The organism is Streptomyces sp. JK94, from assembly GCF_053613315.1.
This window is the reverse complement of sequence record NZ_JBSICH010000046.1, coordinates 1-57,112: the sequence shown is the minus strand read 5'-3', so window position 1 is coordinate 57,112 and position 57,112 is coordinate 1. Positions and strand designations below refer to the sequence as shown.

Below are 57,112 nucleotides of genomic sequence, written 5' to 3'. Positions count from 1 at the left end.
GCGGTGGTCGTGATAGGCGTCGTCGTCACCGCGCTCGCGGCCGACTGGCTGCTCGGGCGGCTGCGCCCGTGGCAGCGGCTGGAAGGCTGATCTCACGGCGCAGTCGCTCCAGGTCTGGCCCCTCCGCTGTGGCATCGGGCTGGTACCTTTCGGACTCTTCCTGCCGCATGTCAAGGAACAGTTTCAACATGTCGTAGATCGCCGCATACCGGTTGCCCTGGCCGGAGAGGCCAGGCAACGTGCGGAAGAGTACGGGTACGTATGTGAAGACCGCGTTGAACTGGGCACGCTTCTCCGCCACTTGGCGTTCCACACGCTCGATGGCTTCCGCGCGGCTGCACCCCAGTTCGTGACGGATCGCCCGGACGAGGTTGTAGGGGACCTGGTCTGCCTCGTCCTGGTCCACTCCCGCCATGTCGTTCTCAGCGAAGATGACGAAGAAGCCGAGGTCCTCAAGGCGCCGGACCATGCGGTGGCTGCGCACCGCCGGCGGCATCTCCCGGTCCTGCACAATCTCCGAGCACGCCATGCCGACCTCGAATCCACCGGTCGACCTGCGCAACGACAGCCAGTCCGCCGGTGAGGGGATGTAACCGCTGATGCGGTGGTGCGTCTCACGCTCGCAGGCGTGGAGCCAGTCCTCGATGTTGTCGAGCAATGCCTCCTGCCATCGCACTGTCCTGCCTTTGCACAGGCGTGGCCACAACTGAGCCCAGGACGCCGGGATCGCGCCGGGTGTCCAGGGTTTGCCCGGGTCCTGGCGCAGTGTCGCCACCAGTCCTTCCCTGAGTGTGGTGACGGCGTGCGGGTCCGTCAGCTGCGGATCCTCGAACAGGTCGTCCCACACGGCGAACACCGTGCCCAGGGCTGCGCTGGTCCGCTTCCTCTCGAGGAGGCCGTCGTCGCCGCCATCGGCGTTGGTGGCCCCCTCCGCCACCCGGGGAAGGACCCGCTCGATCATCGACAGAGAGCCCGTCAGCCGGTGGTGATCGGCTTCGGCCGGGGTGGCGGCGATGCCGGTGTCCACGAGCCAGTCCTTCATCCACTGCGTGACCTGCTGGGCCTGCGTGCTGTCCTGGGGCTGGGGCGCCTGCCGGACCTGGCGGGGAACGGTCACGGGGCGGGAAGCAGCCGGTCGGTCGAGTACGGCCTGCGCGTAGGCCGTCAGCCCATCAAGTGCATGGGCGTGATCGGCAAGGCGAGAGAGCTCATCAGTGGCCCTGGCCATGTGCGCGTCGGCCACCGCCTGTGCCTCCTGCACAGCCCCCGAGGCGAGAACGAGGTCCCGGCCGCTTGCGGCCTCCTCTTGTGTCAGCTCCTTGCCCAGGAGGCGGCCGAGTTCGCGGTCGCGGGAAGCCGCGCGGATCACCGGCAGGGTGTAGACGCCCTCGGACAGATCCGTGTTGACGGGCTTGCCCAGTTCCTCGGCCGTGGAGGTCAGATCGAGGATGTCATCGCGTAGCTGATAGGCGTACCCGAACTGCCAGCCGAACCCGGCCAGCGCCGCCTCCCGGTCCTCCTGCCGGCCATCGTCCTTGCCCGCCTGCATCGCCCCCAGTCGGCAGGCCAGGGCGAACAGCTGCGCTGTCTTGCCCTCGATCGCGTCGAAGTACGCCTGCTCACTGCGCGAGGACGAATACAGGTCGGCCGCCTCCATCACCATGCCGGCGCACATGCGTTCGTTCGCCATTGCCCCCACGATGACTTCACGCTGCCCCAGCTGCGCCAGCATGCTCAGGCCGGTCAGCATCACGCAGTCCCCTGCGAGGATGGCCAGGTGCTCACCCCACACCGCGTTGGCGCTGGGGCGGCCCCGGCGCTCGTGAGCGTGGTCCACGACGTCATCGTGGTAGAGCGCGCCCAGGTGCAGCAGCTCGACGGCCGCGGCGGCACGCACCGCCCGGTCATCGGCCGGCACCGAAGGATCCGTAAGGACGTAGTACGAGAGCAGAGCAAGGGTGGGACGGATCAGGCCACGGGACGTACCCGGTCCTTCCTGTGTGAGCGCGTCGAGTTCGGGTCTGCCCTGGATACGCACCGGCCCCAGAGCATCACGGACCCTGCCCAAGTCCGCCTCCAGACACGGAAAAACGGCAGGGTCAATCCCAGAGGGTGGCATTCCGCACTCCTGCACACTGGTCGGTGTTCAACGAGCGGGAGGACAGCCGACACACAGAAGCAGGACACCGCAGCACCGCTCCCCCGTTGTGACCACCCCCGCGCCTCGCCACCAGGAAACAGAAACCCGCCGGAGTGCGCGCACAGTCCTGACTTAAACCACCTAATCGCATGAATTAGCCACTGATCTGCGTCCTTGGCCAGTCAGCCTTTCTCCAACCTCTCCGACAGCGTGGCCCCTCCCCCTGCCGAACCGGCTGGCCACTGAACACGGCGCCTCTCCAGCCGCCCGTCCGCCGCCGCTCACTTCCATGACCGCCAGCCACGCGCTGAGGGGGCCCGGCCGGGCCGGTGGAGCCCACCGGCATCACCCACTCCACCAGCCCGACCGAGACGTCCCCGACCCGGACTTCCTGAAGCAGGCGGGCAGCGTGCCGTCCATCTCCCCGCGGGTGAACCTCTCGCCGGCCCAAACGCTCCGGCAGGTCCCGTTCCGAGCACCCGTCGGCAACCCACACAGCACCCCCGTGATCACCCGCCGGCGGTCCCGCTACGGACGACCCGCCCGTCAGCACCCGGCAACAGGGGGCGGCGCCAGCCGCCCCCACGCCAGATCCGTCAGCGTGACGGCGTTCGCGCCTACCAACCGGCCTTGACCTTGTTGTACGCGGTGCGGCACGCCGCGTCCGGGGCCTCGGCGGAAAGCTTCGTCATGGCGCCCTGCCAGACCTTCTTGACCACGGCTTCCAGCTTGCGGGTCTCGGCGGGGACGGTGGGCGCGTACTTCTTGACCGAGCCCATCGTGGCGACGGCCCACTTGTTGCATACCGGTGCGGCCGCGTTCTGCCAGCGGGTGTCAAGGTCCTTCGCCACCACGGGGCCGTTGGCCACGGCCCAGCTGTTCCACGCCGCACAGGCACTCTCGGTCAGCTCCGCCTGCTCGGCTTCGGTCAGGTTGACCACTTCGCCCAGCAGAGCGTTCCAGGGCTCGTCGGGGACGGTGTAGCGGGTGGTGGGGAACTTCTCCTCGGTCTTGAAGATGGCCTCCGAGCATGCCGGAGGCAGGGGGGCGGCCTGCATCCGGACGCCCGCGTTCAGCATCTGCGGAACGGCTGTCAGAGAGGGGGAGGCCGCGGCAGGCGGCTGGGCAGGAGCGGTCAGCGCGGGTACCGAGGCAGCCAGGACTGCGGCGGAGGCCACCGCAGTGGTCAGAACGGTGCGCTTCATGCGGCGAGAGGTCATGTTGATGCTCCCTTGCTCGAACGAGGTGGTTCGGGACGGACTGCCGCCCGATGACAAAACGGACGCAGGCCGATATGGCACATGGGTGTTGCTCGGCACATGGGTGGGTGGTGTCGGGGCTCGGAGCAGCCTGCTCCATGGTGCCGACCAGCGAGCACAACAGGAGGACCTGCTGTTCCGGCATCCACTTCTAGGGGACGGAGCCGACGTGCACTCGCCGGGCGGTCAGCCGAGGCACCGGCGGGCACTCGGCTGGTTCGGGTCACTGGGTCTTCGGATCGCGCACCCTGCGCGGAGGGTGCGTGTCTGACCGACTCGCAGACAGTCGTCCTGGACTTGGGGACGTGTCCGGTCTCGCTGAAGGTGAGCGCGCCACCCCGTTGACCCGGTTACTGAAGGTGATGCCTCCCTTCGCCGGGAAAAGCGGAGACGCACGCGCGCAACGCGGGATCGGTGTACGTCGTGATCCGCCCGGTCCGCCTCATGCGCGGCGTGCCCGAGGGCGCGCTCACGGACGTGTCCGGCCCCACGCTGAGCGTGTCGGCGCCGCTCAGCGCGCTGAGCGGTATGAGGAGCGTGCGCATGAGTCCCCTGTGGTGGTCACCAGCGTCGCGTGACGCCTCGTCAAGACACTAGAGGTTCACGGCTGCCTGGGGACGATGTGTCCCCCGTGTGAGGGACGGCGCTTCGAGGCTCTGCGGGGCGCGTTGGAGTCGTTCTGCCGTCGGACGCGCTGCCCTGGGCTGCGGTGAACCGTCACGGCGACCTGACGGAGCAACCGGAGTCGGTGCGGTACCGCGCCGGGAGTAGCCGGAACCGCCAGGTCAGCCGACGGTACGAGCCGGCCGTATGCCTGGCAGGGCGCCCAAGCCGCTACAGTTTCCGGGGACATGGCTACTGTGGGCGCTACCCGGCCGGCGGATGCCCGTTCCCGGCCCCTCGCAGCGGCGCCGCGTCCACCGATCCTCTCCGGGCCGGGGGCCTCGCCCTCCCCGGGCCCCGCGCGCACCCGGGCCGGACCCGCAGCAAACCACTCGCCGCCGCCCGACCGCGACGGAAGGGCTCACACCACAGCCGGGAAACGAGAAGATGGAACAGAGCACCCGTATGCCGCTCGCGGACTCCATGATGGTTTCCTCGCAGGAGCGGTATGCCGCGCCCGCTACCCTGGCGGCGCTGTTGCGACTGTCCGGCCCACCGCTGCACCTGCGCGAACTGACCGAACGGGTGGAACGGGCCTGGGGCGTGGTGCCCCGGCTGTGGCTGCGACCGCACACCGACGACAGGGGGCGGCCGCTCCGGCCGTACCGCTGGCTGACCCCGGCCGCACCCCTTCCGCCCGCACCGGTCGCGCAGGAGCGGCTGGACCCCGGTGAACGTCTGGAGCACGTCGTCTCCCGGTTGATGAACCGGTGCTTCCCCCTCGTACCTGGAGGGCTGCTGTGGGACGTACATCTGCTGCACGACGCCGCGGCGCGGCGGCAGACCGTGGTGCTCAGCGTCCACCACGCGTTGCTCGACGGCCAGTCCCTGGGGGTGCTGATGCGGCTGCTGTGTCAGGGACCCGGAGCCCTGACTCCTGCCACGGCCCATGGTGTCACCGTGCCGTTCACCCATCGGTACCCGTCGGGCGGCGTTCGGGCGACAGCGAGCGTCCTGACCAACGTGACCCTCCCCGCGCCACGGCACGACCGTGTCCGCGCGGCCGGAAACCAGCCGGCCGTCGGCTGGAGCACGGTGCCCCGGCAGCTGGTGGCCACGGCCCGGAGGGCTCTGCCGGACATGCCGGTGACGGTCAACGACGTGGTGCTCGCGGCGTTCGCCGGGGCGTTGCGGGCAGTGCCCGGCACGCTCGGCGACCGGCCCGTGCCGACGGGCGTCCACAGTGCCGTCCCGGTCAGCATGCGACAGGCCATGGCCGCCGAGCACCACCTGGGGAACCTGGCGGCCGCGGTACGGGTGCGCCTGCCGCTGGAAGTGGACGACCCCGTACGGCGGCTGCACCATGTACACCGGGTCATGACCGGCCACAAACGGCGGCGCACGGCGATGGGCGCGGCCCGGATCATGGCCGTCCTGGTCCGGCCGGAACCGGTGGTGGTGGATCTCCTGGGCGAACTGACGCTGGCCAACCCGTGGATGAGGGCCGTCTCGTGCTCCAACGTCCGGTTGTGCGACACGCCTCTGCGGTTGGCGGGCCGCCCGGTGGAGGATTTCTTCACGTTGTCCTGTCTGCCGCCCCGTATGAGCGTGCTGACCATGTTCACCACCTACGAGGACACCCACACCCTGGCGTTGACGGCGCGCCATGTTCTCGGCCCAGGACTGCCGCGGCTGGCGTCCGCCTTCCTCCGGGAGGTGGAGGCCCTCGCCGACCGGGCGGTCTCCCCGGGCCACCGTCCCCCGCCGGCGGTCGTCCGTTCGTCGTTCGCCGCCTGCCTGCGGGCTGGAGTGGACGCCGTGGGCCGGGGGTACCGTGCTCGTGGGCACTGGTGAGAGCGGCGTCCACCGGCCTCGGGAGGCCGACCGCGGCAGACGTATGAGGAGCCTCTCCGGTGCCCCGCGTCGGCGCACTCCTCGGCAGACGCCTCGGTGAGGTCCCCGGCACGCCCCGCACGGACTGTCGTCCCCCGGAGCGCCGGGGTCGCACCGGCAACGGCCAAGAGGCGGTGTGTACGGTTCCTCACCCGTCGGAGCCTACGGTCGGTGGGGGTCCCGTCGACGGCCGGAGTGAACAGCTCCCTCCCGGCCCGGCCAACGGGTAAGGCTTCAGGGGGTCTTCCGTGCCGGGGCCCCCGCCGGGCCGGCGCCGGCCGGGAGGGCGCGCCGGCGGCGGATCCGTCGGACGCGGTTCACGAAGGGGCCTGGCTGCCGGTTCGCGCAGGACGGCGCAGGGCCGACCGGGTCCGCCGGTGGAAGATGAGCAGGCCTGCGAGGGCGCTGCCGGTGAACCAGACCAGTTGCGCGACCACGGGCTGGAGCGGCGGCAGGGCGGCGGAGAAACCGGCGGCCGCGCCGATCTGCATGGCACCGTACGAGGGCAGCCGGCTCACGATGCCGCTGTCCGTCCCATTGGTGAGCAGGGGATTCTGCAGGGCCACGTCGACGACGCTGATCATCACGATGGCGAACATGCCTTCCACCTCCCGGCGCAGCAAGGTGCCGAGTACGACGCCCAGCGTGCCGTAGGTCATCGCGGCACCGAAGAACGAGACGGCCAGCAGAAGGGGGTGTCGGGGCGACCAGTAACAGCAGATGACGGCGGTGGCGTAGGCGGCGACCACCAGACTGCTCACCAGCAGACAGGCGACCCTCGCCAGTCCCAGCGGAACCCTGGGGTATCCGGCCATGACCAGGCGCTGATCGAACGCCGTGCCGTTGAAGGCGGTCGCGAACATCATGAAGCCGATGATCAGCGTGACCGCGTTCAGTCCGCCGGTGATCTGGGTGAGCCGGTTGCCGTCGGCGACCAGGACCTCGCCGGTGGCGTCCAGCTGGAAGCGGACCGGCGCGTCCGAGACGGCCAGACCGACCAAGGCCACCGCGGCGGGCACGAAGAGGGCCACCAACAGCATGGCGAGCCGGTTGCGCGCCTGCTCGACGAGCACGAAACGGGTGGCCAGCGCGAGCAACCGCGAGGAACCCTTCATCCGGCGCCCTCTCCCCTGCCGTGCAGCACACCGTCCCGCAGCCGCCACACCTGGTCGAGCCGGTCCGTGTCGTACGCCAGGTGCGAGACGACCAGGACGGACCGGCCGGCGGCCCGGAACCGTACGGCCAGGTCCCAGAAACGCAGGTACGTCTCCCAGTCGAAGCCCTGGTAGGGCTCGTCCAGCAGCAGGACCTGCGGATCGTGCATCACCGCCAGCGTCAGGTTCAGCTTCTGCCGGGTGCCGCCGCTGAGTGCGCCGGCGCGCTCGTCGGCGTACTCGGCGAAACCCAGGATCTTGATGACCTCCTCGGCCCGCCGCAGGTCCGGGATCCCGTAGGCCGCCGCGAAGAACCGCAGATGCTGTCGCACGGTGAACGCGTCGTTGAGGACCACCCGCTGCGGGCAGTATCCGAACCGTCCACCGTGCCTGACCACGCCCCGGCTCGGTCGCATCTGACCGGCGAGGATCTTCAGCAGCTTCGTCTTGCCCGCGCCGTTCTCCCCCACGATCCCCACCAGCACCCCTGCGGGCAGCTCCACGTCGACGCCGCGCAGCACGGCCCGCCCGCCGTAGGAGTGGTGGACGCCTTTCGCCTCCAACAGCTCTCCTCTTCACTGGTGTTCACGGTCGCACCGGCTACCCACCTCCAACGAACCGCCGTCTTCGTGGAAACGGCGCGCCGGGCCCCGATTCCCCCGGCACAGGGGGCGGGGCAGAGGCTCTCCGCGGGCCATCGGCCGTTCGCACGTCGTCGGGGCGCGCACGGACCACACTGACGAGCGAGCAGCACACAGAGACAAAGCGACCCGAACGAGTGGTTTTCGAGTGGGCCACCCATGTGGCGTAACTCTTTCGGCGGTGGGGCGTTGCTCCGTACGTGGAGCCGCGATCTGAGGAATCGATGTACCGGATGCTGGCCGAGCTACTCATCGACGAGTTCGGAGTGGAAGCCGAGTGGGTCACTCCCCGGGCGACCTTCCACGAGTTGGAGATCGACTCGCTCTGCCTGACGGAGCTGGCGGTGATCGTCGCCCAGCGCACCGGTCTGGTGGCCCGGGGCATCAGCCCCCAGTCCACGCTGGCGGAAGCCATCGGCCGTCTGGCCGGCGTCGCCTCCGCCCCGTCGTGAGCGCGGGAGCCGGCCATCCGGTCCGGTGGCCGGCCCCTTGCGTTCACCGGCCGCTCCCCCGGACGAAGGACTCCACAGTGCCGCGAATCCGAGAAGCCGCCGTCACCGGCCTGGGGATGCTGACTCCGGCCGGCACCCGGCCCGAGGACACCTGGGCCGCCCTGTGCCGGGGTCGGGGACTGGCCCGTCACCTGCCGCATCTCGCCGGGCTCCCCGTCGAGTTCGGTTGTACCGTGCCCGCCCTCGACGCCCACGCGGAACTCGGCCGGCCCCTCGCCCGGCGCGTGGACCGCTTCACCCACCTCGCCATCGCGGCGGCCCGGCGCGCGGTCGGTGACGCCGGGCTCGCACCCGGCTCCTGGGACCCCGACCGGGTCGCGGTCGTCCTGGGAGTGGGGAGCAACAGCCTGACCACCTACGACCGGGAGTTCGGCCTCCTGGCCCAGGACCGTCCGACGTTCGTCTCCCCCATGGCCCTGCCCCGCAGTCTGCCCAACGTGGTGGCCTCGGAGGTGGCCATCGACCTGGGAGCCCGGGGACCGGTGTTCAGCGTCTCCAGCGCCTGCGCGTCCGGCGCCACGGCCCTGGGCATCGCGCGCGATCTGGTGACCTCCGGCACCTGCGACATCGCCCTGGCCGGGGGCAGCGAGTCGGCCCTGTCGCGCATGGCCGCCACCTGCTTCGCCCAGATGCGGGCGCTCTCCCGTCGCACCGGTGATCCCGCCGGTGCCTGCCGGCCCTTCGACACCCGACGGGACGGTCTGGTACTCGCCGAGGCCGCGGCCGTCCTGGTGCTGGAACGTCCCGACCACGCCGCCCGCCGCAGTGCCCCCGTCCGTGCCCTTTTCCGCGGTTTCGGATCCACCGCGGACGCCCATCACCCCGTCGCTCCCCACCCGGAAGGGTCCGGTGCCCGGCGTGCCGTGCTCGCCGCCCTCACCGACGCCGTCCTCACGCCCTCGGACATCGACCACGTCAACGCCCACGGCACCGCCACTCCGGCCGGTGACGCGGCCGAGGCACAGGCGCTGCTCCAGGTGTTCGACGGCGACCCGCCGCCCGTCACCGCCGCCAAAAGCGTGCTCGGCCACAGCATGGGGGCCGCCGCGGCCGTGGAGGCGGCGGTCACCGTCCTCACGCTGGAGCACCAGCTCATTCCTCCGACCGCCAACCTCGTCGGCCAGGACCCCGGCCGGGAGCTCGACGTCGTCCACACCGCTCCCCGCCCCCACCCCATGGCCACCGGCCTGTCCTCCTCCTTCGGCTTCGGCGGGCACAACGCCGTGTTGGTCTTCACCACCCCCTGACCCGGCGCGCACGCTTCCGGGGGAGGCGGGTCACCCCACGGCCGGATCGGTTACGCCGAGCCCCAGGGCCGCAGGGTTCCACTGCTCGGCCCCCGGTCCGTGCGGGGCGGCCAGCAGTAGTTCGTCGGCGAGTCCGCCGTACCGCGCGCGCAGAAGCTCCCCCGTCCGTACATGCGTATCCGGGACCGCGGCGAAGATGCCCAGAGTCTCGTCGTCGATCAGGTCCGCGGCCCGGCGCCGGCGATCGGGGTCTTCCGTGAGCAACAGCCGTGACACCTCGTCGGCCAGACCGCCTCGCTGGTACAGCTCGAAGACGGGACGGTAGGCACGGGTGCCGCAGAAGAGCGTGAGGAGCAGGCGGACGCGAGTGTGCTCGTTCGCCCGTTCCTCGCACGTGCGGCCGGTCGCCACCAGGGGCGGACAGATCACGGTGACGTCCTGCCGGGTGCGCCCGGAACGGTCGAGTCCCCGGTCGAGGGCGGGCAGCAGGACGTCCGAGAAGAGCAGGGGCGGCGCGTAGGGCGGGGCGATGAGCCCGTCCGCCAGTTCTCCGGCCAGTTCGGCCGTCCGCGGGCCCGTGGCGGCGAGGAGGACGCGCGGCGGGCCGTGGGGGGAAGGGGGCGGGGTGAAGAACGGGCTGGTCAGCACATGGGTGTAGTACTGCCCGCGGAAGTCCATGGGCGCACTGGTGTTCCAGCTGTGCCAGATGGCGCGCAGGGCCTGGAGGAACTCCCGCAGGCGGGCCACGCGGTGGCCGCCCGGCACGCTGTAACGGTGGGTGAGGTTGGCTCCGACCTGCGATCCGATTCCCAGGGTGAGGCGCCCCCCGCTGTACGTTTGCAGGTCGTGCGCCGCGTGGGCGAGGGTCATCGGGCTGCGCGCGAGGGCGACGACGGCTGCCGTGCCGAGGGGCAGGGTGGTGTGCGGAGCGGCCCGGGTGAGGGCGAGCAACGGGTCATGACGTTGCTCGGCCGCCCAGAAGCCACCGTATCCGGCGGCCTCGCACGCCACGGCGGCTCCCTCGAAGTCGGGGGCGTGGCCGTCGTGGGCGAAGGTGACCGGTGCGGCGAGACCGCTGACGCGCACGGGTGGCGTCCGGCCGGGGACACACGGCCCGGGAGGAGGCCCCGGCTGTGGCTTCCGGACGTGCCGTGGCCGACCGTCGACGGCGGGCGTCGCCCTCCTCACGGGGAGGGCGAGGTGGGAGACGAGCCCGTCGAAGAAGTCCTCGGTCCAAGGAGTGGGTTTCACGTCTCGTACGGCGAGCGCCGCCCAGGTCGCGTCGGTACGCAGTCGCGGCATCCGCTGGGCGGGACGGCTGGGCAGGACGGGACGGCTGATGTACCGCAGGGCGGCCATCGGCCGTACGTCGGGGTTGCCGACGTGTTCTTCCAACCGCCCCCACCACCGGTCGGGCGGCATCTCGCTCAGCCGGTGTCCGGCCCGGCGCAGTGCGGCGGTGAGTTCGCAGAGGCGCAGGGGGGCGGGAGACACGAGGTGGTAGGCGCGTCCGGTTTCCGCCGGGTGGTGCAGCAGGGTGGCGATGCACCGCGCCACGATGTCCACGCGTTCACCGGGTACGTACAGGTCGCCGCCGGGTGCTGCGCCCAGGGCGACGACGGCGCGCAGGAGGGGGGTCAGGGGGTCGGTCGGCGGTGTACGGCCGCTGACGGAGTGGCCGGTGATGACGCCCGGTCGATGGATGACGACGGGGAGACCGTGCACGGCCTCCGCGCGGCGCAGCAGTATTTCGGCGTCCGCCTTGCTGCGTGGGTAGCCGTGGGGCCCGCAGGTGGTGTGAGAGACCGGTGTGTTCTCGTCGGCCTCCTCCATGCCCGCTTCGCGGGCGGCGAGGAAGACGGCCAGGGTGGAGATGTGGTGGACCACCGGGGGGTGACCGGTCAGGGCCGTCCGGCGGCGCGCCAGGCAGACCAGGTGGGCGACGGCGTCGAGGTTCGCGGGCGCCAGGTCGTGGTGGTCGGCGGCGAGGTTGACCTCCGCGGCGCAGTGGACGACGGCGTCGACGCTCTGCGCGAGGCTGTCGTACGCGCCGGGACTCATGCCGAGTCCGGGAGCGGCCAGGTCACCGGGGACGGCGACGAGCCGGTGTGCGGTGTGCGGTGGCGGCTCTTCGAGGCTGGCGAGGCGCCGGTCCAGCCGGTCCTGGGCGGATGCGGTGTCCGGTGCCCTGACGAGGCAGTGGACTGTGGTGGTGCCGTCCCGGAGGAGCGCCGCGCACACATGGCCGCCGAGGCTGCCGGTGGCTCCGGTGAGGAGCACCGACCGGGGCGGGTGGGGAACGGTCATGTCGCCCCGCCCTGGGTGCCGGAGGCGAGTTCCGCGGCGAGGGCGCGCAGACCTGTGGCTTTGAGGAGGCGGGGCACCGTGATCTCACGGTGGTGCTCGCGCCGTAGGCGGGTGGTGAGTTCGGCGGCCAGGAGGGAGTCGATGCCCAGCCGGTTGAGGGGCTGTGTCGGGTCCACTTCGTCGACGGGCATGTCCAGAACACGGGCGACCTGTGCGGCCAGCCAGTGTTCCAGGTCCGACGCGGTGGGCGACGGGGCGGCAGAGTGCCGCGGCGGGGGCGGGGGCGCGTCCTCGCCCCGTTGCGCCGGGCCGTTCCCGGGGAGGGACGGATGCGGCACACGTGGGAGGGCGGAGGTGGACGGGGCCGGGTGCCACCGGTCCGCTGTGCGCGCCGGTTCCGTGTCAGTGGCCGTTTCAGCGGTGGCGGCGACCATGTCGACGACCGTGACCGTGTCGGTGGAGCCGGAGGAACGAGTGGTGGGAGGGGTCGGGGAGCCGGTACCGAGGGGGGTACGGCCGGTCCGGCCGGACGAGGGAGGCGTGGCAGCGCCGTCGAGGAGTTCTTGCAGGATCGGGTCGGTGGCGTCCTGCGGTGCGGAGGCCACGTAGGCGTGCCAGTCGGCGGGGACGCAACACAGGTCGCCGTCCGCGGCGAGCACGGCGGTGAACAGCTCTGGTGCCTGCGCCGGCTCGATGGGCAGGATGCCGGCCGGCAGCACCGACCGGCCGTCGCGTTCGCCGAGCCGGTGGGCCATGCCGGTCCCGGCCCAGTACCCCCAGTTCACGACCGTCGCGGGAGCGCCTGCCGCGCGCCGGTGGGCGCCGAGCGCGTCAAGGAAGGCGTTGGCGGCGGCGTAGGAGCCGAGCTGGCTGCTCAGACGCAGGCCGCTGAGGGGCGAGACGGCTGAAGAGAAGAGGACGAAGAAGTCCAGGCCGTCGCCCGGGAAGAGGCGGTGGAGCGTCCAGCCGCCCGCCACCTTCGGACGCAGCGTACGGTCGATCTCCTCCTCGGACGTGTCCCGCAGCGGGGCGGGGTCGAGGGCCAGGGCGCTGTGCACCACTCCGGCCACCCCCGGCAGCCCTCGGTGGGCGCGCTCGCGCAGCAGCGCGCTCATCGCCGGCTCGTCGGCGACGTCGACGGCCGCGTACTGCACCTGGAGGTCCGGACGGTTGCCGAGGCGGGCCAGCAGTCGCGCACGGGGGTCGGCGGGCGCCGTGGTGGACAGATCGGTGCGGCCGGTGACGAGCAGGTGCCGGGCGCCGTGGTCCGCCAGCCACTCGGTGAACAGCCCACCGATGCCGCTGAGGCCGCCGACGACGAGGTAGGTGGCGTCGGGGCGCAGCGGTGTGCGCGGTCGGCCGGACGGGGGGAAGTGGAGGGCCAGCTTGCCGATGTGCTCGGCCTGAGCCATCAGGCGCATGGCCTCTGCCGCTCGCTGTGCTTCGAAGACCCGGACGCGGGGTGGACGCAGTTCGCCGCGGGAGAGCAGGCTGGCGACCTCCCGCAGGGTGGTGCCCAGGTTCACGGGGTCGTGCGCGTGCAGGGCGGCCAGATTCATGGCGTGGTACGAGCGGCCCGGCGCGAAGAGGCGGGCGGGGAGGGACTGTCCGTCGTGCAACTCGTTGCAGGCGGTCTCCACGTAGTGGCCGAAGGGTGCGAGGAGTTCGAAGTTCGCCTGCCGGGCCTCCGCGCCCTTCAGGGTGTTCAGGACGACATCGACGCCCGTGCCGTCGGGGTCGAGCAGCCGGTGAGCGAAGTCCGGGGAGCGGGAGTCGGCGACCTTCTCTGCGCCCATCCGCAGCAGCAGGTCGCGCTTGGCCTCGGTGCCCGCCGTGGCGTAGACCCTGGCTCCGCGCCAGCGGGCCACCTCCATGGCGGCCATTCCCATGCCGCCGCTCGCGGAGTGGACGAGGACCTTCTGGCCGGGCTGGAGGCGGGCCATGTCGATCAGTCCGCGATAGGCCGACACGTAGGCGACGGGGAAGGAGGCCGCCTCGGCCGGTGTGAGCCGGTGGGGACGCGAAACGGCGCATGCGGCCGGTGTGACGGTGTAGGAGGCGGGGGGCGAGAAGGTGAAGGCGCACACCTGGTCACCGACGGCGAAGTCGGTGACGCCCTCCCCCACGGCCACCACGGTGCCGGCGCATTCGCAGCCCAGGAGGGTCTCCTCCTCCCCGGCCAGCATGCCCAGGGCGCGGAGGACGTCGTGGTAGTTCAGGGAGGTGTGGGTGACCTCGATGGCGATCCGGCCCGGTCCCGGTGGGGGGTTGCCCTTCGCGGGGGTGAGGCTGATGCCTCCGATACCGCCGGTGGTGGTGAGGACGGCTCCGGGCGACTGCGGTGCCGGGTCTGGCGGGGAGGGGACCAGCCGCGGTACGTGGGCGGTTCCGCCGCGCAGGGCGATGCGGTCCTCGGAGCCCGCCGTGTACAGGTGGGCGGCCAGCTGTCCGGCCTCGTCACGCGGCTCCCGGGAGGCGGGTCCACGGGCGTCGAGATCGACGAGGACGGACGGGCACCGCGCTGTCTCGAGCCTCAGGACTCGCACGAGCGGCCACAGGGCCGCCTGCCAGGGGGCAGGCACCTCGTCGTCGTCCAGGGCCGCCTGGGCACCGCGGGTGATCACGAACAGGGTCGGCGGGGAGGACGGCAGCCCGGCCAGGGCGTGGGACACCGGCAGGAGACCGGCGCACAGGTCCGTCGTCACCCACTGGACCTCGCGCGGTGAGGCGTCCGGTCCGGTGGCTCCGGCCAGGGCTCCCAGATGGACGACACCGGTCAGGGGTGCCTCGCGGGTGACCTCCTTCAGCACGAGCGCCAGGTCGTCGGCCGATGTGGGGTCTGCCTGGTAGCGGCCGGGACCGTGGGCCCGGAAACCGCTCCCGGGTCGCACGGTGTGGACGGTGCCGCCGTTCTCGGTCAGTACGGCGTCCAGGGCGCGGTCCAGTGGAGAACCGCCGCTCAGCAGGAGCCAGTTGCCGCCCCGGCCGGATCGTGCAGGCGGCGGCAGCTGACGCCAGCGCACCCGGAGGGTCCGGTCGGTCCGGCGAGAGGCCGGCCGCGGGACCGGGGCGGGCGTCAGGCTTCTGCCCCGTACACCCGTGATCTCGGCGACGACGGTGCCGTGCCGGTCCGCCACCACGAGGTCGACGCGAATGCCGTCCTCCGGGCCCGGCTCCCGCAAGGAGGCGTGTACCCACAGCTCCTCCTCGTCCGGCCGGCGGTACAGGCTCAGGCGGTCCACCGCCGTCAGTACGAATCCGCGCCCGGCAGGGCCGACGGGGCCGGCCACGGCGAGGGCCGCCTGCAGGCATCCGTCGAGGGTGCCGGGGTGGATCCGGTGTCCGTCACGCGCCACGGGGCGCAGGCGCACCAGCGCCTCCTCCGTCCCGTGGTGGATCTCGGCCACGCAACGGAACGGTCCCCGCCAGTCGTTGCCCCCGGCGGCACGATCCCGGTAGAAGTGTTCGCCGGCCTGCCAGCCGGCGCAGCGTCCGCGCACGTCGTCCAGGGCGACGGGCGGGGGTGGCTGTGTGGTGTCACCGGTGAGGCGCAGGGTCGCGTGGTGCTGCCGGGTGGCGTTCCCACTCCGGCGGCTGGTGAGGCTCAGGCGTCGGGCGTCCTCGGCGCTCGCGCGGACGCCCACCCTCAGGTTCCACGGCTCGTCGTCGTCGAGCAGCAGCAGTTCGTCGAAGGTGACGTCCCGCACCTCGCTTCCCAGACCGGTCTCCGCGGCGGCGGCGAGGGCCAGTTCGAGGTAGAAGGTGCCGGGGACCACCGGCCGTTCGGCGACGCGGTGGCCCAGCAGATAGGCGTGCCGGTCCCTGTCGAGCGCGCCCTCCCAGGAGGGCGTCCCCGTCCCGTCCTCCGCTGCGGGGGTGAGGACGGGATGCGGGGACTCCGAGGGGCGCGGAACGGGAGTGCCGGACACCGGGATCGCCTCCGGGGATGTGGATCGGACAGGGGGCCAGGGGAATGCGCGTGCCTGTTGCCAGTACGAGAAGCGCTGCCACGGGTAGCCCGGCAGGGGCACATGAGTGGTGGGCCTGCCGAGGACCTCCGGCCAGTCGGGATCGCAGCCGGCCGCGTACAGGGCGCCCAGCGAACGCCGGAGGGCGGCCGGCTCGTCGTGATCGCGGCGCAGGCTCTCCAGCGCCAGGGCGCCCTCGCGGCTCAGGGCCGTGGCGAGCACGGGGTGCGGGGAGACCTGGAGGAACACCGTGCGCCGCTCGCCGGTCAACTGGGTGCGCACGGCGGTGTCCAGCAGTACCGGTTCGCGCAGGTTGCGCCACCAGTAGTCGCCGTCCAGCGCGGTGCCCGGCAGTTCCGCCCCGGTGACGGTGGAGATGAACGGCACGCGCGTCCCGCGCGGGTGCAGACCGGCGAGCCGCTGTGTCAGGGGGCGGCGTACCGGGTCGACACTGGGGCTGTGCGCGGCGTAGGCGACCGGTACGCGTATGCAGGAGACGCCCCGTCGCTCGCAGCCCTCCTCGATGCGGTCGACCGCCTCCGGCGTACCCGCGAGCACGGTGGAGGTCGGGCTCTCCTCCACCGCGATCCCGGCCACCACGCCCAGTTCCTCCACGAGGGTCGCCGCCTGTCCGGGCGGCACCTCCACCCAGCACAGAGCGCCGGGTCCGGCGAGTTCGTCGATGAGTGCGGCGCGCAGACAGCTGACGCGTCCGGCTTCCTCCAGGGTGAGGGCACCCGCCACCTGGGCAGCGGTGATCTCGCCCTGGCTGTGTCCCATGACGGCGTCGGGTTCGATGCCCCACGAGCGCCACAGAGCGGCCAGGGACACGCCCATGGCCCACAGCGCGGGCTGGATGGTGGCGGTCCGCCGCAGCCGGCTGTCGTCCCCGCTCTCGAGGAGTTCGCACAACGACCAGCCGCCGTGCTCGCGGATGACGGCGTCGCAGCGTTGCAGCGTGTCGGTGAAGACCGGCTCCCGTCCCAGCAGCCCGCGTCCCATGCCGGCCCACTGGGAGCCCTGGCCGGGGAACACGAACACCACGCGCGGCGCGGACCACACCGCGCCGTCCGACGCCGACACGCCCCGCCGCTCCTGCCCCGCCAGGTGGGCGCGCAAGGCTCCGGCCAAGGCGCCGGGAGTGTCGGCGGACGCCGCGAGCCGGTGCTCGTGGTGGTCGCGTCCCGTAGCGGCGGACGCGCACACAGCGGCCGGGGAAGGAGCGGAGGGTGACTCCAGCAGGTTCGCGTAGCGTTCGGCGAGTTCCCTCAAGGCGGTGGCGGAACGGGCGGACAGGGGCAGCAGCAGGGGGCCCGTCCCGGGCCGTTCCTGTGGTGCGGGCGAACGGTCGGCGGGTGCGGCCGACAGGACCAGGTGCGCTCCGACGCCCGAAGCTCCGAAGGAGGTCACGCCCGCCACGAGAGGGCGCCCGTCGTCCGGCAGCGCGGTGGGCCGCCGGGCGAGGCTCAGCGGGGCGGTGTCCCAGTCGACGGCCGGGGTGGGGGTGCGCAGCCGCGCGTCTCCGGGGACGAGGCGGTGTTCCAGGCACAGTACGGTCCTGATGATCCCGGCCACCCCGGCGGCCGCCTCGGTGTGGCCGATGCTCGTCTTGACGGACCCCACCACACAGCGCTCGCGGTCACCGTCCCGCGGGCCGAGCACCCGGGCCAGGGCCTTCAGTTCCACCGGGTCGCCCGCGGCGGTGCCGGGGCCGTGCGCCTCGACGAACCGGGTGTCACGAGGGTCGACGCCCGCGGACTCGTAGGCCAGGCGCAGGACCTCCTCCTGGCCGCGCACGGTCGGCGCGATCATCCCCTGTCCGGTGAACCCGCCGCTGCCCACGGCCCCGCCGAGGATCACCGCTCGTACCCGGTCGCCGTCGGCCAGCGCCCGCGCGAGGGGCTTGAGCAGCAACATGCCGACCGCCTCGGACTGGACGTACCCGTCGGCGGAGGCGTCACCGAACTTGCACCGGCCCTCCGGCCCCAGCGCCCCGGCCCGCGCCAGCGACACCGAGGCATAGGGGGCAAGCAGTACGTGGCAGCCGCCCGCCAGGGCGTAGTCGCACTCGCCCAGCCGCAGGGACTGGCAGGCGGCGTGCACCGACACCAGTGACGACGAGCAGGCGGTGTCGATCGTCATGGCGGGGCCCCGTAGGTTCAGCGCGTACGCGATCCGGCCGTGGAGAGCGCTGTGGGTGCCGCCCTGGAGGGCGAACAGGTCGAGTTCGTCCAGGTCCCCGATCTGCCGCAGCCAGTAGTCGTTGCCGAAGGCGCCGAGGAACACGCCCGTGCGGGCCCGGCTCAGCTCCCGGACCGGTACCGATGCGTCTTCGGCGGCCTCGACGGACGTCTCCAGCAGGAGTCTCTGCTGGGGGTCCATGCGCCGGGCCTCGCGGGGGGAGATGCCGAAGAACCCCGCGTCGAAGAGGTCGAGCCCGGGGAGGAACCCGCCACGGACCGTCGGCAGCCTCCCCGGGGCGCCCGGCTCGGCGGCGTACAGCTCGCGCAGCCAGGCCCGTTCGGGAGGGGCATCGGTGATGCCGTCCCGGCCGGACGTCAACAGGCCCCACAGTTCACGGACTCCCCCCGCTCCGGGGAAGCGGCCACTCATCCCGAGGACGGCGACCGCCCGGTCCGGGACGGTCGAATTCCCCTGCTCCTCCATGAACCGAGCCCCTTTTCCCTTTCCGGTGATGAACGTGGGCCCGGACCGTCCTTCCGGTTCGCCCGCTCCAGGACGTTCGGCCGGCGCACAGAACCCGAAGAACGGCCCCGCATCGTCCGCCGCCGCACACCCATGCGGCCGGGCCCTCGCGAAGGGGAACACCGATACCGGCTATTCCGTTTCCCTGTGTCCCGCGGGGAGTTGACGGGCACCTGGTCCCGTACTCCGCTGCCATTCATGCCCGGGAAACAACCGGCGAATCCCCCCACACAACAGGACAGGAGTTCGATGCCGCTTCCCCGCCGGGGAGAGTTCCTACGGGCCGCTTGCGACGTATCCCGATCGCGTGCTCCTATTGCTGGCGACCGAGCAGCCACTCGGCTGCCAGGGCATGACGCGCCCAACGGACCGCGCTCCGACCGCGTTTGCCCCTGCCCGTACCGCCCGGGCGCAAGCGGTCCGTACGCCACACGGACGGAACCAGCCCGTCATGGCGCGCGCGGCCGCAGGCGGGCCCGGAGAGGAGGGGAAAATCCCGTTCACCCCGCGCGGCATCCACCCGCCGACGACGAAGGGCCCTCGATGGACGACGCGCACACGGCCGGGCCGTCCCACCGGATGGCACCGCTGGACCAGGTGTTCTGGAAACTCCAGCGTCACGCTCCCCACCGGGCGACCTTGGCGGTCCTCGCCCATCTGGAGGGTGCCGTGGACCCCTCCGGACTGGTCGAGTGGCACCACGGTCTGATCGCCGCGTGGCCCCGTCTGGCCTGCCGGGTCGCCGACGGTCGGCGGCCCCGGTGGGAACCGGACCCCCACTTCCGGGTGGAACGGCATGTGAGCCACGTGGCCGTGCCGTACCCGCCGGACGACCCGCGCCTGGACCACCTGGTGCACAATCTGGTCGACACCTCCTTCCCGCCCGACACGGCCCCGTGGCAGGCCTACCTCATGGACGGTCCCGACGGGAACAGCACGTACCTGCTGAAGATCGCGCACGCCCTGACCGACGGCCTGCGCCTGGTGGACCTGGTACGCGGCCGGCCCTCCCACATCGACGCCCCCGCCCCCCGAAAAAACGACACCCACCTTGCGCATGGCGGCCGGCTGCGACGGGCTCTCCGGTGGCGCCGGCCGGCGGCGTTGCTCCTGTCCCCGGGCCACCGCCCCACCGTCCGGGCCAGCGCGGCACGCCAGTACGCCTCCTTCACCTTCCCCTTGGAGCAGCTACGCAGGACGGCTCTCCGGGCCCCTGCCGGAAGCGTCAACGACGTACTGATGCACGCGATCGCCCACGGGCTGGCGCGGTACCGGGCCCGATACGCGGGTGAATCCCCGCGGCCTCTCTCGGTCTTGACGCTGGTGGGCCGCTGGCCCTTGTCGGCACCCGGCGTCGGCAACGACCTCACCTTCGCCACCTTCCGTCTCTCCGGCCGGCACGACGGCGTCGACTCCGCGCTGCGGGAGACACGGGCGGCGGTCACCGGAGCGGGTGGCGATCGCCCTCCCGACGTGGCGGCCCTCGCTGCCAGGATCTCGCCCTTCGTACCCGGAAGGACGCTGGTGGCCTCCCTCAACCGCTTGGGCCGACGCCACGACTTCATGATCACTAACGTTCCGGCCGGTCGTCGTCCCTTCTCGATCGCGGGGGCGCCCGCCACCGCCGTCTACGGAGTGCCTCCGCTGCTCGGCACGGAGATGGTCACGGCTGTCGTCCCCTACCGGGAAACCTGCCACCTCTCCGTGGTCACCGATCCGGCACGGATCACCGACATCGACGCCCTGGTCATCTGCATGCGCGAGGCGCTGGCGGAGACGACGTCCTGACGAACCACTGCGCCGTACGGCGTGCCGGTGCCGGCACGCCGTGCGGCTGCTGGTCGGTGCGGCCCGCCGGTGGCACGGGCACCGGCCGAGGGGGGCGGGCCTCCGGTTCAGCGGAGACATCCCGGCGGCATTCCCCGCCGGTCTCCCGTGTCCGGTTCCGCGGACGGGCGGGGGTCCGGGACCGGAAGACCCGGAGAGCGGGGAACGGCGGGCGCGGCATCGCGCAGTCGGCGCCTGCCCGCTCGGCGTTCACGGGCGAGGGCCCGCCGGACGGTTCGGCAGTCGACCTCGATCCCGTGGCGGTAGCTGTCTGAGTAGATCCTGAGGTGGCGTCGCCGTTCGCGCCGGTTCGCCCGGGCCATCTCCGCCGGCGGGGGCGGGAGCGCCGAGCCGTCGATCAGGTCGGCGATCCATTCCGCCTGTTCCTCCAGCAGGGGGAAGGCCGCTCCGGAAGGTTGCGCCAACCCCATGAAGTACAGTCCGGCGCGGTCGACGGGGACGGTGCGCAGATAGAGGTCCGTCCGGCCGTCCTCGGCGCAGAAGACCGAAGGACTGAGAAAGGGAAACGACAGTTTGTATCCCGTCGCGTACACGACGGCATCCACCTGCTCCCGCGACCCGTCGGTGAAGACCGCATGGTCGCGGGAGAACGTGGCGACTCCCGGTTTCACCGTGATCGCCCCGCGCACCAGTTGGACGAACAGCTCGTCCGAGCACGTCGGATGCGCGGACAGGAGCCTGTGATCCGGTTCCGGGAGGCCGTAGTCGGTCACCCTTCCGCGGCTTAGCCGGAGGGCCAGGTCCAGCACGGGGCGTTTCACGAAGAGGGGCAGCGCGGTCAGCGGACTCGCGGCGAGGCGGTCGGCGGGCCGCCCCAGGATCACCCTGGGGATCACATGAGCGCCGCTACGGGTGGACAGGAAGGTCCGCGCCGCCGTACGTGAGATCTCGGCGGAGATCTCGCACGCGGAGTTCCCCATACCGACGACCAGCACCCGCTTGTTCGCATACGGACGTGGGATGCGATAGTCATGCGAGTGCACCACGGGGCCCTCGAACGTGTCGGCGCCCGCGATGGGGGGATCTGGGAACCGGGGATCCCAGTGGTGCCCGTTGGCCACGATGACCGCCGTGTGACGGCTGGTCTCCTCCCGCGGTTCGCCGCGCCTCTGGTGGACGACCTCCCAGTCACCGTCGGGACGGGGCCGCGCCGCGGTCACTTCCGTACGGAATCTCACGTGCCGGTACAGGGAGTACGTACGCGCGTAACTTTCCAGATAGGCCAGCACCTGACGGTGGTGTGGAAAGACTGGACAGTCGTCCGGCATGGGCAGAGAGCCGAAGGCCATGCCGTCCCGGGAGATGTTGGTGTGCAAGGATTCATAGATCCCGGACATGCCGTTGTCGTTGCCGAAACGCCAGAGTCCGCCGATCCCCGATCCGGCCTCATAGCAGTCGAAATGAATGCCTCTTGATGCCAGCACTTTGCTCGCGGCCAGACCAGAAGGGCCGGCTCCGATCACGCACACGGTGTTCGCTCGCACGTTCCTCCCTCTGACCGGGCGCCGCACCACATTTCCACAGAGACATTCACCACGGAAGAGGCGGCCGGAAAACACCGTCCATGACGGTATTCCACCTCCGACCCGACGGGTACCCGGGGGATTTTCCGATTCCTGTGCGATGACGGTCCCGGAGCCGACGGCGGTCACTCGTGCCATGGCCTGAGGCGCGCTCGCATCCACGTCAAGGACGGGTCACAGCCCAGCCCACCGCCCCGCGACGTCACGGAACGGGGTTGTCACCGGACGACGTCTCCGGCCCGGGCCGCCCAGGCGGCACGCACGATGGCTCTCGGCGCCCCGGGCTCGCGGGAGAAAGGGGCTACTGCGTCCAGCAGGGGCTCTACCGGTCCGCACCCCTGCGAGAGGGAAGGACAGACCGGGGTCGGGCTCGGGCGCCAGCGAGGTAGTCGCTGCACAACGCCTCCCCCCTTGCCTCGCTCTCCCGGTCATACCGCCGTCTGCCTGCCTCCGGGCCGGACGCCACGTCGCAACTTCCCTCCCGAGAGGACAACCAGCCCGACAACACACCCGCGGGCGAGCACTGCCCGCGGTTCTGCGCGCAGCAGGCGGTGCCCTCTATCGGCTGGACAGGCGTCCGGCGGCGCCGTCACCGGCCGTCGCCCGCTGTAGAGCGCCCGGTGAAGCTACGGGCGCTCACACCACCCATGTGCTGCCGCTCGCCGTGATCGCTCATCGGAGTGGCGGCGGGGCGACGGCCGCGTACCGCCTGATCAGCCTGCGATTCAGCCGTTCGTGCAACCCGTTGCGGTCGAGTCCGCCGTCACCGCTGCGGCTGCGGCCCTGTTCTTGGCCCTGCCGCGTCCACTACGACATCAGGTGGGTCATGGAACGGGTCCGTTCCCACATGCCGGGGATCTGCTCACTCGGGCGCTGCTGTTCGCCGTGCAGGGCGTTGAGCACGACCAGGCATCCGGTCAGGGCCGGCACCGCCCACTGGACGGTGGCGAGCTGCCGCCGTGCCTTGGCGAGGTCGATCGGGTGCTTTTCGGCCTGTTCGGCGTCGCCGGGGTCGATGGAGGAGGCCAGTTCGACCTTTTTGCCCAGGACGCGGGCGTATGCGGTGGCTGCCAGGGCCGCTGCGGTGACGACGGTCTTGACCGCGGTGGAGGCGCCCACGCCCTGCTGGTTGGCGACACGGTGTGCGTTCACGGCGAGCAGCCCGCCACCGCCGAACAGGTGTGCCCCGATCGCGGCGGCGTTGACCGGCGTCCACTTCGCCCAGCCCGACGAGGAGATCCGGTCACGGCTCGTCTCCGCGCCTCCTTCGCTCTGGGCCGCGCCGTTGAGGCCTACCGCTCCCATCAGCGAGCCCCCGAACCAGGCGGCCAGACCGAGATCATGCAGGCTGCGGATGACGGTGTTGCGTTCAGACATGGCAAAGCTCCCTCAGGGTCGGTCGGAAGGCTCGGCCTACGTGGACGGCGAAGCCCACACCACCCTCGCCGGACTGCGCAACCACCGCCATCACAGCAGGCCATACGGGTGAACACAGCGCAAAAGCTGTTTCGCCCGGGCCCGGGCGACGACGGCCGGCCACCGGATCGCTCTGCCGCCATACCGGTACCTGTACCCCTTCGGTGTCGTCTGGGTCGGACGCCGCTTGGGGCGACGGCGGCGCGGAACTCCTGCGTCATCAGCGGGACAGAGCCGCGCTGCACCGGTGCCGGGCCCGGTTCGCCCCAGACCTTGTGGAGCGCCGCGCGCAGCTTGTCGTTCATTGCCGCATCGACCACGGCCCGGTGCTCGTCGGGCACCTCGCGAATGTCCTGGACGGCGACTATGGTGCGGGGTGAACCGCTCGGCACGTCGCCCGAGAACGTGTCCGCCCTGGCTGCGTACGCCGCGGTGAACCGCTCGGCGGCCTCCCCAGAGCTCCCCTTCGCGCTGCGGGTCGTAGATCCTGCGACGAGCGGTCCGCACGGCTGCGGTCGACGTAGGAGCCGGACGGTGCCTGGGTCGCGCCGAGGACGACGTCGGCGAGGTAGCGGCCCACGGCGCTGCGGCTGGTGGCGAGCGGGGTGAGGGTCGTCACCGGCATGATGCGGCGCACCGCGAACCGGGAGACGGGTCCTGCGTTGCGGGCGAGGCCGGCGCTGGGGACGAACCCCGGGTTGTAGGCGACGGCGTCGATCCCGGCCGGCGGCCGGCGCGCGTACTCGTGAACCAGGCAGATCGCGGCCGGCTTGCTCGTCGAGTACGCGGTACGCCGCCGGCCGCGGTGTCCGGCTCGGGGAAGGCGCCCGTGGCTGCCCGGGGAACTGGTGTCCCGTGCGATGGTCCTCGCCCCCCGCGCAACAGCGGTGAGTGCGCCCCGATCTCGCGCACTGCGCTCCACCCCGCCCATCTCGTCGTCACTCGTCGTCACAAGGATCTCCCTGTGACGGCCGGTCCCGCCGTGCCACGTTTCTTTGTGGCCGTTGGTTCGTTGGCAGTTGTGGGATATCCATCGGGCCCACAGCGGGGCCGAAGGAGGGGGCGTTGATGGAGGCAGAGGGAGTCCATCATTCCTACGGCGTTCGGAGGGTACTGCGCGGTGTCGACGTGGCGCTGCCCGCGGGGTCGGTGGCGGGCATCGTCGGCGAGAACGGGGCGGGCAAGTCGACGCTGCTGAAGATCCTTTCGGGGGAACTGCGACCGGACCGGGGCACGGTCCGGCACGGTGGGCGGTTCGGGTACTGCCCGCAGCAGGTGGTGCTCAACGACGCGTTCACAGTGCGCCAGCACCTGGACTTCTTCGCCGCGGCCTATGACGTTGCGGATCTGCGACGGGCCGAGGAGGTCATGGAAATCCTGGGTTTCACCCAGTACACCGACGCCCTGGCGGGGACGCTCAGTGGCGGCACGCGGCAGAAGCTGAACCTGACGCTCGCGGTGATGCACGACCCGCAGGTGCTGCTGCTGGACGAGCCGTACCAGGGCTTCGACTGGGAGACGTACCTGCGGTTCTGGGATCTGGTCGGAGACCTGCGTGCGGCCGGCCGATCGGTCCTCGTCGTCTCGCACCTGGCCTACGACACCGACCGGCTCGATCAGGTGTGGCGCTTGCGGGACGGCGTGCTGTACGGACATCAGGAGGACGTACGGTGAGACGCGGGATGCGGCTGTTGAGGATCGCCACGCGTTATGGCCTGGTGGAGCACGCCAGGAACCGGTTCGCCATGCTGCTCGTGGCGGTGTTTCTGCCGGTGTGGGTCATGATGACGGGCTGGGCCATTGCCAAAGAGCCGGTCCAGTTCCGGCTGCACGGCACCGGTCACGTGCTGACCGCCGGAGGTGACAAGATCACCCAGATCACCGGGGCGCTGAACGGGGTCACGCTCATCACCGGGTTCATGATGTTCGCGGCGACCTTCAGCAACGGGGCCTTCGACCGGCGTCTGTCCATGGCCGGGTTCCCCCGGGTTCCGCTGGGACTGGCAAAGGTCGCCTGCCTGGTCATCGCGTCGGTGGTGGTCTGTTCCTACGCCACCGCGGTCATCTGCTGCTTCTGGTCGCCCAGACAGCCCGTGCTGCTTGGCGCGGCGCTGTTTTGCACAGCGATGACCTACGGCGCGCTGGGCGTCGCCCTCGGCACGATTCTGCTCCGGGAGGTGGAGGGCATGTTCGCCGTTGTGATGATCAGTGTCGTGGACCTGGGCTTGCAGAATCCCCTCGCCAGCGGAGGGTCGGGCAGCGACATGGTGCGCTGGCTGCCCTCCTACGGTGCCATGCAGGCCGCGACGGCCGCAGGCTTTTCCTCTACCGTGTCCGCCGTGGACTTCACCGTTCAGCTGGTCTGGTTCGCCGCCGTCGGCCTCGTCGGGCTGCTGGCCTTCCACCGGCGTACCCGGTCCGCTCTGGCAGCCACCGTGCGGACCGGCCAGCAGGCGGATGCCGACCTGGTGCTGTTGAGGAAGGCGGCGGATCGGTGAGACACGGTGTCCCCGCGAGGACTGCCCGCGCGGGGACACCGTGTCTTCGGCCCTCAAGGCTAGTACTCCAGCAGCAGTTCGCTATCTGGCCTGGTCAGAGGTGTCGTCCGGAGTGTAGTTGGCTGATGGCCTGTCAGGGGCGGTCTTGACGGACCGCCCCTCCAACGAGTGGATTCGTCTGCGGTAGTGGCAGTGGCGGGCGACGGCTTGGCGTCTGCGCCGCCAGTGCGACCAGCTCACCGCGTGGATGCGAAGCGGTCGGCCGGGCCTGAGCGCGGGGCGAGTTGCCAGGAGTCGGCGGACTTCCGCCACGGTGAGCGGAACCACGGCGCCAAAACCGTTTCTGCATCCCCTTTTGAGGCCGCCTGGGCCGTCCGTGGCCGCGAGGAAGGCGTGGGCGGCCATGGCCAGGGTGACGTGCCGCATCCAGCCGACATGTCGGCGTACTTCGTACTGGTCCAGGCCGCATTCGTTCTTCGCGGCCTGGACGACTACCAGGTCCGCCGCTATCCCGGCTGGCACCGCCACATGACGCTGGCCATGGCCGCCCACGCCTGCCTGAGCGTCCTGCGGGCCCGAGAGTTGGATGCGGAGATCCTCCCAGCTCATCCACCTCAGCCTCGCCGAGATACCACGGCTGATCACCCGACTCACCGACCGCCAGCCCGCACCCATCGACCACATCCTGCACTGGTCGACATGGCGCCGCAGACGACAACGTCAGGCCCGCGTCAGTCACTACAAGCGGCGCGGACACAGTCCCCTGAAACCAGTCAGCAGTCAGCACAAGCACCATTACAGTACTATGTAGTTCATCGACGCGGTGATCAGCCCTGCCCACGTTGCTGGCAGGGCTGATCCGCGTGCGGTCGGAAGCCATCCCACATTCGCAGTCACTCAGGTCGTTGAGCGGGCGTGAAGATGGCTAGTTGGACTACGAGCGGTTGCGACGGAAGACGCTCATGATCACCCAGGCCACGACCAGCACGATGATCGCGACGATCACCCAAGTGGCCACTCCACCAAGGCCCTTGTATGCCATGGCGATGCCGTCTGTTGCCGCCTCCACTGGGATACCTCTCCCTAGCTCCGCCGACAGCACAGGGGACAGCACCCGCTCCTCCGGTGAAATACGTGAACCCTACTGTGAAGGCTTTGTCGGCCGCGAAGCTAACTAGGTCACCAGTACGCCGACGCTACCGAGTGCGACGAAAGGAGCGGTGATCAGGGCCGCCTTCTGTGCGGACCGACGGCGAGGTGATCCTTGTTCACTGATTATCACCACACCGTTGGCCACGGCCATGGCGATCAGGGACACCGCGAGCAACAGGTAGCTGGCGATCTTCATGACTAGCATCCGTCCGAGAACATGCAGGCGGCACCACCGACCCCGCCTGCGATACCGGTCGTGAGACTGATGCCCCCGAGCACTTCTGCTACGACGACACCCGTCGCCAGGGCACCCCCCACCCCCGTTGCCATACTGATGACGCCCAGAGTGACCACGGTGATCTCGCCAGCAGAAGGTGCCAGCCCAGTCGGGTCGGTGTTGTCGATAGGGTCGCCTGCTGCGTAGAGATAGGGGTTGGTTTCCTGGCCGGAGGGGTCGGGCTGGGTGAAGCGGCCGAGGGTGGGGTCGTAGTAGCGGTGGCCCATCTTGTACAGGCCGGTCGGGTCGGCGTACGCGCCCGCGTAGCGGTACGGCTGGGGGACGGCCTCGGTCGGCGTTGTGCGCGGCAGGCCGGTGGGGCCGTAGGCGTACGTGTGGGTGCGCTTGCCGGTGTCGTCGGCGAGGCCGAGGACGTTGCCGGTGGCGTCGGTGAGGTAGTAGTAGGACCTCCCCCCCCAGTCGTCATGGAGTTCAAGGTGCCCGCCGGTTCGCGGATGAATCCGGTGTCGACGCCGTTCGTCGTGGTGGAGGCGAGGCCGAGGGCGGTGTGGTGGAACCAGGTCGCGCCGAGTTTGGTGCGTTCGGCGTTGGTGGTGCCGGCGTGGACGAGGTCGTAGGTCGTGCCGCCCGCGGTGATGCCGGCCAGCTGGCTGTAGTCGGTCCAGGTCTCCCCCGTGCGGGGGGTGTTGCCGGCCGCCGCCGTTTCGTTGCCGAGCTTGTCGCACCCCGCACCCCGTGGTGGGACACCGCATGGCCCCTGCCCTGGTACCTCACCTGCCTGTCCCTACCGGCCTGGACCGTCCTGCGCGCCCGCGAAAAGGCCGCCCGACGCGCACCCGGCGAAGACCCGTCCCAGGACGGCTGGGACCGGGTTGCGCAAGGAAAGAACGGTGGTTCTTCCCGAGGACCGGGGCGAGTTCGCGGCTGCCGCTGCCCTCGAAGGTCTGCGCGTGGTTGGGCGGGACGGCCGGCCATGTGAGTGCTCGTCCCGCTCGATGAGGCGGGCATGGCGGGTAGACGCCATGCATGACGAGGTGGGGCTTTGTCGGGCGCGCGGTGGCCGCCTACGCGGTGGGGTTCGTGATGTTCCTGGGCTTGCGGCACTGGCAAGCAGGGCTGCCGTGGTCACAGGCAGCACAGGACGCGGCCGTGTTCGCGTTCATCCCTGCAGTGGGAGGGTTGGCGTCCCGCCGGGCCTTCCGCGCCGGCGAGCATCGCGAGGACGGCCACAGCGGCTGACCGTCTGCCGACTTCGCCACCCGGCCGACTTCGCCACCCGGCCGACTTCACCACCGAGCCGACGGAGGCTCCGGTTCAGTGGTCCCGGTCCGCAACAGCACCTGCTCCCGCAGATCGCCCTTGCTCGCTTTGGTGCGGCGCCGGCCCGCCGGGGGTCCGTCGTCGGACTGACTGTTCATGGCCGCCGAGACTACGCCCCGGTACGGGGCCCACGGACTGAGGCAGGCGGCTGGCGCCGGGCTCGGAACTGAAGGGCACGGGGAGCCGGGCCGGGGAGACCCCTGCTGGCGAGATGCCTTCCTTCCGTGTGACTGTTGGAAGCGCGGGAAGTCCCGTTATCCCAGGTCAGCGGCCACCTCTCGCGCCGAGTGCCTGGGGACCGGGTCCGCCGGGCGGTCCGGGAAGGCCGCCCTGAGTGATGACCCGGGCACCGTGCGTCCCAGGCCGTGGCCCGCGCCCCCGCGCCCCCGGTCCGGTCCGGCATCCCCGGGCCCCTCGTACCGTCGCAGTCCTCGTACGGACGGAGTCTGCTCGGGGGACAATGGGGGCGTACGGCCACACGCCGCCGCCCGCCGCACCAGGAGTCACCGTCTTGACCGAGCGAACCTCGCACGCCGTCCAGCCCGACCTGCAAGCCGACTGCGGAAGCTGCTTCGGTCTGTGCTGTGTGGCGCTGCCTTTCTCGCGCTCGTCGGACTTCCCGGTGAACAAGTCCGCCGGCACGCCGTGCGGGAACCTGCAGGAGGACTTCCGCTGCGGGATCCACGAGCGGCTGCGTGACAAGGGATACAACGGCTGCACGGTGTTCGACTGCTTCGGCGCGGGCCAGAAGGTCTCCCAGGTCACCTTCAAGGGCGTCAGCTGGCGCGAGGAGCCGGACACGGCCCGCGCGATGTACGAGGTCTTCCCCGTCGTCCGGCAGCTCCAGGAGCTCCTGAAGTACACCGCGCAGGCGCTGGACCTGCCCGCGGCCCGGCCCGTCCACCGGGACCTGCGCGCCGCGTACGAACGGATCGACGCGCTCACCCGGGACACGGCCGAGACCCTGCTCGCCGTCGACGTGGACGCGCTGCGCGGCGAGGTGAACCCGCTGCTCCTGCAGGCCAGCGAGCTGACCCGGGCGGCCCTCCCCGGACGCAAGAAGAACCACCGGGGCGCCAACCTCATGGGCTCCCGGCTGCGCGGCGCGAAGCTGCGCGGCGCCAGCATGCGCGGCGCCCTCCTCGTCGCCGCCGACCTGTCCGCCGCCGACCTGCGCGACGCCGACCTGATCGGCGCGGACATGCGGGACACCGACCTGCGCGGGGCGGATCTGCGCGGCGCGCTGTTCCTCACCCAGCCGCAGCTGAACGCCGCACGGGGCGACGCCCGGACGAAGGTGCCCCACCCGCTGGAGCGCCCCGCCCACTGGGCGGCCTAGATGCCCGGTCCCGGGAGGCCGTGGACGGGTGAGCCAGGTCTCGGCTGAGGGATCTTGAACGGGTGAGGGCCTTCCGGTTTGGTGTGGACTGCGACACCTGCACCAACAGAAAGGCCCTCGCGCCTCACCGGTGGTCACCGTGGTTGACCGCGACCGTCCTCAGCCCGCGCAAATCCGATCCCGAGTGCGGTTCGCTCGATGTCACGCCCGCCAGTTCACCGCGGTCCACGACCTGGTCCCAGACCGCCCCTCCGGCCACCGGTGTCCCGTACCGCAGGGCCATCGTGCCGTGGGCCGTACTGAAGATCTCCCGTGCGTCGCAGTCGCGTTGCCCGGCCAGGAACATCGCCAGCCCCTGAGCCACACGGCCCAGGTGCGCGGGCACGAGCGCGGCCGAGGCCGTGCCTCCCACGGTGCGGCGCGGCTCTCCCGGCTCGCCCTTGTCGCACCTCACGTCGAATCCGGTGAGCCCTGTCTGTGCCGCGCGCTTCCTGAGGTCGAGCCAGGCGGGCCGGGCTCCCTCTGTCGACGTGGTCGAGGCACGCCTGCCGTGTCGTCCGGGTGGACGACGGTCCGGCCTTCGAGTATGTCGGCGAAGACGGGCCACAGCGAGTGCTGTCCCTCGTCGTTGACGAGCACCGCGAACCGCGCCTCGTCGTCCTCGAACGGATTGGTCGCCTCGGTCATGTCGGTCCTCCGGTCGTGCGCCGCGCAGGCCCGGCGGGTGTTGACGTAGCACCCGCAACGACAGAGGCTGCCACTCATCCACTCCCGGATCTCCTCCGCCGAGCCGGTGTGCCCCTCGCCGATGCAGCCGATGCCGGACATGCCGGACATGCTCTTGTCCCGGCGTGCGGAAGCCGTACTGGAAGGCGTCCTGATCGATGAACGCCTGCTGCAACGCGTGCAGCCGTCCGTGCCCCTCCAGCCCTTCGACCGTGGTGACCTCGGCCCCCTCCAGCCGCACCGCCAGGGTCAGTCAGGAGACGATCCGGTGTCCGTCGGCCAGGACCGTGCAGGCCCCGCAGGCACCGGCGTCACAGCCCTTCTTCGCACCGGTCAGCCCCATCCGCTCGCGCAGGAGGCCGAGGAGCGACGTGCGGTTGTCCACGGCGATGGCGTGACGGCGAGGCCAGTGCACCGCCGCCGAAGCGGCTGACGCACGGCAAAGCCGCCTGCCGCCGGCGCCGGCGGTGCCTGGGCCGGCTGCCGGCTGCCGGCGGATGACCGTGCGGTCCGGCGCGGCATCGTCCGCGTCGTGCGCACACGGGGCCGGCGGCTGCCGCGTACGCCATAGGCTTCGGGGGCACGCGTGTGGGTGGCGCGTGCCCCGGGGGGAGACTCCCACACCCGCGCTGTCGACCGGGCGGCCCTATGAAGTGACGGAGTGCAACGGTGGTACATGTGGAACTCGGGGCTGCGGTGGCCATGGCGCGAGAGATCGCTGAGGGGGTCCTCGCACCCGAGGCCCCGGCTGTGGACGAGGAAGGCAGATGGCCCGAGAAGGGCATGGCCGCCCTGCGGTCCCGGCTGGGCGGGCTGGTGGTGCCGCACCAGTACGGGGGGATGGGGCACGGGCTGCTGGCGGTGGCGCAGGTCGGCGAGGCGACAGGGCGCGCCTGTGCCTCGACGTCGATCTGTTTCGGTATGCACCTCGTCGGCTCCGCGGTGATCGCGGCCAAGGCCGGTCCCCGGCAGCAGGAGCGTTACCTGAAGCCGATCGCGGCCGGCGAGCATCTGACGACCCTGGCGCTCTCCGAGCCGGGGACGGGCGGGGAGTTCTGGCTGCCGCAGACCCGCATGGAGAGTGCCGGGGACGGCCGGCTGCGGCTGACCGGCGCGAAGAGTTTCGTGACCAATGCCGGCCACGCGGATTCCTACGTCGTGTCCACTCTGGCCACCGGGCCGGGGAAGCCGCCGGGGCAGTTCTCCTGCACGGTGGTCGACGCCACCGCGCCGGGACTGGAGTGGGGAGCGCCCTGGCAGGGCTTCGGTATGCGCGGCAACGCCTCACGTGGGCTGGAGCTGCGAGGAACGGAGATCGCCGACTGGTGCCTGCTGGGGGAGGAAGGCGACGAGATCTGGTACGTCTTCCAGGTCGTGGCCCCTTATTTCCTGATGGCCATGGCCGGTACCTACCTGGGTGTCGCCGCGGCGGCCCTGGAAGAGGCGCGTACGCACCTGCTGCGGCGCAAGGGCATGCGGGTGGGCCGGTCCGCGGCCGAGCAGCCGGTGGTACAGCACCGTCTGGGCACCATGTGGGCGCGCGTGGAGCGAACGCGGCGGCTGGTCTACCACGCCGCCGCCGAGGCGGAGATCAACGGGCCGGGAGCGCTCCTGGGGGTGGCCTCGGCCAAGGCGGAGGTCGCCGACGCGGCGGAGGCCACCGTCAACGACGCGCTCACTCTTCTCGGCGGGATCGGCTACGGCGAACGCTCGCCCCTGCACCGCATGCTGCGTGACGCCCGCGCGGCCCACGTGATGTCCCCGATGACCGACCTGCTGCGGGTGTGGACCGGCAGGGCCCTGCTCGGCGAACCTCTGCTCGGGGACTGAGACGTGAACTCGATTCTGCCCCTGTTGCTGCTGGTCGGTCTTCCCCGGCGGACGGTCGATGCCGTGACCGCCGAGCTGGCCGCGACTGCGGAGATCGTCCAGAGTGTCCCCGAGGACCTGTCGGCCTATGTCGGGGGGACACCCGGCCGGCGCCGGCCCACAGTGGTGCTGCTCGGGGAGGGTGTCCCGGCGCCGGCCGGCGTCGTCCATTCCCTGCGGCCGCACCCCGCAGACCTCGCGGTCGCCGTGACGGCCACCCCTGCCACCCGCGACGAACTCGCCGTGCTTCCGCTTCTGTTCTCCGTCGATGTGATCCGCCGCCTGGAGGGCGGAGAAGCCGAGCACAGGACGCCCCAGGTGGTGGGCGAACTGCTGGCCAGGCTCACCCGCCGCCACGTGCACGCCGCAGCGCAGTCCGCCGCCCAGCGGAGTCTGTCCTCGGCCACCTCGATCGACCGGCAGCTCGGGGAGCGGCTGCTGGGACACTTCCTGTCCCAGGCCCCGATCGGCGTGATCATGCTGAAGGGTGACGCGGTGATCGCTTGGAACCAGCGGGCCGCCGACGTTCTCGAGCTGACGGAGCCGGACTCGGTGCACCAGCCGGTGACCGGCCTGTTTCCCGAGGACCAGCGCACCGCGCTGCACCATCACCTGTCCGCCGCCGGCCGGCGCCGGGAGGCCGAGCCCGACGCCGTCTTCGAACGGGTCCGCGGCGACGGCACCTCCCAGGCCCTGCACCTGGCTGTCCGGCAGGTCGTGGACTCCGAGGGCCGCAGCCGCACCCTCGTCCTCGCCGAGGACGTCACCGACCGCCTGCACGCCCAGCGCAGACTCGCCGAACGCACCAGCCACGCGATGCTCACCGCCGAGGTCGCCGCCGCCATGACGGCCCCAGGGCCGCTCGACGCACGCCTGCGCACATGTGTGCGTGCCGCCGCCGACCGCCTGGGCGCCGACCGCGTCTGCATCTGGAGCCTGAACCACCGGGGCGAACTGGACCACTTCGTCTGCGCCGACGACGCCGAGGCCGCCGGCACCTCCTTCTGCGGAACGTCTCAGCGCGCCATGGTGGAACAGGTCGTCGCGACGCGTCGCCCGCACCTGGACACCCCGCCCCGAACAGACCCGGACGCCTTCCGAGGCGGGGGCGGTCCCGGATCGTTCGCCGCCTTCCCGCTCGTCTCCGGCGGTGAGCTGACCGGTGTGCTGTCGCTGACCACGCGCCTGGCGCTGCCCGGTTCCGTCCTGGCGGTCCTGGAGAACATCGCCGACCAGATAGCCGTCGGCACACAACAGGACCGCCTGCTCAACCGCCTCAGCGAGGCGACCCGCGCCCTCGCCCGTCCCCTGCTCCCGCCCCGCCTGCCCGACCTGCCGGGCTTCGATCTGGCCGCACGCTACGCGCCGTTCGGTCAGCATCTGCACATCGGCGGCGACTTCTACGACGCCTTCACCGCTCCCGACGGGTGCCACGTCCTGGTTCTCGGGGACGTCTGCGGAAAGGGTCCGGACGCGGCCGCCATCACCGGCCTGGTCCGTCACACCCTGTGGGCCGGCGCTCAGCATTCCAGCGACCCCGCCCATGTCCTCGACCTCGTCAACACCGCGCTGCGCCGCCAGAGCACCCCTTTCTGCACCCTCGTCTACGTGGTCATCGACACCGCCCGCACTCCCGCCCGTCTCCGGATCGCCGGCGCAGGCCACCCCGCGCCCCTGCTGCGCCGGGCCAACGGCGACACGGTGCTCCTGGAGACGCGGGGCGCTCTGCTCGGCGTCCTGGAGGCGCCGCACCACCCGGTCACCGAGGTGGAACTGCTGCCCGGCGACACCCTGGTGCTGTACACCGACGGCTTCACCGAGGGAGCCGGTTCCTTGAAGCAGCGCGAGCCGGAAGATCTCGCGGCCGTCCTCGCCTCCCAGCCGCCGGCCGGTACGACGGGCCTTGCCGAGCATGTGGCCGCCACCCTGATGGACGATGCCCACCGCTGGTGGGGCCAGCAGCTGCGCGACGATCTCGCCGTCCTTGCCCTGACGGCCGCCACCACCGTCCGGGGGACGCCGGACAGCATGCGCTGACGTGCCCATACCGCCGAGGTGGGAGCGCGGACACCGGCGGCGGCCGGGGTGCGTCCCTCACTGACTCACCGTCCGGGGTGCGGCGTCCCCTGGCCGGGCGCGGTGGCGTCCCCTTCCGGCTGTGCGGCGCCGGGCGGCAGGCCGGGGCCGGCCGCAGGGGCGGTGAGCAGCGGCTCGGGCGGCGTCCACGTCATGTCCGATGCCTTCCCCACCCGGATCGCCCCGCGTCCGCCCGCCCGCTCAGACGCGGACGCCTGGCGGCGGGGAGGATCAGTGCGGTTCCTCTTCGCCGTCCTCGTCCCCGGGGCCGGAAAGAGCCGCCCCGCGCGGGCCGGAGCGGCCGGCGGTGGCGAGGTAGCGGGTGCACAGGTCTGCGCCCACCGTGCAGCGCGTGGCGCCGCATTCGGTGCAGTGCAAGAGGTGATCGAGATAGGCGGTGTAGCGCGCACCGTACGGATAGGCGTCGAAGTCGACATCCATGCCTGCGCTCCCCCGTGCCCGTCGTTCTTCACGGACAACGTTACGCCGGTACGGGCGGCTCGGCGTGCAATTGCATGCCTTGTGGCTCGAATGAGGTAGGTGGGCCGGGCGGCACGGGCATCGCGGGCCGGGCCCCGCCGCGCCCCCGCGGGCAACGACCAGCTGTACCGCGAGTGTGCCGACGTCACCGGCTGCGGCGTGGACGGGCCGGGTCCTCCCCCGCGGCGTACCTCCCGGACCGGCCGGTTCTCGCGCGGTACGCCCTGTTCCCCCCTCACCTTCGGCGTCCTGTCTCCCCTGCCGGGCTCGGGCCGCCACCGCGCCGGCAGCGTACTGCGCGCCGCGCCGGCCGCCGCCGCCCTGATCGCGTTGGGCACCGCGCTCGCGGTGACGACCTGGGCGGCGGCCGGCCTGCTCCTCGTGGCTCTCGTCCTGGCGTTCGGCGCGGTGTGCGCTCCGCGGCTCGCGAGCGTCGTGCCAGGGCTGCAGCTCTGCCGCATCCTGGCCTGTTTTCCTCCCTACGCCCCCGCCACCCTGCCCGAGCGGCTGGGCGGACTGGCGCTGGGCGCGACAGCGCTGTTCCTGGGCGAGCTCCTGCTGTTCCCGCTGCCTCGGCAGCCGTCCTACGCCACGCGGGTCGCGGACGCCCTCGGCCTGGCGGCCGACGCGGCGAGACTCCTGCTCCGGGCGGAAGCCGTCGGCAGCGAGAGGGCGCGGCGGCCTGGAAGCGGGCGGCTTCGGCGGCTGCTTCGTTGCGGGCGACGTCGTCGGCGTGGCAGGTGCCGCACATCGACAGGTTCCCGGCGCTCCAGGCCGTCCGGTGCGCGGTGGTCTCCCCCAGCGCCGCACAGGACTGGCGGGCCTCCGTCCTGACTCGGGGGGTACAGGACGGAGGCCCTGCCTGAGTACGGCGCCGAAGCGGCCGTGCCACCTTGTCGCGCGGTCGGCGGCCGCTGCCGGAAACAGCCTGCGGCGTACAGGAAGGGGTCGGTTTCCTGGCCGGAGGGGCCGGGCCGGCGGTTCCGTGTGTTCTCCGGCACGCCGAAACGGCGCGCGCGGCACGCGGGTGCACCAGCTTCCCCCCATGGGAAGTCAGACGGGCCGTCAGAACCAGTGACCACGATGATCACCGGCGACGTACAAGCTGTCACAAGAAGCACACAAACCGGCGTGGCATCCCCTCGAACGTCATATGCATGCGGGCCGGAATCAGCCCCGCCGCTTCAGCATGCCAAATCAGGGCCTTACCGCCTCAACCACCGTGCGTCACGGGCGGAATTGATGCTTCTGTTACCGCATCCGGCAGGCATCTTGACCGAAACCGTGCGACCTGGGCTTTCTTCATGAAGGGGCAGGTCAGCGGCCGTCTTCTTTCGGCCAGGTTCCCTCCTGCCCCGCGCGCTGCCGGGCAGCGCTCACCGGCCATCGTCGCCGGTCATGGACAGAAAGCGCTGTCCAGACAAGTTGTCTCAGAGCATGTGACGGACGCGAGACACCCCGGCATGCACCTCCTCACGGAATGCACACTTGCCCCGTCCTGCATGCGTGGTCCCCCAGCCCGCGGCAACCACCCCCGCTGTGAAGGACACGCCCCGATGAACGCACCGGGCAGACGCATGCCCTGTTCCAGCCCCACCCGCCGCCACTCCCCCGCCCCACACCGCACCACCCGCGCCGTCCAGCGGACCGGACGCCTGCTGTGCTGGAGCCTCGCCGCCGGCATGACCACCGCCGCCACCGACCTGCTCCTCGCGCCCCGCACCCCGTGGTGGGACACCGCATGGCCCCTGCCCTGGTACCTCACCTGCCTGTCCCTACCGGCCTGGACCGTCCTGCGCGCCCGCGAAAAGGCCGCCCGACGCGCATCCGACGAGGACCCGTCCCAGGACGGCTGGGACCGGGCCGCGTAGAACCCGCAGCGCTCAGGCACCCGTAGCCCGGTCCGGTGCGGAACCGGCCGCTGCCGGCACCCCGCTCGTGCCCGCGGTGGGTCACGGCACGGACGCCCAAAGCGGCGAGGACCGGACCTTGCGGCGGAAGCCGGCCCTCCGGCTCGGGGCCGGAGCCGTGATCCTCCTCAGTGCTTCGTACGCGCTCGTGCGGGACGTACGGCGGCTGCGCACCGGGGGCGTGACCGGTGCGGGGCCGTCCTTCCGACCCCCGTGACGGGAGGACGGCCCCGGCTCTTTCCGGTGGCCGCCCGGTCAGTACAGCTTGTCGACGGCCGTGCTCGTGGTCTTCTTGAAGGCGGCCACGGGCGCGTCCTCGAAGTCGCCCATCTGTCCCCACTTCACGACGGTGACGGCCCTGCCGTCCCGCCCGACCGACAGCAGGGCGATGTCGGTGGCGCCCCAGGACGTCTCGGTGTGCAGGCCGCGGACGCGGGCGCCCTCCTCGACCGGCAGCTTGCCGTAGTACCGGCCCTCGGCCTCGACGTCGGGCGAGGACTCCTCGATGCGGTCGGCGCAGGTGCGGATCAGGTCGTCGTAATGTTTCGCCAGGGCCTTGGCCTGGGCGGCGGTGCCCGTCACGACGGTCAGCTGCACGGCGCCGGTGTCCAGGTCGGTCCGGAACTGCCGGTGCCGGTAGTCGTAGTCGAGCACGCCCTCCGTGCTCACGCAGAAGCCGAGTTCCTCCGGGAACCCCTCGGTGACCGGCCCGGCGGTCCAGGACGACGTCGGGTGCGGCGGCAGCTGGGACGCCGACAGGAACTTGGGCGCGGCGGCCTTCGGTGCGGCGCCGGCGACCGGTGCCGTGAGGACCGTGCCCGCCGCGAGGGCGGCGACGGCGAGCGCGGTGAGAGCGCTCGTTCGGATGCGCATGGACATGGGTGTTCCCCCCGGGTGGACAGGTGCGTGGACATGGATGCCGCGACGAGGCCGGCTGGTCGGCCCGGGCCTGGTCGGTGCGGTACCAAGAGCATCAGCGGTCGCAGCGGCCGGGCGCAACAGACGCCGGCCGATCGGGCGCGGTGGAACCATCCCAGCCCGTCTGACGTGCAGGTACATGGGGTGCCTGGGACGCCGTCCCAGGCCGGCCGGGGTCGTACGAGGACGGGGGGGGACCTGTGTCGGCACAGGACGGCGGCGACGGCATCGACGAGGTGGCGGAGTTCGCGGCGCTACTGCGGGCGCTGAAGGAGCGCACCGACCGGAGCTACGGCTCACTGGCCCGCCGTCTGGGCATGAACACCTCGACGCTGCACCGCTACTGCGCGGGCGACGCGGTGCCGCTCGACTTCGCCCCCGTGGAACGCTTCGCGGCCCTGTGCGGAGCGCCCGCGGAGCAACGCCTGGAACTCCACCGCCGTTGGCTCCGGGCAGTGGCAGCCCGCCGCCGGCCCCGTACGGCGGGAGTGGTGTCGGGCGCGCCCGACACCACGGCGGCCCGAACCGTGAACGACGCGGTGGACGGACCGGACGCGGCGGTGGAGGACGTCACCGGACCGGGCCCCGCGCCGGAGGCCGGCGGCGGCCCGGTCGCCACGCCGGACACCGCGCCGCAGGCCACCAGCAGTCCGGTGGCCGAAGCAGGCCCCGCGCCCGGCCCGCCCGGCGCGCCCGCGCCCCCGCTCCCGCGCCGCCCCTGGTACCGCCGTGGACGTCTCGTCGTCGGGCTGGCCTGCGCCGGTACCGCGCTCGCGACGCTCGGGGCCCTGTCCGCGCTGCCGGACGGGCGGCGGGCGTCCGCCGACGGTCCCGCCCGGACCACCGGTACGGCGGCGTCCGGCACGGCGGGGTCCGGTACGGCGGGGTCCGGTACGGCGGGGTCCGGGGCGCCCGAGCGGCGGGGCGCCTCACCCGGCCCGAGCGGCGCCCCCGCCTCCGAGCGGCCTTCCGGCTCCGCCACCCCGGAGAAGAAGCCGGACACCTCACACCCGCCCGGCGCGACATCCGCCCCGCCCCGCGGCGGGCGGCCCGCCGGGCCGCCGCTCGCCTGGTCCGTCGACTCCCAGGCCTGGAAGTACGGTTGCGGTCACGACTACGTCATCGCCAAGCCGCCGGACCAGGTCCCCCCTCCCCCTGCCCCGCAGGACGCGGCGCCCTGGGCGGCGACGCAGGGCGCGGTGCACGGCGGCGAGACGCTCGTGCGGCTGTCGGTGCAGGGGCGCAGCGACACGGCCGTCGTGCTGGAGGCGCTGCGCGTGCGCGTGGTCGGCCGTACGGCACCGGCCGTGGGCAGCGCCTACGCCATGGACCAGGGCTGCGGCGGCTCGCTCACTCCCCGGTACTTCGCCGTGGACCTGGACAAGGACCGTCCCCTCGCCCGCGCGGTCGCCGGGAACGACTCGGGCACGCCGGTCCCGGCCGTACGCATGCCCTACCGGGTCTCGGCGAAGGACCCCGAAGTGCTGCTGGTCACGGCCGGGACCGTCTCGTGCGACTGCCGCTGGTACCTGGAGCTGGACTGGTCCTCCCAGGGCCTCGAGGGCACCGTGCGCATCGACGACGACGGCCGCCCGTTCCGCACCAGCGCCATCGAGGGCCTGCCGCGGTACACGTACGACACCCTGGGACGCCGGTGGGGGCCCTACAGCTGACGGACTGTTCCCGTATCCGCCCGGGTGACCGGCGGGGCGCGGGCAGCGGGCTGGTCCCGGGCGGGTCTGCCGGTGCCGGGAGGGCCGGCCGGACGGGACGGGGCGGCGGACACGGGTCCGGGCCGACGACGGTCGCACCGGCCGCCTCGCCGACCGGAGTGCGGCACAGCCCGGCACCGTCCCCGGACCCCGCGTCCGCCGCAGCGACGGCACCCGCGGCGCGACGCCTTCGCGGGGAACTCTCGGAACCGCCCGTCGGGCTGGGGGTACGCCGGAGCGTGACGGGCACGGCGATGCGCCTTTTGGTCACCGCCGGCTCCGAGGGCAACAGTGGCCCTGCCGACGGTGGATCGTTGCACCTGGTGATGAACACGAGGAACGGTTCCGAGAACGTCCTGCCGGCCGTCGTCATCGGCGGTGACTCCAGCGGCCTGGCCGCGGCCGCCGTGCTCGGCCGCCCCGGCCTGCCCGCCGTCGTCCTGGAAGGCGCCAGAGAGGTCGGGGCCAGCTGGAGCGGGCGTTACGACCACCTCGAACTGCACACCACCCGCCGCTTCTCCGCACTGCCGGGCCTGCCGATCCCGCGGCAGGCGGGCTGCTGGGTGAGCCGGGACACGGGGGTGCAGTACCTGGGGGACTACGCCGCCCACCACCGGATCGACGTCCGTAGTTGAGGGTCGCAGCGCGTGTTCCCCCTGGTGCCGGGCACGAGGAGCGGCGGAGGTCGATGGACATGGTTCCCTTGCTCCTCGTTCTGCTGCCGGCTCTCATCCTGTTCGGCGCGGGCTTCGCGTTGAAGGCGCTGTGGTGGATCGCGGTGATCGTGCTGGTGGTCTGCTGCTGGGCTTCGTGGTCCGTTCCCCGGACGGCGGTGGCCGCAAGGACCGCTGGTATCGCTGGTATCGCTGGTATCGCTGGTAGGCAGCACGAGCTGACGCAGGCCATCGGTGGGCCCCGGACAGTGTCCGGGGCCCACCGGCATGCCCGGCGCCCGGCCGGCCGCGTTCTTTGCCCTGCCGGCCGCGTCCCCGTCGGGGCAACGCAGGAGCCGGACCCGGCCGTGCGGGCCCCCGGCCTGGTCCGGCCGGGGGCTCGCCTGCCCGGTGGGGCCGGGGTCAGCTGGGCTGGTCGCCGGTGTAGCGGTAGATGTCACCGCCGGCGTTGACGTGCCACGCGGTGCCGTCGGCGCCGGCGGCGATGTCGGTGGCGGTGCCGGGGATCCTGACCCACGGGCTGGTGCCGCCGGCGTCGTTGTTGGTGTACCGGTAGATGCTGCCGGCCGGGTTGATGCCCCACACGTTCGTCCGGGAGCCCACCGCGATGCGCTTCAGACTGCCGGGGACGTGCTGCCACGGATCCGACGGGTCCTGGTCCCCCTTGTAGCGGTAGATCTGGTGGCCGCCGTTGACGCCCCACACGGTGCCGTCGGCTCCGGCGCCGATGTCGCTGAGTGCGCCCGGGATCCTGATCCACGGTGTGGCGTCGTAGTTCTGGTACCGGTAGATGGCACCCGCGGAGTTCACCCCCACACGTTCGTCCGGGAACCCGCGTCGATGCGCGCCAGGCTGCCGGCGATGCCCTTCCACGGATTCGCGCCGTCGCTGTCTCCGACGTAGCGGTAGATCTGGTGGCCGCCGTTGACGCCCCACACGGTGCCGTCCGCGGCCGCGCCGATGTCGCTCAACCCGCCGGGGATGCCGGTCCACGGATTGCCGTCGTAGTTGTTGTACCGGTAGATGGCGCTGCCGGCGTTCACACCCCACACCGTCGTCCTGGACCCCGCCGAGATGGCGCTGAGGGCGCCCGTGACCTTCACCCAATCTGCCATACCGAAATCACCCTTCGTCGAAGTGCTGACGGCTGTCATCGTCCGGGACCCAACGAGCCGATAAAAAGGGTGAATTACTGTTCTAACGAAGAATAAGACTCATAATAGATGTTTGGTCGTCCATGGCTTTGCGGGGCTTGCGCAGGGTCCGCCGGGGGCCGGCCCCGTTCGGCTGGAAGGGCTGTCCCACTCAAGGGTGACCGCCGCGCGTGCCCGGCCTGTGCCGCACCGGGTTCCTCCGGCTCCCCCGTGGTCACGAGCGCCTCGCGGGCCGGATCGCACCAACGGCGGTGGCCAGTGCCGGGGCGGCGTTCACGACGGCACTGCCGCGATCTCCTCGCTGCCTCCGTCGACGTTCCGCGCCCGGCCGGTGCGGTATCTGCTGCCGGGCGTGGCGGCCCGGCCGCATGCGCGCGGACCCGTCACTCCTCCAGGGGGAGCTGGTCGCCGGTGGCACCGGCCTCCAAAGCGGCGTAGTCGGGGTGGTCCAGGCGGTGGTGGACATAGATCTGATCCGCCCACGGCGGGTCGAGCGGCGTGAACGCGCGCAGCCCCAGGACCCGGCCGGTCGGCCGGTCCGGGTGGGCGTCGTTGAAGTCCGCGATCGCGGCGGCCTCGCCGATCTGCTCGATGGTGCCCGGCAGGTCGTCGAGGTAGCAGGTGACCCGTGGCAGCAGATGCTCATGGTCCGGCCCGCGGAACAGGTCGAGGGCGGTTGCCGTGGAGGAGTAGTAGTCCAGGTCGAGGCTGACGAAGCCCACCGGGTGCTCGCGCAGGACGTCCGCGCGGGAGCGGAGGTGGTCGGGCAGGGTTTCGGCGAGGTCACCGATCACCAGGTCGACCGCACCGAGGCGGGCGCGCAGCCGGTCTTCGTCCATGGTGTAGAAGCCGGGGCCGAACAGGTAGGGCAGGTCTCTGGGGTCCTGGGCAGGGGGCATGCCCAGGCCGCCGTCGAAACCGGCCACCCGCACCGCGATGCCGGTGACGGCGCTGTAGTAGCGGGCGTGCTCAGCCAGGGCGAGCAGTCCGTTGCCGCCGGCCACCCCGAACTCGACGACGGTGACGCCCCGGTGCCCCAGGCGGGCGGCGAGTTCGGTGGCCCGTCGCACCCCGTACGCGTAGTGGGCCCGCTCGACCAGCCCGAACCGGTAGGCGATGTCGGTGCTGATGCCGGGCAGGCGCCTGAGCAGCCGGTTGCGGGCCGCGTGCCGGGTGCCGGACTTCGACCACTCCCACACCACGTCGGCCAAGCCCCCGGCCGGTCCGCGGCCGAAGGGGTGCCCCTTCTGCGCAGTCGTCGGTATGCCTTTGCGCACCACAGCACTCCTCCGGGACGACGGGCGTGATCGGTCCGTCACAACCTCCCCACCCTCGCCTCGCCTCCAATCCGGCACGATCCAGCCAGTGCGCACCGGCCCCCACCGGGTCCGCGGGACGCGCCAGTCCGACGAGCGCGAGCAGTGGCGATACGGCTGACAGCCGTCCTGGCGGGTCAGTCGGTCCCGGGGGCCGCGTCCAGGCGGTCCAGGCGTGCGCGCAGTGCGCGGGCGGGTCGGGACGTGGTCCCTCACTGAGCCGCTGGGCGGGAAGGAACCGGCGTACCGCCCGGCGCGTGTGCCGCTCCGCGCGGTCGGCCATCACGTGACCTTCACGATCAGCGGCGTTCCCCCACTCCGGCGCCTCGGCCACCACAACGGCACGGGCGCGGAAGGGAACCGAGTTCGCATAGCTGGCCGAAATTGGTCAGCTCGTGCGGGTCCTGGAGCCGGACGGGCTCCGTGATCGCGGCGGCACGACCTCCCCGCCCCTGCCGTCCCCTGCGTGTTACGTCCTTCACCTGGAACGATCCGGTGTCACAACGCTTAGCACAGCGGTGAGTACGAGCGATGAGTTCACGACGAACCCGTATTACTGACGGACTGTGCAGTAAGCGGGACCTCCTCACTCATCGGAGTGACTAGCATGATCCGCACATGGTCGGAAGACCGCCCTCTCGGCTGACGTCTTCCCGGCCCGCGGCTGTCCCGTGCCGCCGCCTCGTTTTCCCCTGCTCTCACGACCGAGGGACCGCTCCATGCCAGTGCCTGCATCGCCCAGCCAGCACCAACCCGTGGGGGCGCCGCGCACCTCGTTCCCCGCACTGTCGGCCGTGCTGGTGACGAGCGCCGCCGCCGGCGGCGCGGCGGTCGCCCTGGCGCCGTCCGGCGCGTTCACGTGGGCCCTGGCCGTGGTGGTGGCCGGCTGGTCGTGCGTGGCGGTCACCGTTCTCGTCGGCCACCGGCTCGTCCGCCGGGCCCGCGGCGCAGCCGTCGAGCGGGAGACGGAGAACAGCCGCCTCCGGGCCGAGGCGGCCCGGCTGTCCGCCGAGATCTCCCACCTGGCCGGGGTGACGCTGCCCGCCGTGGCCGAGCGGCTGCGGGAGGGTGCGAGCGCGGCCGAGGTGCTGGGCAGCGTGCCGCCGCCGTCCGAACCGCAACTGCGGCGGCTCGCGCACACCTTCGCCGCCACCGTCGAGGAGGACGTGCGGCGGGCAGGCTCCCTGGACGGCGAGTACCGCAAGCTGCGGGACGAGTTGGACCAAGCCGCGGCCGAGCACGAGCACCTCGTGCGGGAGACACTGCCCGCAGTGGTCGCCCGGCTGCGCGAGGGCCGGTCCGCCGACACGGTGCTCGCCGAGGCCGACCTGCCCCGGCTGCCGACGCTGCGTGCCCCGGCCGAATCGTTCGTCCGCGAACTCGCCCGCAGCGAGCGGCGCGCCGCCGCGGCACAGGCCGCCTCCGCCAAGGCGCTCAGCCGCGTCCAGGCCAAGGCCGTCAGGATGCTCGCCGACCTGCGGGAGATGCAGGAGCGGCACGGCGAGGAGGTCTTCGGTGATCTGCTGAAGCTGGATCACAGCACTTCCCAGCTGGGCCTGGTGACCGACCGGCTGGCGCTGATCATGGGTGGCAGGTCGAGTCGCGCCTGGAACAAGCCGATCGTGATGGAGAGCATCCTGCGGGGGGCCGCCGGCCGTATCGCCGCCTATCAGCGGGTGCGCCTGCACTGCTCCTCCCGGGCTGCGGTCTCCGGCTTCGCCGCCGAGGGGGTGATGCACCTGCTCGCCGAGCTGATGGACAACGCCGCGAACTTCTCGCCGCCCATCGACGAGGTCCACGTCTACGTCGAGGACCGCAGCGCCGGCATCGTCGTCACCATCGAGGACAGCGGCCTGAAGATGGCCGACGCGGCGATGCGCCGTGCCGAGGAGGCCGTGACCGGGCGCGTCACCGACCTCGCCTCGCTGCAGGGCACCCGGCTCGGCCTGGCCGTGGTGGGACAGCTCGCGGTGAAGTACGGCATCAGCGTCAACTACCGCCCCTCTTCCCGCGGCGGCACCGGCGTCGTCGTGCTGCTGCCCCTGCATCTGCTCGCCCAGCAGCGTGAACTCGTCCCGCACGAGACGGCTCCCCGGCCCGATGCGATGCCCTCCGCGCTTCTGCCCGCCCCGGCCCCGCTGCCCGACCTCACGGCCCGTCCCGCGGCCACGGCACTGCCCACGGGCACCGAGCGTCCCGCCGCCGCACCGCCCGAGCCGCTGCCCGAACTGCCTGAACTGCCTGAACACGGCCGGCACCGGCGGCCCGACGGCACCACGCCGAACGGTCTGCCGGTCCGCGCCCCCGGCCGCACCATGGCCGAGGCGGAGCGCGAGCGTGAGCAGCGCCAGTCCGCGTCCGGGCACACCGGTGACACGGCGGCGAAGCGGCGTCCGGCACGCGACGCGGGCTCGCGGTTCGGCGCCTTCCACCGCGCACGGCAGTCCGGAAACGGCACCGCCGGACCGGCCGGCCCGCCCGGGGCTGAGCCGCCCGCGGCTCCCTAGTCCCGCCCTTTCCCGTACGGCGTCGGCCCCGCCTCCGCCCGTACGGTGCACGGGGCGACGGCGCCCCTTCCCACTCGAGTTCATGAGACAGGAGGAACGGGCCGGTGACCGGTCAGCCGGACACCACCGTCCCATCACCCATCATGCAGACCACCGACAACAGCCTCAGCTGGCTCCTGCACGGCCTTTTGGAACAGACCCCTGGCGCACGCCACGCCCTGGTCCTGTCCCGGGACGGCCTGAAACTCTGCTGGAGCGAGCACCTGACGCTCGACCGGGCCGACCAGCTGTCGGCGATCTGCTCCGGCATCCAGGCCCTCGCCCAAGGTGCCTCCATGGAGTTCGGCGACGGCACCGGCGGGGTCCGGCAGTCGATGACCGAGTTCCACGGCGGCCTGCTGTTCATCGTGGAGGCCGGCGAGGGGGCGCACCTCGCCGTCGTCGCCGGGGAGGACGCCGACCCCGGAGTGGTCGGCCACCAGATGACGGAGCTGGTCGAGCAGATCGGCGAGCACCTGCGGGCCGAGCCGCGAGGCCCTGTGAGCGGTACGTCGTGATGCGCAAACCCGTCGACACGGGTGATCCGGACAGGCTCTACACCGTCACCGGTGGACGCAGCCGCGCCGACGAGGCCTTCGACCTGGTCACCCTCATTGTCAGCGAGAGCCGTCCGATGCCGGGGATGCAGTCGGAGCACGCCCGGATCCTGGAGCTGTGCCGGCACCCCACCGCCGTCGTCGAGATCGCCGCGGAACTGGGCCTGCCGGTCATGGTCGTGCGGATCCTGCTCGGCGACCTGCTGGACACGGGCCGTATCACCGCCCGCCATCCGCGCGCGGCGGCGTCCGTCGCCTCCCTGCCAGATTCCGCCCTACTCCAAGAGGTGCTCCATGGGCTCCGCAACCTCTGAGCTGCCCTCCCACCGCACACCGCTGAACGACACCGCGGAGACCGGTCTGAAGATCGTCGTCGTGGGCGGGTTCGGCGTCGGCAAGACGACCCTGGTCCGGTCCGTGAGCGAGATCCGGCCGCTCAACACCGAGGAGGTGATGACCCAGGCCGGCGTGGGCGTCGACGAGACCAGCGCGGTGACGACGAAGACCACCACGACGGTCGCGTTCGACTTCGGGCGGATCAGCCTCAACGACCGCATGGTGCTGTACCTGTTCGGAGCGCCCGGCCAGGAGCGGTTCTGGTTCCTGTGGGACAGGCTGTTCTCGGGCACCCTGGGCGCCGTGGTCCTCGTGGACACGCGCCGGATGGACGACTCCTGGTACGCGATCGACCGGCTGGAGCACCACCGCACACCGTTCGTGGTGGCGGTGAACCGGTTCGACAGCGACACCGACCGGTACTCCCTGGACGAGATCCGCCAGGCGCTCGCCCTGCCCGCGCACGTGCCGATGGTCGACTGCGACGCACGGGTGAGGCAGTCCGGCAAGGACGTGCTCATCACCCTCGTCAACCACCTCCACGACATGGCCATCGCCGAGGAGGCGACACTGTGACCGATTTCGGCCGCCCCTCCGCGCCCCCGGGATGCCCCGCCCACTCCCGCGCGGTGCACCTGACGGGGCTCGAGTACCAGCAGACCCCGGCCCAGCTCTACCGCACCCTGCGCAGGGAGCACGGCCCCGTCGCGCCCGTGGTGCTCGACGGCGACATCCCGGCCTGGCTGGTGCTGGGCTACTCCGAGCTCACGTACGTGACCGGCCATGACGAGCTGTTCGCGCGTGACTCGCGGCGCTGGAACCAGTGGGAGAACATTCCGCCGGACTGGCCGCTGCTGCCCTTCGTCGGGTACCAGCCGTCGGTGCTGTTCACCGAGGGCGAGGAACACCGGCGCCGGGCCGGGGTGATCACCGAGGCGCTGGAGGGGGTCGACCAGTTCGAGCTGTCCCACGACTGCCTGCTGATCGCCGACGAACTCATCGCCCGGTTCGCCGGCAGCGGCCAGGCGGAACTGATGGCCGACTACGCGCACACCCTGCCGATGCGCACCGTGGTACAGATGTGCGGGATGCCGACCTCGGGCGAGGGCACCCGCCGGCTCGTCGACGATCTGCGGATCTCCCTGGACGCGGGAGAGGGCGACGACCCGGTGGCGGCGTACGGGCGGGTGGGTGAGCGGCTGCGTCAGCTGGTGAAGGACAAGCGGGCCGCCCCCGGCCCGGACGTCACCTCGCGCATGCTGACGCACCCGGCCGGTCTGACGGACGAGGAGATCGTCCAGGACCTGATCTCCGTGATCGCGGCGGCGCAGCAGCCGACGGCGAACTGGATCTGCAACACACTGCGCCTGCTGCTGACGGACGAGCGGTTCGCGGTGAACGTGTCGGGGGGCCGGCTCAGCGTGGGCGAGGCGCTCAACGAGGTGCTGTGGCTGGACACGCCGACGCAGAACTTCATCGGTCGGTGGGCCGTGAAGGACGTCCAGCTGGGCGGCCAGCGGATCCGGGCCGGCGACTGCCTGGTGCTGGGGCTGGCCGCGGCCAACACCGACCCGCAGATCTGGCCGGAGGGGCACGTGGGCGCGGAGAACGCCGCGCACCTGTCGTTCAGCAACGGCGAGCACCGCTGCCCCTATCCCGCGCCGCTGCTGGCGGACGTGATGGCGCGGGCGGCCGTCGAGAGGCTGCTGGAGCGGCTGCCCGACCTGGTGCTGGCCGTGGACCCGGAGGAACTGACCTGGCGGTCGTCGATCTGGATGCGCGGGCTGTCGGCCCTCCCGGTGCGGTTCACGCCGGTGGTGCAGTAGCGCGGGTTCCCGGGCCCGCGGTGGGAGGCCCGGGAACCCGGCACCGCCGGCAGACGGGCGGGCCGGTAAGGGTCAGCCCTTCACCTACGGGTCAGCCCTTCACCGGGGTGAACCGCACCGGCAGGCTCTGCGGTCCGCGGGTGAACACGCCCTGCTCGGCCGGTTCGAACCCGTCCGCGAGCCGCAGGTCGGGCATGGCGTCCAGGAGCTGGGCGACACCGGTCTCCACCTCGGCCTTGGCCAGCAGCGCGCCGACGCAGAAGTGCCGTCCGAGCGCGAAGGCGAGATGGTCGGCGGCGGCGGAGAAGGCGGTCGTGGTGGTGAGGTCGTCGCGGAAGATGTCGAAGCGGTCGGGATCGCGGTAGCGGCTCTCGTCACGGTTGGCGGCGCCTATCAGGCAGGTGACGGTGGCGCCGGCGGGTACGGTGCCGCCGCTGAGCGTCACCTCCGTCGCGGACTGCCGCATGATCATGTGAACGGGCGGGGTGAACCGCAGGGTCTCGGCGAAGGCGCGCGGGATCAGCGAGTGGTCCGCGCGGACGGCGGCGAGCTGGTCGGGGTGGAGCAGCAGGTTCGCGAAGATACCGGCGATCGCCTTGTCGGTGGTCTCGCCGCCCGCGGCGAGCAGCAGGCTGCAGAACGCCTTGACGTCCTCGTCGCTCATCCGCACCCCGTCGACTTCGGCGGCGCACAGTGCGGAGAGCAGGTCGTCGCCCAGGTTCTCGCGGCGTTCCCGGATGATCGGCAGCATGTACTCGGCGAACTCCGCCCGGGTCCGCTCGCCGGCCGCCGTCACCTCGGGGTCGCCCGAGAGGTTCCCGAGGAAGGCGATGACAGCCGTGTACCAGCGGTGGAAGCGCGCGTGGTCGGCCTTGTCCAGGCCCAGCATGTCGGCGATGACGTTGACCGGGAAGCGGGTGGCGTAGTCGGTGACCAGGTCGGCGGAGCCGGTGTGCCGGAAGCCGTCGATCAGCTCGCGGGAGTTGCGCTCGATGACGGGCAGGAACTTCCGCTCCAGGTCGCTGCCGCGGAAGGCGGGGGCGACCAGGGCCCGGCGTACGGCGTGCTCCCGTCCGCTGAGCTGGAGGATCGTCTTGCCGTGCACGGGTTCGATCTGCCAGGCGTAGTTGTCCGTGGTGAACTCGCCGGCCTTGTCCTTGAAGACGCGCTCGACGTCCTCGTAGCGCGAGACGATGTAACTGCGCGTCGCCTCGTGCCAGATGAGGGGCGCGGCGTCCCGCATCGCCCGGTAGGCGGGATAGGGGTCGGCGGCAAACTCGGGCGAGAGGATGTCGGGCTCCTGCTGGCCGATGGACATGGGGCTCCCTGAGAATCGTCACATCGCTTACCTCTCAAGGTTATTGATCATTCATCAGATGCGACAGGGCGGCCGGGCACCGGCTGTTCGAGGGGGTGCCGTCGGTGCGGCGCGGTCGTCGGCCGGAGCGGGCGCCTTGGGAAGGTATCGCGCGAATCGCCCGTGTTGCGTAGACGTGCTCCTCCAGCGGTGACTCAAGGAGGCCTGCCCCCGCCCGGTCCGGCGGTGGCGGCAGGGGTGCACACCGGCGGGCGGCTGTTCTTCACCCAGCCGGCGGGCCCAGCGGGGCCGCGTACCGGTGCGGGCCGGGCACACCGCGGGCGGTGTCCACCGCGCGGCCCTCACGCCCCGTACGGGCCGGGCGGCACGGCCGGCCGCAGCGACGGAGAGGGAGGGGCCGTTTCGACCTCCCCAGGTGTCCCGGCCCCTCCCGACCTGCACGCGGCTACCCGCCCGGGGCGGTCGTACTCCTCGCTCCCGCCACCGTTCCGGACCGGGGGCGGGTCCCCGCTTTTGGCCGAGGGTGCCCGTGACGGTGGACAGGGGGGGTGCGGGCCGGTGGTCAGCTGTCCGTCCGCCCACGGGACCTGCGGGCGTGCCGGACGAAGACCTCGCCGACGGTGCCGACAAACATGCCCAGCGAGCCCGCCACGAACAGCCACAGGGCGACCCGTTCCAGGGGCGGGAACAGGAAGCACACGCTTCCGGCCAGGAACGCCGTGTTGCCGAACAAGCCGATGATCACATGGATGAACGGGAAGTCCTGGAGCAGGTACCGCTCGAGTCGGGGCAGCACGCCATCATCCCTTCCGGTGCCGAATCGTCCAGTAGCCGCACGAAGGTGTGGGGGTACCGGCCGAACCCCCCGGCAAACACCCGCCGTCCCGCCCCGGCCGCTCGCCCGCCCCACGGGCAGGACGGCCCTACGGCGTCGTCCGCCCGCGGCGGGGAAACCACGGCACCACGACCGGTGCAGTCCCGGGGTGCGGCGGCCCGGCCGGCACCCGCCGCGAACGCGGTCCCCCGGCGGTCCCGCAGTTCAGCGGGGCCTGCGTGGCACGTGCCCCCCCTCGGGGAAGGCGTGCGGTCTCCGCGTGGTCGGGAGGGACGGTCAGGGGCGGGGGCGCAGACCGGGGGTGGCGGGAGGCCGGCCGGTGAGACTGGTGATCAGTTCCGTGCACAGGTCGCGGAGTTTGATGTTGCGGTGCTGGGAGGCGGAACGCAGGATCTTGAAGGCTTCCTCGGCGGTGCACCGGTTCTGGCCCATGACCACGCCGAGTGCCTGGTCGATGACGCTGCGGGACTGCATGGCGTTCTGCAGCTGGCCGGCGAATTCCTGCGCGTCGGCGAGGCGCAGGGCCAGGGCGATGCCGCCGGTCGCCTGGTCCGCCAGCGAACGCAAGGGGGCCAGGTCGGTGCCCTCGAACGCGGCGGGCGGGGCAGCGTACAGGTTGAGCGCGCCCGCGGTGTGGGTGTGCGCGGCGATCGGAAGCGAGAGGGAGGAGCGGATGCCGCAGGCGGCGGCGTAGGCGGGATAGTCGCCCCACCTGCTCTCGGCCAGCATGTCGCGGACGGTGATCTCCTCACCCGTGCGCAGCGACTGCAGGCAGGGGCCGTCGTCCTGGCCGTACTGCTTCTCGTCCAGTTTCGGCGCCGCGGACCGTACGCTGACCACGGTGACGGGCCGCCCGTCACGTTCGATGGTGATGCCGATGCCCTCGCAGTGGGCCAGTTCCATGGCGGTTTCCGCCAGCCCCTGGAGGAAGTCCTCCAGGGAATCGGTCTGCAGCAGCAACTGGGTGATGTGGTTGCCGTCGTAGGTGTCATCGGCACTCATCAGGATTCCTTCGGCACGGCGCGGGGCCTTCTCGGTCGGCATCGTCTCGTCCCACCGGGGCAACGGACTCCGCAATCCGAAGGAACACCTCGGTTCGACCGCCACGTCACCGCGGCACGGTCACCGGAGCGGCACGGCCTTCCGGCCCACAATCCACCCTAGACGCGTAACGGGCGCAACGGGTGGGGTCGCACTCTTGTGGGCCCCGGTGCGCCACGTCGGAGACGGACGCCTTCTGGTGTGCCACGAAGGACAGACGCCCTCTGCCGGCAGTCCTTTCGGCCCGCATCGCCGCGCCCCCGGGCCGCGACGGCCCGGGGGCGCCGGGCCCCGGGCCGCCACGTCCATGCGTCTCCGGCTCGCTCCGGGGCCCTGCCGGATGCGCGGCGGCCCGGTCGGCGGACGGGGTCAGGTCCCCTCGCGCACGTCGTCCGGGCCCAGCCCGGCTTCCTCCATCGCCTCGCGCAGGGTGCGTCCGGTGGCGCCGTCGCCCTGACCGGCGGCCGTCCTTTCGTCGGGCGTCTCGATGACGTCGTCGGTGGACGTCGTCTTGGGGCGGTTCTCCTCGGGAACGGTCACGACTTCTCCTGGCTCGTCTTCTGCGGGGCGGACTCAGGCCGGGTGGTCCGGCTGCTGCTCGGGAGGCGTACCGCCGCCTTCCCCTCCGCCCTTGTTTCCGCGGTCGGTGCCGTGGGCGTGGCCGCCGCCCTCGTGGCCGGGCTGCGCCGCTTTGCGGGACTGGCTGTCCTGCGGAGTGCCCGCCCCCTTGTCACTGCGCCGCAGCTCGGGCTGTTGCGGGTTCGACATCGGCTCTCCTCCTTGTTTCACCTGTTCACCGTGACGCTTCCCGTCACGGGTAGCGCACGGGTTTCGTCCGAAACGTTCGGCGGAGAGGTCCGTCCCCACTGCCCGGGGCGTTTCCCTGCCGTTCCGGGGGGTCTTCCGGAGCGCGGGACCGGCGGACATGCAGACCGTGGCGGCGACTGACGAGGCGGACCAGGTCTCGGGGCCGGCGTCCGGACGGCACCGCGCTCGCGCAGGATGGCGCTCTTCCCGCCGACCCGCCCCCCCCTTCCCCCTCCACTCCGCGGCGTCGGGCTCGTGATCGCCACTTTGCCGCCCTCACCAGCGACTGCGCACCGGGCTTCCGTGTGGACACCGGCAGACCGGGTAATGCGTCCCGCATGGCACTGCGTCAGCCCCCTGTCACGTCCCATCGCCGGCACCGTCCGATGCGCGGCGCGTACCGTGCCCGTGTCCCTGAGCACGGCCACACCGCTCCCCTGCCGGTGCAGTGGGCCGCACCGTGACCGCGGACGCCGGCCACGCAGCGCGGCTCATCGCGTCCGCCGCGAAAGGGGGTGCCGTCGAAGAGGTCCCGCGCCGGGTGTGTGCGGCGGTCCGGGACGGGCTGGAGGTGGATGGCGCGACTGTGTCGCTGTTGACCGACACGCCTTCCCGCCAACTGCTCGCCGCGTCGGACGACGCCGCGCTGTGCCTGGAGGAGATCCAGTTCACGGTGCTGGAGGGGCCCTGCATCAGCGCCGCGGCCACGGGTGAGCCCGTGGCGGTGGACGACCTCGCGGGCGAGCTGACGCCGTGGCCGCTGTTCGGTGCGGCCATGCGGGAGAAACTGCCGCAGGTGGGATCGGTGTACGCGCTCCCCCTCTTCTTCGGCGACTACGTGCTGGGATCGATCGACCTGCTGGGACTTCGGCCCCGCGCCTTGGACGAGGAGGGTCTGGAACGGGCGTCTCGTGCGGCCGATGCGGTGGCGGCCGCGCTCCTGCCGGTGCGGGAAGTGATCATCACCGGGTCGCAGCCGCCCGCCTGGGAACCGGAGCCGGTCGTGCGCGCCCACTGGTTCGACACCGCGCGTGCCGTGGTGGCGTTGGCCGTGCGCCGGCGGTTGAGCCACGAGGACGCGCTGGCCGTCATGCGGGCCGAGGCCTTTCGCACTGACAAGACGCTCGCGGACATCACTGCGGCCATCCTGCGCGACCCGCCCGGTACGCCCTGAGCGCGGTCGTCGTGGCGGTGATCACGCGGTGGGCGAAGCCGATTGGCCGCTGCTGGACTCACCCGACGGTTTCAGTGCGGTAGGAGGTGCGTCCGTGGGGACCCGGACCGCACAGGCAGCGAGAGGAGCCGTCACCATGTCCAGCCCACACGACAAGGACCTGTCTCCTCCTCTGGAGGCTGTCACCGGCGAGAAGGACGTACCCCCCGAGGAGGAGGAAAGTCCACGTCAGCAGGGGGTGTCCAACCTCAGCGGCGATACGGCGCCGGACGACGCGGGCGCTTCCACGGCAGACGCGTCATGACGCCGTCGATCAGCGGGCAGGACGCCGCCCGGCTCGGTGGAGAAGGCAGCATCCTGGTGCGCCAGCGTCGTGATCACGCGGAACTCGACGCGATGATGAAGCGCTACCGCGCCATGACCACCGCCCCCGCGGAGCGGAGCCGGCTCTGGCAGAAGATCGTGCAGCTGGTGTTCAGCCACGCCTTCGCCGAGGAGACGGTTCTGTGGCCCGTTCTGCGGCACGTCAGCCCCGACGGTGAGGACCTCACCACACGGGTCGAGCGGGAGCACCAGGAGATCAACGAGCTGATCGCGCAGGCCGAGAAGGCCCCGGACGATCCTCGCCGGGACGCGTGGATCCAGCAGGCATTCGACCTCCTCTCGCAGGACATCCGCGACGAGGAGGACGAGCTGCTGCCGCGGCTGCGTGACGCACTCAGCGATCGCCGGCTGCGGCGGATCGGTGCGGCCTGGGAGACGGTGCGCCTCACGGCACCCACTCGTCCCCACCCGGCGGTGTCACGGCGGCCGCCCGGCAACGCGTTCAGCGGTGTTCCCCTCAGCGTCCTCGACCGGCTGCGAGACCTGTCGCCCGTCGCTTCACCGGCCGCGCGACGTGCCGTCCTGGTCATCGCGGGCGCGGCCTCGGTGGCAGGTTGCCACTACCTGACGCGACGCGCTGTCCGGCGTCCGCGCCCCTGTTGACGATCACGAGGACTTTGGACGTGCCATGCACCAGTCGATTTCGTCACCCGCCGCCGGCGCTCGGGCGCACCGCGACGCGACAACGCTCGCGGAAGCCGGGCGGCAGCAGATCATCGGCCTGCTGCTGCTACTGGTCACCCTGGGCCTGATCGTCGCACCCTGGATCGTCGGTTACCCCGACTCCGCCAAGGACGCCCACCGCAACGAACTGGGAGTGGCCATCGTCGTGTTCCTGGTCGCTCTGCGGCGTTTCGCCCACTATCCGGGCGCCCGGCCCGACCTGCTGGTCCTGGCGGCCGGCGCCTGGCTGGCCGTCTCGCCATGGGCACTGTCGATGCAGAAGACCGCGGTGTTCGACGGCACCCGGATCACCGATGTGATCATCGGCTGCCTCTACATCGCCCTGTCGGTCGTGTCGCTGGCCATGATGCGCAACAGCCGCGAACGCGGCGGCGACCGTCCCACCGACACCCTCTGACAGCACCGGCAAACGACCGCCCCTCCTCGCCGGCCATCCGGAGAGGAGGGGCTTTCCGCAGCCAGGGCGCGCCGGTCGACTGCCGCCGTGGAGGAAGGGTGTGAGAAGGCCTCGGACGGTTACACACCATCCGTTCCGGACTCACGCAGCGCGTTGAGATGCACACTGTGCGCATTTACGGGATGTTACAGCCGAATACACGGTTTGCGACGGATGTAAGGGATCTGATGACTGCACAGACGGAGCCGGCCACCCTGGTGCCGGCGGAGGGGAAACGCAGCCGGGGGCGGGTACTGGTCTCGTGGCTGACGACGACCGACCACAAGAAGATCGGTCACCTGTACCTCATCACCTCGTTCGCGTTCTTCCTGATCGCCGGGGCGCTGGCGATGGCGATCCGGGCGGAGCTGGCCCGGCCGGGCCTGCAGTTCCTGTCCAACGAGCAGTACAACCAGTCCTTCACCATGCACGGCACGATCATGCTGCTGCTGTTCGCCACTCCCACGTTCGCCGGGTTCGCCAACGCGATCATGCCGCTGCAGATCGGCTCCCCGGACGTCGCCTTCCCGCGACTGAACATGCTGTCGTACTGGCTCTTCCTCTTCGGCGGCCTGATCGTGCTCGGCAGCTTCCTCACCCCCCAGGGTGCCGCCGACTTCGGCTGGACCGCCTACACCCCGCTCAGCGGCCCCATGCGGACCGCCTACCTCGGCGCAGACCTGTGGATCATGGGACTGGCGCTGTCCGGGTTCGGCACCATTCTCGGCGCGGTCAACTTCATCACCACCATCGTCTGCATGCGCGCGCCGGGAATGACCATGTTCCGGATGCCGATCTTCACGTGGAACGTGCTGCTGACCTCGGTGCTCGTCCTGCTGGCCTTCCCCGTGCTGGCGGCGGCGCTGCTGGTGCTGGAGGCGGACCGGCAGTTCGGCGCCCACGTGTTCGACGCAGAAGTCGGCGGGGCGATCCTGTGGCAGCACCTCTTCTGGTTCTTCGGCCACCCCGAGGTCTACATCCTCGCCCTGCCGTTCTTCGGGGTCGTCAGCGAGATCATCCCCGTCTTCTCCCGTAAGCCGATCTTCGGTTACATGGGCCTGATCGGCGCCACCATCGCCATCGCCGGTCTGTCGGTGGCGGTGTGGGCGCACCACATGTTCGCCACCGGCGCGGTGCTGCTGCCGTTCTTCTCCTTCATGACCTATCTGATCGCCGTGCCCACCGGGGTGAAGTTCTTCAACTGGATCGGCACGATGTGGAAGGGATCGCTGTCGTTCGAGCCGCCGATGCTGTGGTCGGCCGGTTTCCTGGTCACCTTCCTCTTCGGCGGGCTGACCGGGGTGATCCTCGGGTCGCCGCCGCTGGACTGGCACGTCACCGACTCGTACTTCGTCGTCGCGCACTTCCACTACGTGCTCTTCGGCACCATCGTCTTCGCGATGTTCGCGGGCTTCAGCTTCTGGTGGCCCAAGATGACGGGCACCATGCTCGACACCCGCCTGGAGAAGATCCACTTCTGGACGCTGTTCATCGGCTTCCACACCACGTTCCTCGTCCAGCACTGGCTGGGAGCCGAGGGCATGCCCCGCCGCTACGCCGACTACCTCGCCGCCGACGGCTTCACCGCGCTCAACACCGTCTCCTCCATCGGCGCCTTCCTGCTGGGCCTGTCCACGCTGCCCTTCCTCTACAACGTCTGGAAGACCGCCCAGCAGGGCAAGCGGGTCGAGGTCGACGACCCCTGGGGCTATGGACGCTCCCTGGAGTGGGCCACCTCCTGCCCGCCGCCCCGCCACAACTTCGTCACCCTGCCCAGGGTCCGCTCCGAATCCCCCGCCTTCGACCTCCACCATCCCGGCGTCGCCCAGTTCGACCAGGCGGAGAACACCGGGCGGCGGGACGCCCTGGATCCCGGCGGGCACAAGGGAGACCGGCCGTGACTCCCGAGCGACCGGTCGACCCGGTGGAGCACGGCGGCCCGGCGCCGGCCAACCGGATCGCGGGCTGCCTCCTGCCGCAGGAGAACGGAGAAGCCGGCCTCGTCCCGCCGCGGAATCCGCGGGCCGAGGCCGGCTCTCTCGGCACCGTCGGTCGTGAGCACGGGCCGGTTCGCACGCTCCCGTCAGGTGTTCAGGCGCCGAGTTTGCCGACGGCGTCCTGAAGCGACGCGGCCAAGCGTGTGACGTCCTCGTCCGTGGGCGAGGGCGTCCCGAGCCGTTCCACGACTTCCGCCCGCGACACGAGGACGGCCGCACCGCGCCACTGATCACTGTCGAGGGCCGACTGCTCGACCACCTGGGCCCGGCCCTCCACCAGCAGCAGGACAGTGTCGTCCTCGGGAGCCTCCAGAAGTTTCCTGAGCAAGGGCTCGTCGATTCTCATGCGCTCTCCTTCGCCTGCCGTACCGACCCGCACGGCCCCGGCCGGAAGCACTGCCCGGCCAGGGCCTTGACCTGCCGCCTTACGTGCCCCGTCACCCGTCCTTGCCCATGGCTTTGCGTACGGTGTCCTTGGTGCGGTCCATGAGGGCGGCGACCGGTCCGAGGGCCATGTTCTTCGCCCCGGACTCGACGCCCGGGTGGGGCCGGGTGGGTGCCATCGCCTCGGC

The 57,112-nt window shown here is 71.6% G+C and carries 44 protein-coding genes and 8 pseudogenes; 24 read left to right on the top strand and 28 right to left on the bottom strand.

Translation table 11 applies throughout. From position 1 onward, the window contains the following. Positions 1-25: 25 nt before the first annotated feature. Both ACVV2G_RS30960 and ACVV2G_RS30955 read right to left on the bottom strand, forming a co-directional pair. Positions 26-2,119 carry a polyprenyl synthetase family protein gene (locus tag ACVV2G_RS30960; protein ID WP_453846104.1) on the bottom strand — a complete coding sequence of 698 codons (2,094 nt, stop codon included), beginning with the start codon at positions 2,117-2,119 and terminating at the stop codon, positions 26-28. Positions 2,120-2,757: 638 nt separating this feature from the next. Continuing rightward, a complete protein-coding gene (locus ACVV2G_RS30955) occupies positions 2,758-3,360 on the bottom strand; it encodes a hypothetical protein (RefSeq protein WP_453846103.1) in 603 nt (200 codons plus the stop codon). A 1,089-nt stretch (positions 3,361-4,449) separates the two neighbouring features. Here ACVV2G_RS30955 and ACVV2G_RS30950 point away from each other — a divergent pair. Next, entirely contained in the window at positions 4,450-5,856 is a 1,407-nt protein-coding gene (locus tag ACVV2G_RS30950) for a WS/DGAT domain-containing protein (protein WP_453846102.1), read from the top strand. Between the two features lie 356 nt (positions 5,857-6,212). Here the strand turns inward: ACVV2G_RS30950 and ACVV2G_RS30945 are convergent, their stop codons facing one another. Next, positions 6,213-7,010 (bottom strand): ABC transporter permease, encoded by a 798-nt coding sequence (locus tag ACVV2G_RS30945; protein ID WP_453846101.1) that lies wholly within the window; start codon positions 7,008-7,010, stop codon positions 6,213-6,215. Beyond that, positions 7,007-7,612 (bottom strand): ABC transporter ATP-binding protein, encoded by a 606-nt coding sequence (locus tag ACVV2G_RS30940; protein WP_453846100.1) that lies wholly within the window; start codon positions 7,610-7,612, stop codon positions 7,007-7,009. The genes ACVV2G_RS30945 and ACVV2G_RS30940 overlap by 4 nt, the downstream gene beginning before the upstream one ends. Positions 7,613-7,914: 302 nt before the next feature. On the opposite strand from ACVV2G_RS30940, the gene ACVV2G_RS30935 reads away from it, so the two are divergent. Both ACVV2G_RS30935 and ACVV2G_RS30930 read left to right on the top strand, forming a co-directional pair. Beyond that, complete coding sequence (locus ACVV2G_RS30935; RefSeq protein WP_453846099.1) at positions 7,915-8,142, top strand: phosphopantetheine-binding protein; 228 nt, start codon at positions 7,915-7,917, stop codon at positions 8,140-8,142. A gap of 77 nt (positions 8,143-8,219) precedes the next feature. Further along, entirely contained in the window at positions 8,220-9,449 is a 1,230-nt protein-coding gene (locus tag ACVV2G_RS30930) for a beta-ketoacyl-[acyl-carrier-protein] synthase family protein (protein ID WP_453846098.1), read from the top strand. A 30-nt stretch (positions 9,450-9,479) separates the two neighbouring features. Here ACVV2G_RS30930 and ACVV2G_RS30925 read toward each other — a convergent pair whose 3' ends face one another. Then, positions 9,480-11,756, bottom strand: a complete 2,277-nt coding sequence (locus tag ACVV2G_RS30925; protein ID WP_453846097.1) for a TIGR03617 family F420-dependent LLM class oxidoreductase — start codon at positions 11,754-11,756, stop codon at positions 9,480-9,482. Then, positions 11,753-18,391 (bottom strand): beta-ketoacyl synthase N-terminal-like domain-containing protein, encoded by a 6,639-nt coding sequence (locus tag ACVV2G_RS30920; protein WP_453846096.1) that lies wholly within the window; start codon positions 18,389-18,391, stop codon positions 11,753-11,755. Before ACVV2G_RS30920 ends, ACVV2G_RS30925 begins: the two co-directional genes overlap by 4 nt. 582 nt (positions 18,392-18,973) lie before the next feature. On the opposite strand from ACVV2G_RS30920, the gene ACVV2G_RS30915 reads away from it, so the two are divergent. Continuing rightward, positions 18,974-20,218 carry a wax ester/triacylglycerol synthase domain-containing protein gene (locus tag ACVV2G_RS30915; RefSeq protein ID WP_453846095.1) on the top strand — a complete coding sequence of 415 codons (1,245 nt, stop codon included), beginning with the start codon at positions 18,974-18,976 and terminating at the stop codon, positions 20,216-20,218. 107 nt (positions 20,219-20,325) lie between these two features. Here ACVV2G_RS30915 and ACVV2G_RS30910 read toward each other — a convergent pair whose 3' ends face one another. Together ACVV2G_RS30910 and ACVV2G_RS30905 are read right to left on the bottom strand one after the other, a co-directional pair. Continuing rightward, on the bottom strand, positions 20,326-21,762 hold the full coding sequence (locus ACVV2G_RS30910) for a flavin-containing monooxygenase (protein WP_453846094.1): 1,437 nt from the start codon (positions 21,760-21,762) through the stop codon (positions 20,326-20,328). An 846-nt stretch (positions 21,763-22,608) separates the two neighbouring features. Further along, positions 22,609-23,178 (bottom strand): hypothetical protein, encoded by a 570-nt coding sequence (locus ACVV2G_RS30905; RefSeq protein ID WP_453846093.1) that lies wholly within the window; start codon positions 23,176-23,178, stop codon positions 22,609-22,611. Positions 23,179-24,375: 1,197 nt separating this feature from the next. Between ACVV2G_RS30905 and ACVV2G_RS30900 the strand changes: the two are divergent. Further along, positions 24,376-24,891, top strand: a pseudogene (locus ACVV2G_RS30900) (ATP-binding cassette domain-containing protein); the annotation flags it as partial. Positions 24,892-24,899: 8 nt separating this feature from the next. Continuing rightward, entirely contained in the window at positions 24,900-25,715 is an 816-nt protein-coding gene (locus tag ACVV2G_RS30895; protein WP_453846092.1) for an ABC transporter permease, read from the top strand. Positions 25,716-25,951: 236 nt separating this feature from the next. Here ACVV2G_RS30895 and ACVV2G_RS30890 read toward each other — a convergent pair. Beyond that, positions 25,952-26,201: pseudogene (locus ACVV2G_RS30890) on the bottom strand (IS701 family transposase); the annotation flags it as partial. On the opposite strand from ACVV2G_RS30890, the pseudogene ACVV2G_RS30885 reads away from it, so the two are divergent. Beyond that, a pseudogene (locus tag ACVV2G_RS30885) lies at positions 26,196-26,356 on the top strand (IS701 family transposase); the annotation flags it as partial. The pseudogenes ACVV2G_RS30890 and ACVV2G_RS30885 overlap by 6 nt on opposite strands. Positions 26,357-26,649: 293 nt before the next feature. On the opposite strand, the gene ACVV2G_RS30880 reads toward ACVV2G_RS30885, so the two are convergent. The 3 genes and pseudogenes from ACVV2G_RS30880 to ACVV2G_RS30870 form a co-directional block, all read right to left on the bottom strand. After that, complete coding sequence (locus ACVV2G_RS30880; protein WP_453846091.1) at positions 26,650-26,784, bottom strand: hypothetical protein; 135 nt, start codon at positions 26,782-26,784, stop codon at positions 26,650-26,652. A 105-nt stretch (positions 26,785-26,889) separates the two neighbouring features. Then, a complete protein-coding gene (locus tag ACVV2G_RS30875) occupies positions 26,890-27,063 on the bottom strand; it encodes a hypothetical protein (RefSeq protein WP_453846090.1) in 174 nt (57 codons plus the stop codon). Between the two features lie 2 nt (positions 27,064-27,065). Next, positions 27,066-27,838: pseudogene (locus ACVV2G_RS30870) on the bottom strand (RHS repeat-associated core domain-containing protein); the annotation flags it as partial. 293 nt (positions 27,839-28,131) lie between these two features. Between ACVV2G_RS30870 and ACVV2G_RS30865 the strand changes: the two are divergent. Next, entirely contained in the window at positions 28,132-28,344 is a 213-nt protein-coding gene (locus ACVV2G_RS30865) for a hypothetical protein (RefSeq protein ID WP_453846089.1), read from the top strand. 592 nt (positions 28,345-28,936) lie between these two features. Further along, positions 28,937-29,764, top strand: a complete 828-nt coding sequence (locus tag ACVV2G_RS30860) for a pentapeptide repeat-containing protein (RefSeq protein WP_453846088.1) — start codon at positions 28,937-28,939, stop codon at positions 29,762-29,764. A 124-nt stretch (positions 29,765-29,888) separates the two neighbouring features. Here ACVV2G_RS30860 and ACVV2G_RS30855 read toward each other — a convergent pair whose 3' ends face one another. The 3 genes and pseudogenes from ACVV2G_RS30855 to ACVV2G_RS30845 form a co-directional block, all read right to left on the bottom strand. Then, complete coding sequence (locus tag ACVV2G_RS30855) at positions 29,889-30,218, bottom strand: acyl-CoA dehydrogenase family protein (protein ID WP_453846114.1); 330 nt, start codon at positions 30,216-30,218, stop codon at positions 29,889-29,891. Positions 30,219-30,285: 67 nt separating this feature from the next. Continuing rightward, positions 30,286-30,451 (bottom strand): annotated as a pseudogene (locus ACVV2G_RS30850) (MbtH family protein); the annotation flags it as partial. Between the two features lie 27 nt (positions 30,452-30,478). Further along, positions 30,479-30,905, bottom strand: a pseudogene (locus ACVV2G_RS30845) ((2Fe-2S)-binding protein); the annotation flags it as partial. 263 nt (positions 30,906-31,168) lie between these two features. On the opposite strand from ACVV2G_RS30845, the gene ACVV2G_RS30840 reads away from it, so the two are divergent. Together ACVV2G_RS30840 and ACVV2G_RS30835 are read left to right on the top strand one after the other, a co-directional pair. Beyond that, positions 31,169-32,320 carry an acyl-CoA dehydrogenase family protein gene (locus ACVV2G_RS30840; protein ID WP_453846087.1) on the top strand — a complete coding sequence of 384 codons (1,152 nt, stop codon included), beginning with the start codon at positions 31,169-31,171 and terminating at the stop codon, positions 32,318-32,320. A gap of 3 nt (positions 32,321-32,323) precedes the next feature. Continuing rightward, the gene (locus tag ACVV2G_RS30835) at positions 32,324-34,396 is read left to right on the top strand and encodes a SpoIIE family protein phosphatase (RefSeq protein WP_453846086.1); all 2,073 of its coding nucleotides are present in this window, start codon (positions 32,324-32,326) and stop codon (positions 34,394-34,396) included. Positions 34,397-34,461: 65 nt separating this feature from the next. On the opposite strand, the gene ACVV2G_RS30830 is transcribed toward ACVV2G_RS30835, so the two are convergent. After that, on the bottom strand, positions 34,462-34,590 hold the full coding sequence (locus tag ACVV2G_RS30830) for a hypothetical protein (RefSeq protein WP_453846085.1): 129 nt from the start codon (positions 34,588-34,590) through the stop codon (positions 34,462-34,464). A gap of 76 nt (positions 34,591-34,666) precedes the next feature. Continuing rightward, complete coding sequence (locus ACVV2G_RS30825; protein ID WP_453846084.1) at positions 34,667-34,876, bottom strand: hypothetical protein; 210 nt, start codon at positions 34,874-34,876, stop codon at positions 34,667-34,669. 1,595 nt (positions 34,877-36,471) lie between these two features. On the opposite strand from ACVV2G_RS30825, the gene ACVV2G_RS30820 reads away from it, so the two are divergent. Further along, complete coding sequence (locus ACVV2G_RS30820) at positions 36,472-36,786, top strand: hypothetical protein (RefSeq protein ID WP_453846083.1); 315 nt, start codon at positions 36,472-36,474, stop codon at positions 36,784-36,786. 294 nt (positions 36,787-37,080) lie between these two features. Here ACVV2G_RS30820 and ACVV2G_RS30815 read toward each other — a convergent pair whose 3' ends face one another. Continuing rightward, the gene (locus ACVV2G_RS30815) at positions 37,081-37,704 is read right to left on the bottom strand and encodes a hypothetical protein (RefSeq protein ID WP_453846082.1); all 624 of its coding nucleotides are present in this window, start codon (positions 37,702-37,704) and stop codon (positions 37,081-37,083) included. A 239-nt stretch (positions 37,705-37,943) separates the two neighbouring features. On the opposite strand from ACVV2G_RS30815, the gene ACVV2G_RS30810 reads away from it, so the two are divergent. The 3 genes and pseudogenes from ACVV2G_RS30810 (at position 37,944) to ACVV2G_RS30800 (ending at position 40,337) form a co-directional block, all read left to right on the top strand. Further along, positions 37,944-39,416, top strand: a complete 1,473-nt coding sequence (locus ACVV2G_RS30810) for a helix-turn-helix domain-containing protein (protein WP_453846081.1) — start codon at positions 37,944-37,946, stop codon at positions 39,414-39,416. A gap of 365 nt (positions 39,417-39,781) precedes the next feature. Next, complete coding sequence (locus ACVV2G_RS30805) at positions 39,782-40,090, top strand: NAD(P)/FAD-dependent oxidoreductase (protein WP_453846080.1); 309 nt, start codon at positions 39,782-39,784, stop codon at positions 40,088-40,090. A gap of 59 nt (positions 40,091-40,149) precedes the next feature. Further along, positions 40,150-40,337 (top strand): annotated as a pseudogene (locus tag ACVV2G_RS30800) (hydrophobic protein). Between the two features lie 194 nt (positions 40,338-40,531). Here ACVV2G_RS30800 and ACVV2G_RS30795 read toward each other — a convergent pair. The 3 genes from ACVV2G_RS30795 to ACVV2G_RS30785 form a co-directional block, all read right to left on the bottom strand. After that, positions 40,532-40,939, bottom strand: coding sequence for a tectonin domain-containing protein (locus ACVV2G_RS30795; RefSeq protein ID WP_453846079.1), 408 nt, complete (start codon positions 40,937-40,939; stop codon positions 40,532-40,534). Next, a complete protein-coding gene (locus ACVV2G_RS30790; RefSeq protein WP_453846078.1) occupies positions 40,936-41,244 on the bottom strand; it encodes a tectonin domain-containing protein in 309 nt (102 codons plus the stop codon). Before ACVV2G_RS30790 ends, ACVV2G_RS30795 begins: the two co-directional genes overlap by 4 nt. Positions 41,245-41,666: 422 nt before the next feature. Further along, positions 41,667-42,560, bottom strand: a complete 894-nt coding sequence (locus ACVV2G_RS30785) for a hypothetical protein (protein ID WP_453846077.1) — start codon at positions 42,558-42,560, stop codon at positions 41,667-41,669. Positions 42,561-43,318: 758 nt separating this feature from the next. Between ACVV2G_RS30785 and ACVV2G_RS30780 the strand changes: the two genes are divergently transcribed. From ACVV2G_RS30780 to ACVV2G_RS30760, 5 genes are all read left to right on the top strand, one after another. Beyond that, positions 43,319-45,106, top strand: a complete 1,788-nt coding sequence (locus tag ACVV2G_RS30780; RefSeq protein ID WP_453846076.1) for an ATP-binding protein — start codon at positions 43,319-43,321, stop codon at positions 45,104-45,106. Positions 45,107-45,249: 143 nt separating this feature from the next. Next, on the top strand, positions 45,250-45,663 hold the full coding sequence (locus ACVV2G_RS30775) for a roadblock/LC7 domain-containing protein (RefSeq protein WP_453846075.1): 414 nt from the start codon (positions 45,250-45,252) through the stop codon (positions 45,661-45,663). Continuing rightward, complete coding sequence (locus ACVV2G_RS30770; RefSeq protein WP_453846074.1) at positions 45,660-46,016, top strand: DUF742 domain-containing protein; 357 nt, start codon at positions 45,660-45,662, stop codon at positions 46,014-46,016. Before ACVV2G_RS30775 ends, ACVV2G_RS30770 begins: the two co-directional genes overlap by 4 nt. Then, on the top strand, positions 45,997-46,614 hold the full coding sequence (locus tag ACVV2G_RS30765) for a GTP-binding protein (protein ID WP_453846073.1): 618 nt from the start codon (positions 45,997-45,999) through the stop codon (positions 46,612-46,614). The genes ACVV2G_RS30770 and ACVV2G_RS30765 overlap by 20 nt, the downstream gene beginning before the upstream one ends. Continuing rightward, complete coding sequence (locus tag ACVV2G_RS30760) at positions 46,611-47,864, top strand: cytochrome P450 (protein ID WP_453846072.1); 1,254 nt, start codon at positions 46,611-46,613, stop codon at positions 47,862-47,864. Before ACVV2G_RS30765 ends, ACVV2G_RS30760 begins: the two co-directional genes overlap by 4 nt. A gap of 91 nt (positions 47,865-47,955) precedes the next feature. Here the strand turns inward: ACVV2G_RS30760 and ACVV2G_RS30755 are convergent, their stop codons facing one another. The 5 genes from ACVV2G_RS30755 to ACVV2G_RS30735 form a co-directional block, all read right to left on the bottom strand. Continuing rightward, entirely contained in the window at positions 47,956-49,182 is a 1,227-nt protein-coding gene (locus tag ACVV2G_RS30755; protein ID WP_453846071.1) for a cytochrome P450, read from the bottom strand. A 562-nt stretch (positions 49,183-49,744) separates the two neighbouring features. After that, on the bottom strand, positions 49,745-49,978 hold the full coding sequence (locus tag ACVV2G_RS30750; protein WP_453846070.1) for a YrhK family protein: 234 nt from the start codon (positions 49,976-49,978) through the stop codon (positions 49,745-49,747). Positions 49,979-50,293: 315 nt separating this feature from the next. After that, on the bottom strand, positions 50,294-51,019 hold the full coding sequence (locus tag ACVV2G_RS30745) for a GAF and ANTAR domain-containing protein (RefSeq protein WP_453846069.1): 726 nt from the start codon (positions 51,017-51,019) through the stop codon (positions 50,294-50,296). Positions 51,020-51,427: 408 nt separating this feature from the next. After that, on the bottom strand, positions 51,428-51,598 hold the full coding sequence (locus ACVV2G_RS30740) for a hypothetical protein (protein WP_453846068.1): 171 nt from the start codon (positions 51,596-51,598) through the stop codon (positions 51,428-51,430). A 33-nt stretch (positions 51,599-51,631) separates the two neighbouring features. Beyond that, on the bottom strand, positions 51,632-51,826 hold the full coding sequence (locus tag ACVV2G_RS30735) for a hypothetical protein (protein WP_453846067.1): 195 nt from the start codon (positions 51,824-51,826) through the stop codon (positions 51,632-51,634). A gap of 487 nt (positions 51,827-52,313) precedes the next feature. Here ACVV2G_RS30735 and ACVV2G_RS30730 point away from each other — a divergent pair, with 487 nt between their 5' ends. The 4 genes from ACVV2G_RS30730 (at position 52,314) to ctaD (ending at position 56,444) form a co-directional block, all read left to right on the top strand. Next, complete coding sequence (locus tag ACVV2G_RS30730; protein WP_453846066.1) at positions 52,314-53,039, top strand: GAF and ANTAR domain-containing protein; 726 nt, start codon at positions 52,314-52,316, stop codon at positions 53,037-53,039. Positions 53,040-53,339: 300 nt separating this feature from the next. Then, on the top strand, positions 53,340-54,026 hold the full coding sequence (locus ACVV2G_RS30725) for a hemerythrin domain-containing protein (RefSeq protein WP_453846065.1): 687 nt from the start codon (positions 53,340-53,342) through the stop codon (positions 54,024-54,026). 25 nt (positions 54,027-54,051) lie between these two features. Then, the gene (locus tag ACVV2G_RS30720) at positions 54,052-54,504 is read left to right on the top strand and encodes an SPW repeat protein (protein WP_453846064.1); all 453 of its coding nucleotides are present in this window, start codon (positions 54,052-54,054) and stop codon (positions 54,502-54,504) included. A gap of 227 nt (positions 54,505-54,731) precedes the next feature. Continuing rightward, on the top strand, positions 54,732-56,444 hold the full coding sequence (gene ctaD, locus ACVV2G_RS30715; RefSeq protein ID WP_453846063.1) for an aa3-type cytochrome oxidase subunit I: 1,713 nt from the start codon (positions 54,732-54,734) through the stop codon (positions 56,442-56,444). A gap of 190 nt (positions 56,445-56,634) precedes the next feature. Here the strand turns inward: ctaD and ACVV2G_RS30710 are convergent, their stop codons facing one another. Beyond that, the gene (locus tag ACVV2G_RS30710) at positions 56,635-56,886 is read right to left on the bottom strand and encodes a hypothetical protein (RefSeq protein ID WP_453846062.1); all 252 of its coding nucleotides are present in this window, start codon (positions 56,884-56,886) and stop codon (positions 56,635-56,637) included. Between the two features lie 91 nt (positions 56,887-56,977). Continuing rightward, a pseudogene (locus tag ACVV2G_RS30705) lies at positions 56,978-57,112 on the bottom strand (hemerythrin domain-containing protein); the annotation flags it as partial.

Coding starts and splice junctions, on each gene's coding strand:
- ACVV2G_RS30960 (WP_453846104.1), bottom strand. CDS start 2,119: ATGCCACCCTCTGGGATTGACCCTGCCGTTTTTCCGTGTCTGGAGGCG.
- ACVV2G_RS30790 (WP_453846078.1), bottom strand. CDS start 41,244: ATGGCAGATTGGGTGAAGGTCACGGGCGCCCTCAGCGCCATCTCGGCG.
- ACVV2G_RS30755 (WP_453846071.1), bottom strand. CDS start 49,182: ATGTCCATCGGCCAGCAGGAGCCCGACATCCTCTCGCCCGAGTTTGCC.
- ACVV2G_RS30780 (WP_453846076.1), top strand. CDS start 43,319: ATGCCAGTGCCTGCATCGCCCAGCCAGCACCAACCCGTGGGGGCGCCG.
- ACVV2G_RS30805 (WP_453846080.1), top strand. CDS start 39,782: ATGAACACGAGGAACGGTTCCGAGAACGTCCTGCCGGCCGTCGTCATC.
- ACVV2G_RS30820 (WP_453846083.1), top strand. CDS start 36,472: ATGAACGCACCGGGCAGACGCATGCCCTGTTCCAGCCCCACCCGCCGC.
- ACVV2G_RS30775 (WP_453846075.1), top strand. CDS start 45,250: ATGCAGACCACCGACAACAGCCTCAGCTGGCTCCTGCACGGCCTTTTG.
- ACVV2G_RS30935 (WP_453846099.1), top strand. CDS start 7,915: ATGTACCGGATGCTGGCCGAGCTACTCATCGACGAGTTCGGAGTGGAA.
- ACVV2G_RS30745 (WP_453846069.1), bottom strand. CDS start 51,019: ATGAGTGCCGATGACACCTACGACGGCAACCACATCACCCAGTTGCTG.
- ACVV2G_RS30895 (WP_453846092.1), top strand. CDS start 24,900: ATGCGGCTGTTGAGGATCGCCACGCGTTATGGCCTGGTGGAGCACGCC.
- ACVV2G_RS30955 (WP_453846103.1), bottom strand. CDS start 3,360: ATGACCTCTCGCCGCATGAAGCGCACCGTTCTGACCACTGCGGTGGCC.
- ACVV2G_RS30945 (WP_453846101.1), bottom strand. CDS start 7,010: ATGAAGGGTTCCTCGCGGTTGCTCGCGCTGGCCACCCGTTTCGTGCTC.
- ACVV2G_RS30915 (WP_453846095.1), top strand. CDS start 18,974: ATGGACGACGCGCACACGGCCGGGCCGTCCCACCGGATGGCACCGCTG.
- ACVV2G_RS30865 (WP_453846089.1), top strand. CDS start 28,132: ATGACGAGGTGGGGCTTTGTCGGGCGCGCGGTGGCCGCCTACGCGGTG.
- ACVV2G_RS30905 (WP_453846093.1), bottom strand. CDS start 23,178: ATGTCTGAACGCAACACCGTCATCCGCAGCCTGCATGATCTCGGTCTG.
- ctaD (WP_453846063.1), top strand. CDS start 54,732: ATGACTGCACAGACGGAGCCGGCCACCCTGGTGCCGGCGGAGGGGAAA.
- ACVV2G_RS30875 (WP_453846090.1), bottom strand. CDS start 27,063: ATGAAGATCGCCAGCTACCTGTTGCTCGCGGTGTCCCTGATCGCCATG.
- ACVV2G_RS30925 (WP_453846097.1), bottom strand. CDS start 11,756: ATGACCGTTCCCCACCCGCCCCGGTCGGTGCTCCTCACCGGAGCCACC.
- ACVV2G_RS30830 (WP_453846085.1), bottom strand. CDS start 34,590: ATGACGTGGACGCCGCCCGAGCCGCTGCTCACCGCCCCTGCGGCCGGC.
- ACVV2G_RS30735 (WP_453846067.1), bottom strand. CDS start 51,826: ATGTCGAACCCGCAACAGCCCGAGCTGCGGCGCAGTGACAAGGGGGCG.
- ACVV2G_RS30950 (WP_453846102.1), top strand. CDS start 4,450: ATGGAACAGAGCACCCGTATGCCGCTCGCGGACTCCATGATGGTTTCC.
- ACVV2G_RS30720 (WP_453846064.1), top strand. CDS start 54,052: ATGCACCAGTCGATTTCGTCACCCGCCGCCGGCGCTCGGGCGCACCGC.
- ACVV2G_RS30815 (WP_453846082.1), bottom strand. CDS start 37,704: ATGTCCATGCGCATCCGAACGAGCGCTCTCACCGCGCTCGCCGTCGCC.
- ACVV2G_RS30920 (WP_453846096.1), bottom strand. CDS start 18,391: ATGGAGGAGCAGGGGAATTCGACCGTCCCGGACCGGGCGGTCGCCGTC.
- ACVV2G_RS30710 (WP_453846062.1), bottom strand. CDS start 56,886: ATGAGAATCGACGAGCCCTTGCTCAGGAAACTTCTGGAGGCTCCCGAG.
- ACVV2G_RS30825 (WP_453846084.1), bottom strand. CDS start 34,876: ATGGATGTCGACTTCGACGCCTATCCGTACGGTGCGCGCTACACCGCC.
- ACVV2G_RS30725 (WP_453846065.1), top strand. CDS start 53,340: ATGACGCCGTCGATCAGCGGGCAGGACGCCGCCCGGCTCGGTGGAGAA.
- ACVV2G_RS30765 (WP_453846073.1), top strand. CDS start 45,997: ATGGGCTCCGCAACCTCTGAGCTGCCCTCCCACCGCACACCGCTGAAC.